Consider the following 57,671-nt stretch of genomic DNA (forward strand, 5'->3'; position numbering starts at 1 on the left):
CGTCAGCACTAGTGCTCACAGAATAGTAATGACTGCGACGACCGTTAGCTCCTTTAGTAACGACTTGAGTCTTCCCTTTGAGCAAGAGTGGATTTTCACGTGTCACAGTAGTGAACGGAATCTCTTCTTCTTGGATATCTAGTCTTGGTTTCGCTTCGGCAGCTGGAGCAAGACCACTTTCATCCCCTTTGTGGGTAATAGGGGCACCGATTTCAACCACTTGGGTTACAGGTTCTTTGGTTACTTGGCTATCTAGAACGGTTTCTGTTTGTTTACCATTTTCAGTAAGGACAGAGATGTAATGAGTGCGTTCACCATCTACACCTGGTGTGACAATCTTTTCTTGCTTAGCTGGGAGGTTCGGATTTTCTTTTTTGGTAACCTCAAATGGAATCTTTTCTGCTCTTGTGATGAGTTCCGGTTTGGTTTCAACATTGGCAGCTAGTTCATTTTCATCGAGGCTTCCTGAGTGAGTTGCCGCTGGTTTGAGGCCTAGGCGGGCTGCTTTGAGCTTGGCTACGAGAGCGTCTAACTCGGCTTGTTTGCTGCGATTGAGGTTGTAGTTGAGAGCCTCTTTAGCTGCATTTAAAGCATCAAGACTTTCTTTGCTGTATCCTTCCAAGTTAGTAGGAATTTGAGCAAGCTCCTCACGGAGAGCATTGTAGTCAGCGCGGAAGTAGTCTTTGTTGTGATCTGCGAAGGCAGTCATGAGTTCAAAGATTTCTTCTTCCTTGTACTCGGCACTTGGTTTGTCTGCCCAGATAGCAAGCATACTACCAATAGTAGGAAGGTCAACCTCTGGATACTTGGTAGAAGCAAGCTGGTTAAATGGCACTTTACCAGAGTTTTCAAGTGCTTTTGATAGTGGATAGGCTTCGTCAGGTTTGTGATTACCTAAAACATAGTACCAGTCTCCGTTGGTATTGAGAAGTTTGTAGCCTTTGCTTGCCAGATACTGAGGAGTTGCAAGGTTATAGCCCCACCATCCTTTAGACCAGTAAGAGATGATGACATCCTTGTCAAACTCAACATCATCCTTGTCCTCGTAGTAGAAACCATCGTTGAAGGCCATCGGTTGAAGGCCTCTTTCTTTGGCCATGGCAGCAAGAGTGTTGGAGTACTCAGCAAACTTGCCATAGAGATTGTAGTATTTCAGATAATACCAACCTTGAGCGTTGGTAGCGTCATTAGCGTATTCGTCTGTACCGTAGTTAAAGATCTTAGTCTTGCCTGCAAAGAAGTCCATGTACTTGCCGATAAGGGCTTTTGTAAAGTTCATCGCTTCTTCATTTTCAAGGTCCATGGTTGTTTTAGAGACCTTGTCAAAGTTTGCTTGAGGATTTTGGATACCTAATTTTTCCATAGCGACAAGCATGGCATCCATGTGACCTGGGCTGTTGATCGCTGGGATGAGTCCAATCCCTTTTGATTTTGCGTACTCAATCAATTCAGTGATTTCAGCCTGACTAAGAGTGGTTCCGTTTGGATCATCGTAGTAAGCTTTTGTTCCTTCGATGATGGCATTTTTGACATCGTCACTTGCATAAGTTTTGCCGTTAGCTGTGATAGTCATGTCATCAAGTAGGAAGCGAAGTCCATCATTTCCTAGGAGGAGATGCACATCAGAATATCCAAGTTCACTAGCTTTATCAATGATACGTTTGAGTTGTTCAGCTGAGAAGTACTTACGTCCAGCATCGATTGAGATCACCTTGTTCTTGGCAAGTTTTTCAACTTCGCGTTTCGCGTCTTCTTCTTTTTGAGCTTCTGGTGTGAAGGTCAAGTTGCTAACAGCTTCTTGGAGTTTCGCGATTGCTTGGTCAATGGTGTCCTGTTGGGCACGGCTGAGGTTGCTATCGAGTGAGCGAATGGCTTTTTCAGCTTCTTTGACAGCTGCGACACTTTCTGCAGTATAGCGGTTAAGGTCTGTCGGGACTTCTTTCAGAGCTTGCTCAGCAGATTCATAGTCGGCAGCAAAGTATTCAGCATTGGCATTTGCGAAGCTACGCATGAGTTTGAAGAGGCGTGATGGAGAATAGCGTGCTGATGGAGTATCTGCCCAAGCAGCTACCATACCACCGATGAACGGAATATCTGCTCCTTCAGATTTTGGTACAGAAGTGATTGGAGTGTTCTTGATTCCATTGAGCCCTTGGTCCAGGTTGTACCAGCCTTGGCCGTCGGCATTTCGTCCGAGAACATAGTACCAAGCATCGTTGGTATTAAGGATTTGGTGGCCTTTTTCAACTAGAAGTTTAGAAGAAGCGACGTCGTATCCGCCCCATCCACCAGTCCACATAGAAACGATGATGTCTTTGTCAAAGGTTCCAAAGCTAGTGTCGCTATTGTAGTAGATACCATCGTTAAAGGCCATTGGTTTGAGGCCGTGAGATTTGACGATGCGAGCAAGGTCATTGGCGTAGGCGATAAATTTATCATAACCCTTATCCGGGAATCCATCTTCTGGATACCATTTATAGGCCTGAAGAACGCTCCAGCCTTTGGCGTTTGTAGCATCATTGGCGTACTCGTCTAGTCCGATATTGAAGATGTCAGTTTTGCCAGCGAAGTAAGCAGCATACTTGTCGATCAGAGCTTTGGTAAATGCAACAGCCTCCTTGTTATCAAGGTCAACGGTACGAGCGGATTCCTTACCAAAGTAGTTGAAGTTCGGTTTTTGGATGCCTAGTTCTTTCATGGCATGCAAAATCGCATCCATGTGACCAGGGCTGTTTACAGTTGGGATGAGACCAATGCCTTTGTTTTTAGCGTAGTTGATCAAGTCCGTCATCTGACTCTCTGTTAAATGGTTGCCGTTTGGATCTTTGTAGTAGGCATCGGTTCCGTTTTCAAGTGCACGTTTGACATCGTCACTTGCATAGGTTTTGCCATTGGCTGTGATTGTCATGTCGTCCAACATAAAACGCATGCCGTCATTTCCAACTAGTAAATGAAGATCAGTATAACCGTAGTGTTTGGCTTTGTCGATGATTTCTTTGAGTTGGTCTGGAGAGAAGTACTTGCGTCCAGCGTCGATTGAGATCATTTTTCTTTTTGCCAGTTTTTCATTTACCTGAGCTGCTCGTTCCGTGCTAGGAGTGGCTACTGCAGGTGTGACGGCTTCATTTTTCTTTTCTGAAGGAGTGCTTTCAGCAGGAGTTTCAGCTGGGGCAGGGCTTTCTTTCTCGGCAGTAGGAGATGGAGCAGCATTTTCTGTCACAACTGGTGCGCTTGACTCTTCTGTTTTTGGAGTAACTGTTCGAGGAACCTCCTGGTCTTCTTTGACCTCCTCTTTTACAGGTTTGTCAGCCTTTTCTTCCAGTTTTTCTGGAACCTTGGAGTCTACAGCTTCTTTGACTGCTTGTGGACTCTCCTGAATCGTTTGGACAGTTTCTTCAGCTGTTGGAGCTGGAGTAATTCCGTCGGCAGATACGACTTGGGCGCTAAAAGCAAATCCTATAAGTACAGAAGCCGCCCCAACCGCGTATTTACGGATGGAGAAGCGCTGTTTCTTTTCTAGTTTCATGACAAAACCTCCTTGTTATTACCATATATGATAGCGTTTACATAAAACCAATTTTATTTTATTATCTAAGGAGTAAAATGTCAAGTGGGTTTATATAAGAACTATAATAAATAGAGGAAATCATAAGATTTAGGAGAAATTTGCTAATAAGGGATAAAACAGAGGAAAAACCAAACGAAAATTTAACTTGTTTTTAGTAAAAATGCTACTAATTAAATAAGAGCCCTTCATAGCGTTTTCACAACTTCTTTCTCGTGCTATAATGAATAGAGAAAAAGCCTGAGCTAGGCTCAGGCTTTTTCTTAATGACCTCGGTTACATGAGATGAATTTGATTTTGTAGTAGTCTGCTCGCTTATATGTTTCACTATAGGCAAGGACTTGGCCAGTGGCCTCAAGTTTTGTAGTCTTCGTTTGGAAGACAGTTGGGAATTGTGTATCGATTCCGAGTACAGAAGCAGCATGCTCTGGTGTTGGGAATGCGATTTCGTTGATTTCCTCAAAATGTTCATCACTCATGTGAATGCGGTAATCCAATTTGAAACGTGTATAGATAGAGCTATAATAGTCAAGATTTGGATAGTTGGCATTGATGTATTGCTCAGGAATATAAGATGTGTGGTAGATGTATGTTACGTCGTTTGTCTGACGAATACGTTCAATCTTATAGTAGAATTGATCTCCACGTAGTCCAAGTTTATCTAAATATTCAAGTTTGTTTCCGCGCTCGATAGAAAGGACAGTAACTTTATCGTCTTTTGTTTCAAAGATTTCAACATCTGAAAACTCAACGAGTTTGTGCTTGCGGGCACGTGAAACGAAAGTACCTTTACCTTGTTGGCGGACAATGTAGCCGTCTTTAGCAAGGTCGTTCAAGGCACGGACAACTGTGATTGAACTCACATCGTACATCGCGATCAATTCGGCTTCTGTATAAAATTTATCTCCACTTGCAAATTGACCAGAGATGATTTTGTTTTTTAATTCATCTTTAATATATTGGTATTTAGGAATAGCCATAAATTTCACCTCGATTCTCTTTCTCCAATTTTGATTTTACCACAAATATAAAGAAAAGAGTAGTATTAAGGTCAAAAAATTAAAATAATAGACTAAAAATGTTATTTTACATGTAAAAAAATTCATTTGATGTTCTTGTGAATTATCATACATAAAAAGATCGTTTTCATGCTATTTTTAGATAATTTCGGTAAACGGTAAGTAAAAAAATAGAAAAATTTTAAATAATTTTCTAAAACCTATTGACAAATGCAAAAGATTTGATTATAGTTAATATTATAATAAATGAAAGCGCAAACTTAATTCGTCAGAGGTAATAACATGACCAGATTTAAAATTGAGGACGATTTCTATTTAGACGGAAAACCGTTCAAGATTTTGTCCGGCGCCATTCATTATTTTAGGATTCCAGCAGAGGATTGGTATCATTCTCTCTATAACTTAAAGGCGCTTGGCTTTAATACAGTCGAGACCTATGTGGCTTGGAATTTACACGAACCTGTTGAAGGGGAGTTTGATTTTGAAGGTGCCAGAAATTTGGAGAGATTTCTTCAAATTGCACAAGATTTGGGTCTCTATGCCATTGTACGCCCGTCTCCATTTATCTGTGCGGAATGGGAATTTGGTGGCTTGCCGGCTTGGCTCTTGACCAAGGACGTGCGAATTCGCTCGTCCGACCCGGCCTACATCGAGGCTGTTGCTCGCTATTATGACCAATTATTGCCAAGGCTTGTGCCTCGCTTGCTGGATAATGGCGGAAACATTCTCATGATGCAAGTCGAAAATGAATATGGCTCTTATGGAGAAGATAAGTCTTATCTACGAGCGATTCGGAAATTGATGGAAGACCGAGGGATTGATTGCCCACTCTTTACTTCAGATGGCCCATGGAGGGCTACTCTGAAAGCTGGAACCTTGATCGAGGACGACCTCTTTGTGACAGGAAACTTCGGTTCTAAAGCTCCGTACAACTTTTCACAGATGCAGGAATTCTTTGATGAGCATGGCAAGAAATGGCCCCTCATGTGTATGGAATTCTGGGATGGTTGGTTCAACCGTTGGAAAGAACCCATCATCACACGGGATCCTAAAGAATTGGCAGAAGCTGTTCGAGAGGTATTGGAGCAAGGCTCTATCAACCTTTACATGTTCCATGGTGGTACAAACTTTGGTTTCATGAATGGTTGCTCGGCTCGAGGGACTCTGGATTTGCCACAAGTCACATCTTACGACTATGATGCCCTTCTCGATGAAGAAGGAAATCCAACTGCTAAATACTTAGCAGTCAAGAAGATGATGGCAACCCACTTCCCAGAGTATCCACAGTTGGAACCACTCTATAAGGAAAGCATGGAGATAGGGTCCATTCCATTGGTCGAGAAAGTTTCCTTGTTTGAAACCCTGGATAATCTCTCTAGTCCTACTGAGAGCCTCTATCCAAAAGCGATGGAAGAACTTGGTCAAAGTTATGGCTACCTTCTCTACCGCACTGAGGCAAGTTGGGATGCAGAAGAGGAACGCCTCCGTATCATTGATGGACGTGACCGAGCTCAACTTTATGTAGATGGTCAATGGATTGCCACTCAATACCAGACAGAGATTGGTGAAGATATCTACTGTCAAGGCAACCGAGAAGGCTTTTCAGAAATTGACATCTTGATTGAAAATATGGGGCGTGTCAACTACGGTCATAAGTTCTTGGCAGATACGCAACGTAAAGGAATTCGAACAGGTGTCTGCAAGGATCTACATTTCTTACTGAATTGGAAACAATATCCACTGCCACTGGATAATCCTGAGAAAATTGATTTTTCAAAAGGATGGACAGAAGGACAACCAGCCTTTTACGCTTTCGACTTCACCGTTGAAGAGCCGAAGGATACCTACTTAGACTTGTCTGAGTTTGGTAAGGGAGTTTCCTTTGTCAACGGGCGTCACCTAGGGCGTTTCTGGAACGTCGGCCCGACCCTCTCACTTTATATCCCTCATAGCTATCTCAAGGAAGGTGCTAACCGCATCATCATCTTTGAAACTGAGGGCGAATATAAAGAAGAGATTCATTTAACTCGTAAACCTACACTAAAACACATAAAGGGGGAAAACTTATGACAATTGTAGGATGCCGTATCGATGGACGTTTGATCCACGGTCAAGTAGCCAATCTTTGGGCTGGAAAACTAAATGTTTCACGCATTATGGTTGTAGACGACGAAGTTGTTAACAACGATATTGAAAAGAGTGGTTTGAAACTTGCGACACCACCAGGTGTGAAACTCAGTATCTTGCCAGTTGAGAAAGCAGCAGCAAATATCCTTGCTGGTAAATACGATAGCCAACGTCTCTTTATCGTTGCACGTAAACCAGACCGTTTCCTTGGTTTGGTCGAAGCAGGTGTTCCGCTTGAAACACTCAACGTCGGTAATATGTCTCAAACACCAGAAACTCGCTCTATCACACGTTCTATCAATGTGGTAGACAAGGATGTGGAAGATTTCCACAAACTAGCAGAAAAAGGTGTGAAACTCACTGCTCAAATGGTTCCAAATGATCCAGTTTCAGACTTTTTGAGCTTATTAAAATAGGAAAAAATTTTTAGGAGGTCATTGTTATGATACAACCGTGGCAAATTTTACTTCTCACTTTGTACTCAGCTTATCAAATCTGTGATGAGTTGACAATCGTTTCATCTGCAGGTTCCCCTGTATTCGCTGGTTTCATTACTGGTTTGATCATGGGAGATGTGACAACTGGTTTGTTTATCGGTGGTAGCTTGCAGTTGTTCGTTCTCGGGGTTGGTACCTTCGGTGGTGCTTCTCGTATCGACGCAACTTCTGGTGCGGTTCTTGCAACAGCATTCTCTATCTCTCAAGGTATTGATACAGACCTTGCGATTACAACAATCGCTGTACCAGTAGCAGCACTTTTGACATACTTCGACGTTCTTGGACGTATGACAACTACTTTCTTTGCACACCGTATTGATGCTGCGATCGAACGCTTTGACTACAAAGGTATCGAACGCAACTACCTACTTGGTGCGATTCCATGGGCTCTTTCTCGTGCCCTTCCAGTATTCTTCGCTCTTGCTTTTGGTGGAGAATTCGTACAAGGTGTTGTAAACCTTGTTAAAGAATACCAATGGGTTGCGGACGGTTTGACACTTGCAGGACGTATGCTTCCAGGTCTCGGATTTGCAATCTTGCTTCGTTACCTTCCAGTTAAACGTAACCTTCACTACCTTGCAATGGGATTCGGTTTGACAGCTATGTTGACTGTTCTTTACTCATATGTAACAGGTCTTGGTGGAGCTGTTTCGGGTATCCTTGGTACTCTTCCTGCTGATGTTGCTGAAAAGATTGGCTTTGCTAACAACTTCAAAGGTTTGTCTATGATCGGTATCTCTATCGTAGGTATCTTCCTTGCAGTTGTTCACTTTAAGAACAGCCAAAAAGTAGCTGTAGCAGCACCTTCTACACCATCAGAAAGTGGGGAAATCGAAGATGACGAATTCTAATTACAAACTTACAAAAGAAGATTTTAATCAAATCAACAAACGTAGCTTGTTTACTTTCCAATTAGGTTGGAACTATGAGCGTATGCAAGCTTCTGGTTACCTTTACATGATCTTGCCTCAATTGCGTAAAATGTATGGGGATGGAACTCCTGAATTGAAAGAAATGATGAAAGTTCATACTCAATTCTTCAATACTTCACCATTCTTCCACACAATTATCGCTGGTTTTGACCTTGCCATGGAAGAAAAAGATGGTGTGGGTTCAAAAGATGCCGTTAACGGTATCAAGACAGGTTTGATGGGACCATTTGCTCCTCTTGGAGATACAATCTTTGGTTCACTTGTACCTGCTATCATGGGATCTATCGCAGCAACTATGGCTATCGCTGGCCAACCATGGGGTATCTTCCTTTGGATCGCAGTTGCAGTTGCTTATGACATCTTCCGTTGGAAACAATTGGAATTTGCCTACAAAGAAGGGGTTAACCTTATCAACAACATGCAAAGTACTTTGACAGCTTTGATTGACGCTGCATCTGTACTTGGTGTCTTCATGATGGGTGCTCTTGTAGCAACAATGATCAACTTTGAGATTTCTTACAAATTGCCAATCGGTGAAAAGATGATTGACTTCCAAGACATCTTGAACTCAATCTTCCCACGTTTGCTTCCAGCAATCTTTACTGCCTTTATCTTCTGGTTGCTTGGTAAGAAAGGTATGAACTCTACTAAAGCGATCGGTATCATTATCGTTCTTGCAGTAGGTCTTTCATTCATCGGTAAATTCTTGCTTGGAATGGGCGCATAATTTATGAGTAAATCATTAATTTTGGTGAGTCATGGTCGTTTCTGTGAAGAACTTAAAGGTAGCACAGAAATGATCATGGGTCCACAGGACAACATTCATGCAGTGGCCCTTCTTCCAGAAGATGGTCCAGAAGAATTTACTGCAAAATTTGAAGCTGCTATCGAAGGATTGGATGATTTCCTAGTCTTTGCGGACCTTCTCGGTGGAACACCATGTAACGTGGTAAGCCGTTTGATCATGGAAGGTCGCGACATTGAACTCTACGCAGGGATGAATCTTCCAATGGTGATTGAATTTATCAATGCCAGCCTTACAGGTGCAGATGCGGACTACAAGAGCCGTGCTGCAGAAAGCATTGTGAAAGTCAACGACCTGTTAGCGGGCTTCGATGATGACGAAGATGAATAATACTCTTCGAAAATCAAATTCAAACTACGTCAGCGTCGCCTTGCCGTAGATATGTGTTACTGACTTCGTCAGTCTTATCTACAACCTCAAAGCAGTGCTTTGAGCAACCTGCGGCTAGTTTCCTAGTTTGCTCTTTGATTTTCATTGAGTATAAGATGTGACAACGTGAAAATCGTTAGAACAGCTTGTATAGAATATACATGGGAATGGGAGTCACTCCCATTCCCATATTTTCAATAGGAATGAAACAATAATAGATTAGAGGAACTCTATGCTAAATTACACAAAAGAAGAATTACTTGAACTGGGTGCAGAAATCACGACTCGTGAAATCTACCAACAGCCTGATGTATGGAAAGAAGCTTTTGAAGCCTATCAAGCAAAACGAGAAGAAATTGCAGCCTTTCTACAAGGAATCGCTGATAAGCATGACTATATCAAGGTCATCTTGACGGGTGCTGGTACTTCTGCTTATGTGGGAGATACCTTGGTGCCTTACTTTAAGGAAGTCTATGACGAACGCAAATGGAATTTCAATGCCATTGCGACAACTGATATCGTAGCCAATCCAGAAACCTATCTGAAAAAAGATGTGGCAACTGTCCTTGTATCCTTTGCTCGTAGTGGGAATTCGCCTGAAAGTGTGGCGACGGTTGATTTGGCGAAAGCCTTGGTGGACGACCTTTACCAAGTGACCATTACTTGTGCAGCAGATGGTAAATTGGCTCTTCAAGCTCATGGCGATGACCGCAATCTTTTGCTCTTGCAACCAGCTGCTTCCAATGACGCTGGATTTGCCATGACTTCTAGCTTTACGTCTATGATGCTAACAGCTCTCTTGGTCTTTGATCCTACAGAATTTGCTGTGAAAGCTGAACGTTTTGAAGTTGTGTCTAGCCTTGCCCGCAAAATTCTAGACAATGCAGAAGATGTTAAAGAGCTGGTTGACCTCGACTTTAACCGCGTTATCTACCTGGGTGCAGGTCCTTTCTTTGGACTTGCTCATGAAGCTCAGCTCAAGATTTTGGAATTAACAGCTGGTCAAGTGGCGACCATGTATGAAAGCCCAGTCGGCTTCCGTCACGGTCCAAAATCATTGATCAACGAAGATACCGTTGTTTTGGTCTTTGGTACAACGACAGACTACACTCGCAAGTACGATTTGGACTTGGTTCGTGAAGTGGCTGGTGACCAGATTGCTCGTCGTGTTGTGCTTTTGAGTGATCAAGCCTTTGGTCTCGAAAATGTCAAAGAAGTAGCCCTTGGTTGTGGCGGTGTCTTGAACGATATTTACCGTGTCTTCCCTTACATCGTTTATGCCCAACTCTTTGCCCTATTGACTTCACTCAAGGTAGAAAATAAACCAGATACACCATCTCCTACTGGCACTGTAAATCGTGTGGTACAAGGTGTGATCATTCATGACTATCAAAAATAAGGAAGTGTCTATGAGTAAATTACAATTAAGTCCCAATAAAGTAGCTTGCTTGCAAAAACTCTCTGACGAGAACGGTATTATCTCAGCCCTTGCCTTTGACCAACGTGGTGCTTTGAAACGCCTCATGGCTCAATACCAAACGGAAGAGCCAACAGTCGCTCAAATGGAAGAACTTAAAGTATTGGTTGCAGATGAATTGACAAAATACGCATCCTCTATGCTTCTTGACCCTGAGTATGGACTTCCAGCTACAAAAGCGCTTGATGCCAATGCCGGCCTTCTCCTTGCTTATGAGAAAACAGGTTATGACACAACAAGCACCAAACGCTTGCCTGACTGCTTGGATGTTTGGTCTGCCAAACGCATTAAAGAACAAGGTGCGGATGCAGTCAAATTCTTGCTTTACTATGACGTAGATAGCTCTGACGAACTCAACCAACAAAAACAAGCTTACATCGAACGCATCGGTTCAGAGTGTGTGGCAGAAGACATTCCATTCTTCCTTGAAATCTTGGCTTACGATGAAAAGATTGCTGACGCAGGTTCTGCAGAATACGCTAAAGTGAAACCTCACAAGGTTATCGGTGCTATGAAGGTCTTCTCAGACCCACGCTTCAACATCGATGTCTTGAAAGTGGAAGTTCCAGTCAATGTTAAATATGTTGAAGGCTTTGGCGAAGGTGAAATCGTGCATACTCGTGAAGAAGCAGCAGCCTTCTTCAAAGCGCAAGATGAAGCGACTAACTTGCCATATATCTACTTGAGTGCGGGTGTATCAGCGAAACTCTTCCAAGAAACACTTGTCTTTGCCCACGAATCAGGTGCAAACTTTAACGGTGTTCTTTGCGGCCGTGCAACCTGGGCAGGATCAGTTGAAGCCTACATCAAAGATGGTGAAGCAGCAGCTCGTGAATGGTTACGCACAACTGGATTTGAGAACATTGATGAACTCAACAAAGTTCTCCAAACCACAGCGACTTCATGGACTGAACGTGTGGAAGCATAAAACAAATATAGAAGAATCCTTTTTTGTTAAGAAGCTACTTAAGGTTTTCTGACAAAGGATTCTGAAAATAGAAACTACAACCATAGATGGTGAGACACTCTCTATGGTTTGTTTACTTAAGAGAAATGGATCAAAGGAGAGAAGAATGAAAGCATACACAGAGCGTGTATTTGGAAATCATGAGGGCAAGGATGTCTTGGCCTATCGCTTTGAGACTGACAGTGGCTACCAACTAGAAATCATGAGCTATGGTGCGACCATCTTGCGCTATGTCACGCCTGACAAGGCTGGGAATTTTGCCAATGTGATTTTGGGCTTTGATGATTTTGATAGCTATGTAGGCAATAGTCCCAAGCATGGAGCAAGTGTAGGTCCTGTAGCGGGCCGTATTGCAGGTGCGACCTTTGAGCTCAATGGCAAGACCTATGACCTTGAAGTCAACAATGCTAGCAACTGTAACCACAGTGGTTCAACAGGTTGGGATTCGAGCTTGTTTGAATTGGTCGAAGTGAGTGACCATGGCTTGACTCTCTACACCGAGCGTACAGATGGGACAGGAGGATTTCCTGGTAATCTCAAGATTTGGATTAGCTACCACTTGGAAGAAACTGGTGCTTACGAAGTCAGCTATAAGGTGACGACAGATCAGGATACGCTGGTCAATCCAACTAATCACAGCTACTTCAACTTGTCTGGTGATTTTACGCAGACAGTTGACCGTCATGTCTTCCAGCTAAATACGGAGGGCATTTACCCAATCGCTCCCGACGGTGTGCCAGCAAAAACTTCAGATGCTGATCGCGATGTGGTGAAACACATCTACAATGGTGCTTTGCTCAAGGATATCTTTTCAGAGGACGATGAGCAAATCCAGTTGGTATCTGGTTTGGATCACCCATTTGCTCTTCCTGCAGGTCATGACAATGCTGGTTTCCTTTATGACCAAAACTCAGGTCGTTTCCTACTTTTCAAGACAGAGGCCCCTTGCTTTGTGGTCTACACAGCAAACTTTGTGGATGAGAGTGCCATCATAGCTGGTCAGCCAATGGTTCAGCACAATGGAATTGCTCTTGAAGCGCAGGCTTTACCAGATGCCATTCACAGTGACTTTAAAGACCAAGTCATTCTCAAAGCAGGTCAAACCTTCACCAGCAAAACTCGCTACGAGCTTGTTGTTAAATAAAAAGAAGAGCTGGTTTCCAGCTCTTTTGAGTTGTCTTCGTTGACATTTTATTTCAATAGTGTATAATTGATGTAATCGATAAAGTTACAACAAAAAGGAGACACCTTATGACTTATGCATACCAAAGCCACATTTACCTAGCAGAGGCGGTTTTAAATGTCAAGGATTTGACGAATCAAACGGCTTTTTATCACCAGATTATTGGCTTGGAGATTTTATCCCAAACAGAGACAGAAGCGATTTTGGGACTTGATCGAAAAGCCTTGGTTCACTTGATTCAGGCAGAAAAGGCTGGCGAAGTAAGGGAGCATTATGGGCTCTACCATCTGGCGATTTTGTTGCCGACACGAAAAGCCTTGGCAGATGTCTTGAAACACCTAAGTGATTTGCGGATTCCTCTGGTCGGGGGTGCAGATCATGGATACAGTGAGGCTATTTATCTAGAGGATTTGGAAGGAAATGGCATTGAACTTTACCGTGATAAGCCAGTTTCGTCATGGGATATTCGAGAAGACGGCCGCATTATCGGTGTGACCGAAGCCCTTGCGGCACAGGACATCTATGAGTTAGGAGAAAAGGTGGATCCCTTTATCCTAGCTGAAGGGACGAGAATGGGGCATATCCATCTATCGGTGAAGGATAGTCACGCAGCAAGTCAGTTCTATCAAAAGGTGTTAGGGCTAGAGGATAAATTTAGCATTCCTAGTGCTAGTTGGATAGCGGCTGGTCAGTACCATCACCACCTGGCTGTCAACGAATGGGCTGGAAAAGGGCTAGCTCCGCGTGAGCAAGGCTTGCCAGGCTTGGCCTACTATGTCCTTGAGGTCGAAAGCAAGGAAGAGCTCCTAGACATCGTTCAGCAAGCACGAGAGCTAGAAGCACCGATCAAATGGCTAAATTCGAGTGAGTTGGATCTTGTAGACCCAGACGGGATTGTGACCCGTATTCGCTTGGAACGATGAGATGAGGAAAACGCATCATATACATAGAAAAAGGCGGATAAGTTCACATTCTGTTTTTAGAATGCGGACTTGTTCGCTTTTTTATGGAATGACGAAAGCTTTCTTGGCTCTGGCAAAGGCATCTGCTGGGGATATTTTCCCTTTTCTGGGGGTTCATGCTATAATACTAATAAACTTTTCTTTCTCTAGGAAGGCAAACGCCGAAAATCGGCTAGAATGCTGGCAATCGTTGTCACGATGCTTTTAAGAGAAAGTAGAACTTTGTTTGAACATCCGTATTGAGTTTAGGAGACGAGAAATAAGATGGACACAAGTGTAAAAAATTTAATCAGTATGGGCCCTCTGGAGGACTATTTTATCTATTATGATCTGAAGAATCAAGTATTCTACGGTGTAAAACAAGGCATGAATTATTTAGCCATTGCAGCCCCTATTGCAATCCATTCCTTGCAACGGCTGTCAAAGTTGCTCAACCAAACCTTTGGAGATGTCTCCTCCCCTTTCAATCTGATTTTCTTTATCCTGATGTCTCTGTTTTTAGTTTTCGGGACCATTCTCCTTGCCAAATCTACCCGACGCAACATGAAGACAGATAGATTTAAAAAAGTCCGGTTGACAAAAGCTAATATCAAAACACTTAGGAGAAAATCTAGATGGACTGTCCTAGTTGAGATTTTTTGTTTCCTCATGATTGTGTTTTCCATCTATCGCTATTTTAGCTACTCCGATTTTCAGTTCTTGATTATTTATATGTTAGGGATATTTTCGCTTGTTTATATGATCTATGAATTTCGGATGAAAACACGCAAACGACTGTTCAAGGAGCTGATGGAGACATTACAGGACGGTAGCCGAGGGAAAGAGGGAGAAATGTAAGATGAGAAAAATCATTTATATAGGCCAAGGAAACCAGCAATCCGTCTACTACAATACAAAGACGAGAGAGGCTTTAGCGACAGAATATAGCAACTTGCCAGATAGTGAAGGCGCCATCAGTTCAAAGAAATCCAAGTGGCCTTGGGTTCTCTTCTTTGCTTTCTTGCTAGTTGCTATCATCAGTATTTGGATTCGTTCCTTGATAGCGCCCTTTAGATTGAGTGAGTGGATGATTCCGATCCATCTAGCCGCAATCCTTTTCGTTTTTATCGGAAGTGTTTATGGATTTGAAAAACTGTTCTACAGTGGGGCCAAGTCGCTTGTCCCAGCAAGTGAAGAGCAGTTTAAAGAAGCAGTTGAAAGTAGTAAATTTTGGAAAAAGTCTCCAGATAAGGAACCAACAGTCGATAAAATCATCTTGTATCTATTTGTTATCCTCGTTCTTCTATTTGTTTTTGTTATTGTTGTGTTCTTTGCCATACCTGGGACCTTCATTCCCTACTATGAACATGAATGGTTTGAACCGTCGATGTTCATGGTGCCAATCGGAGCAACGATCGTCCCAATTAGCGTGGTTCTTCTACTATTTCAAAACAATCCAATCCGCTGGCTCTTAGCCGTACGAAAATACAAGCAGGGGAAAGTATTATTTAGGGAAGAGAAGAACTAGAAACACGAGAGAAACGCTATTACCATTACCAGTGGTTGGCGATGTTTTATCAACAACCTATGATAAAATTGAAGTTTCTGATTATAGTGATTAGTGAAAACTGTGGTGATTTTATATGAGAAAAATAATTTTTATTGGACAGAGCGGTGATAAGGCCGTTTACTATAATACGCGAACAAAAGAGGCTCTTGTAGCAGATAAGAGTGCCTTGTTAAATACAGAAGGGGCTAGGAGATCGAATAGGGGGATTGCTCCTTTAATTGCTATATTCTCTTTGTTAGGTTTACTCGGAGGATTTGTTGCAATACCAATTTTCTCAGGCCTTCGTTATAATAGTGGGATGGTTCCTATTTTTATTCTTTGTCTTTCCTTTATCCTATTTGGATTTATATGGATGATGGAAGTCGCCTTATATAAAGGAGTGAAACGAGTCCAAGGAGCAACAAAGAAAGAGTTTAAAGAAGCAGTTTATTCAAATTTGTTCTGGGAAAATTTTAGTGAGAAAAAAGCGACGTTTGCGAAAATGTTGGCTTTTATGATTGTCATGCTACTAGTTTTTATGACTACTATAGTAATATTTGCTGCTGCAATTCCGGGCACTATTGACTCATTCAATAAGCAAGAGGCATTTGATATACAAATCTTTTTCTCGCCTTTAGCAGGTCTCTTTCCTGCCTTGTTGTACCTTTTCTTATTCCAAAACAACCCAATCCGCTGGCTCTTAGCTGTGCGAAAGTATGAACAGGGGAAAGTAATATTTAGGGAAGAAATAGAAAAGAGGGAATGATAATGTCACAAGAGAGATATTTGCAAATCAAAAAAGAGCATCAAGTTCGTAAGTTTGTGGGGCGTTTCCTCTTCATTCTTCTCGCTATACTCGATGTTCTACTGGTATCAAGTCATTCCAATTATGTCCCGCTTGTAACGGTGGCTATGGTAACGATTGTGCCTTTTAATCATTTTCTACTTGGTCCTCTTAGGAGGCAGAAAAAAGCTATAGAAAAAGAGCATCCAGAATGGAAAAAACTCAGTACAAAGGGAGTAAAGGTTCCCTCGGCTGAAGCCAATAAAAGAACCTTGGCTGGTATTGGGATCTTGATAGCCTTGCTGTTGTCTTTTGGGATATTCTATAAACCTGTGAAACAGCCGAACAACCAAGTAAACAAGCCACCTAAGGTTGATTCTAAAACGTCTGAAACGTCCAAGCCTTCTGAGTCTGAGTCGTCCAGTTCCTCTAAGACCAAAGAATCCAGTTCCTCAGAGTCGAAATCCTCGTCTTCGACTGAACAAAGTTCTAAAACCGAAAGTTCAGGAACAAAGCCGTCAAAAAGCGAGTCCAATAATCCCTATTACCAGATTCCAGGACTTACTGACGAACAGGTGAGAGATATCATATCAAAATCTGTGAAAGATTTGAGAGAAAAACAGTCAAAAGAAAAATCCGAAGAGTAGACTCAAGGGCTTCGATGTCCTTGCTGGAGGAGCTAGTTTTGGGACTTTACTGTATAAAATAACAGGAGGAGTTCATATGAATAAAGAAGTGATTGGTTTGATAGTTGGGACAATCGTCATCTTCCTATCTTTTGTGTTTGTATGTGGGACCTTTCTCTATCTCTATCTTCGGGATCAGAAGTTGGTCCGCCTTGCCAAGTCATCCGTACAGGGAACGGTTATCGGCTATAGCCGTTTTCGTGAGGGGTATCCACCTATCGTCGAATACACGGTGGATGGGATTTCTTATAAGAAAACTTTGCAGTATTTTATGTTCAAAACGGTCACGACTCCATGGGGGACTACTAAATTTTTAAAGGACTATACAAGAGAAGATATGCTAGCGCCTTCGATCACTCGCTACAGCAACTCCTTTGTTTCCTTCAAACGCTTGATGCAGACCCATTTCCCCCTTCATTCGGAGCTGACGGTCTGGTATGATCCAGACAAGCCGACCAGGGCCTATGTCGAACGTTACAGCGGAATGGACAAGTTTTACAAGTGGTTTGGTATCGGATTTGGGCTGGCTCTAGTTATAGTCTATGGGATAGTGATCCTAGCCTTTTTGTCCAATTTGTCCAAGATATACGCATAAAGGTCAGTTGGTTAATGGGAAACTTTATTTCCCATCGAGCTTCAAGGAGGACAGAGTTTCTTTTCCATTTTCATGCTCACCAATCTTTTCTTTCTGATACAGAGAAAAGGTTGCCTCCCACAAATACAGACAGGAAGTGAATTTTGACAAAGCCCCTTATTCGAGATATAATGAAGAAAAAGTGACCAAGGATAAATCAATGACAAACTCAAAGTACATAACACGCCTGAAACGTTCAGAGGGCCAGTTGCGTGGGATTCAAAAGATGATTGAAGAAGATCGTGACTGCGCAGATATTGTTACGCAGTTGACAGCAGTGAAATCTAGCGTTGAGCGCGTGATTGAGATGATCATTACTGAAAATCTCACAGGCTGTATCAACCAACCACTAGACGATCCCGAAGCTCAAAAGAAACGCCTAGAAAAGGCCATCCGATACCTGATTAAACGGAAATAAACTAATTTGCTATTGATAAACAACGCAGACAAAGGTATTTAAGTCTATTTCGATAAAGAAATCATGACGGACGAACGGATGAGTTCCCCCAAATACCAATGAGAAAACCTCTTTTTAGATACTATCAATTTGCTTTGTTTTATTGAAGCGACGGGCTACGAGCTCTATATCAGCGGGTTGCAGAAATGAAAAAACCGATTAAGTTTCTTAATCGGTTTTTTCATTATTCTACTTGACCGGGCCAAGCATTCATACCACCTTCTACATTGATAACGGTGAGGCCTTGGGCGCTTAGAAATTCACAAGCAGATGCAGAGCGTACTCCACCTTGACAGATGACATGGTATTCCTGGTCGGGTTTGAGTTCTTTGTAACCTTGCTCCAAGGTACTTAACGGAAGATTTTTGGCACCTGGTGCATGTCCTGCTTGAAATTCATGCACTTCACGTACATCGATAAGGTTTAGATTTTCATTTAGGTATTTTTCATAAAAGTCAGCCATGCTGATACTCGTTTCCATATTTGACTCCTTCTGGATTAGCTATTTTATATTGTGAATAAGCGCCATCAAGGTTTTGGACGGTAAATCCTGCCACTAGAGGATACGCTCTGTAATATAGCTGCGCAAACCACTGTGGCAGCTAACGATGTAAGCTTGGTTCTTGTCTAGTTCATCCAAGCGTTCCCGTAGTTCGTTTAGAGGAATGTGGGTGGTGTCGACTTTGAGTCGGCCACTTTGGAATTCGGCACTTGTCCGTACGTCTAGGAATTTCTTTCCTTTAGCTAGTTCGTCTTCGAGCTGGTACCATTGGATATTGTCGCTCAGACCCTCGATAAGGTTCAAGGCTGCGTAGCCCATTTGATACTTCTAGATGACCTTGCCTGTCCAAGCGCTCATACCGCCTCGTACATTGATGACATCATAGCCTTTTTTCTTAAGCTTTTTCGCAGCAAGTTTACTTCGCACACCAGAGTGACAAATGACATAAAGTGTTTCTTTTGTCGCAGGTGTGTAAGATCCGATTTCCGTTAAAGGAACATTTTTTGCATTTTTGATATGGCCTCTACGGAATTCCATAGGCGTCCGAACATCTAGTAGCTGAATTGGTTCTCTGAGTTTGGCTTCTAACTCGCTGGTAGAAATACTGTCAATCTTTGTAAATAATAAGTGAAACATAGGCACCTCCACATATACCCTTATGGGGTATATTAAACCATGAAGTCAAGCTTTTGTCAAGCAAGTTGTTTTGACTTGGGAGGGGATTGGTTTTGAGAGTTTAGAAAGTAGGCTATTCTTGACCTTTCAAAGGCTTTTTGATATGATGAGTCCAAAGTAAGTGTGAGGTGATAAGATGGCTAGCGAATACCAGAAAATGATAGCAGGGGAGCCTTACCGTCCGTCGGACCCTGAATTACGGACCTTGGCGCAGGCTTCTCGCCAAAAACAAGCTGCCTTTAACAAGGAAGAAGATCCCTTGAAGGGATCCGAAATCATCAAGACTTGGTTTGGCTCAACTGGGCAAAATCTTTATATCAATCCACGCTTGGTGGTGGACTACGGTGTCAATATCCATCTAGGGGAAAATTTTTATTCTAATTGGAACTTGACCATGCTGGATGTTTGTCCGATTCGCATCGGAGACAACGCCATGCTTGGCCCCAACTGTCAGTTTTTAACCCCACTCCATCCACTGGATCCACATGAACGCAATTCAGGGGTTGAATACGGGAAGCCCATCACCATTGGAGATAATTTCTGGGCTGGAGGTGGCGTCATTGTCCTTCCTGGAGTGACACTGGGAAATAATGTCGTTGCTGGAGCAGGGGCCGTGATCACCAAGTCCTTCGGAGACAATGTTGTTCTAGCTGGCAATCCTGCGCGTGTCATCAAGGAAATCCCAGTAAAAGAAAACTAAAAAGAACAGCTTGGGCTGTTCTTTTTATAATCTTTATCTTAGTCTTATAGATTTTTCTTCTTTTTGGCTTTCTTGGTCAAGGAAACATCGCACTGAGATATCTTGCTTGTCAGGTAACTTGTCAGTTGGAAGTCGTCTACTTGAGGATGGAGGTCGACTTCGTAGACGGTTTGCAAGGATTCACCAGCATTGCTAGTATCTACTGAGATAAGGTCAGACTCAGTGCAAAATTGATCCAGCGCAACCTGGATAGTATCCAGGCGGTCTTCTTTATTGGGAAGGGTGATGGTCAAGAGTCTACGACGTTGGTGATTGCTCTTGCTTTGTTGTTTTTCCAAAAGGAGCCAAATACCTAGGATAAAGCCCGTGAAGAGTACGGCTAAGAAAAGGTAGCCTGTCCCTGCCGCCAGACCGATGATCATGGCTAGAAAGATAGCGATTAGCTCACGAGAGCCACTCGTTGCAGAACGGAAACGAATGAGACTAAAGGTCCCTGCTACTGCAATCGACGTTCCGAGACTGCCATTGACGAGGAAGATAACCAGCGTCATCAAACAAGGTAAAAGGGTCAAACTGATGACAAATTCCCGTGTGTAAAGAGTCCGTTGCTTGTAGGCCCAGCTGAGTGCTAGTCCTAGAAAAAGGCTGACAACAAGGGCGAGTAGGAGTTGGAGTGGGTCAGCAGTGGCGGTTGCGTCGTTGAAAATAGAGTTAAAAAGGTTAGACATAAGCGTTACCTGCACTTTCTCCGATGGGTTGTGGGGCATAGGCCAGTCCTTGTGATTTATGGTAGGCGCAGGAGTATTTTGAGAATTTTTGCTCTACCAGCCCATATTTATCAAGGATATCCTGTAGCCATTGCGGTTTGTCACCAGGTGCCTTGATTTCCATGATGACCAGGTCGTCTTCTAAGAGAGGCAGGCCATTTTTGTCAGCAAATAGGCAGACCTGTTTATCACGATAGATCAGGTTTTGGTCAAGAGTGACACGAATTTTCTGGTAGGGGAATCCTTGAATTTTCTTTTTTTCTTTTAGTGAAAAACGGTCATAAGAGATATAGATACATGGTTTGAGAACCTCACTGTAGCGTTGGCGTAGCTTTTGTACCTCTGCTACCAGAAAGCTATCTTTGATCAGGCTTCCTCCCCACCCCTTAGTGATGAGCTGGGTGATGGTATCTGACTGAGCTAGGACGCGGTGCTTATGACCGACACCGGTATCATCTTTGGACTTGATTTCTAGAAAGACGGGGCTGTCAGCGCTTGGTTGCGCGAGATAGGTCCGCATACGGATTTTTTCCTTCTTATGCTGATCCTGCAAGGATTCTTGGATGAGCTGAAAATCTTCTGTATCAAAGTAGATATTGGAAATGGTCGAAGTCGGATAGTCGTCCTCGACGAGGTAGTCTTTCAAATCTTCTATTAAATCCTGTAGGTCTGTTTTAGAGACCAGGTACTTGGTTTCGATCCGTTCAAAGCTTGTTTCTAGGGGTTTCATAAGCAATTTCTCCTTTAGATAAATCATAGATTAAACAAGGTAAACTTGCTTGGAACAAGTCTAGAGGACATTTCTAAAAGTTTTATTAAGCGAAACTTAACTGAAACTGAATTTAAGGAAACTTTCAGAAAAGTTTTAGTTTTGTTTCAGGAATCTTCTGTAGACTGTCTAGCTATATCATACGAAGGAGAGGAAAAAGGCATGAAATCAAAAAAATGGACCCTACTCGTAACGAGTTTAACGGCAATGGTGCTGATGGCAGCATGTGCCCAGTCAACAACTACATCCAATACCAATGCAACGACAAATAGTGCCACAACAACTGCAACAAAGACAAACCAATCATCCTATTTTACAGAGAAGGACTATGATACTTCTTATGATGAAAGCACAGCTTCTAAGATTGAGTTATCTGGCTCATCTGCAAACGTCTCTGGAGATGGGGTGACAGTCTCTGAATCAACAGTGACCATCACAAACTCTGGAACCTATGTGATTTCAGGTCAGTCTGACGGAGTGCAGATCAAGGTCGAGGCAGATAAGTCGGCAGATGTTCACCTAGTCTTAAAAGGTGCGACTATGACCAATACTAATGCAGCGATATCTGCGACATCAGCTGGCCATGTCTACTTGACTCTAGCAGAGGGAACCACCAACAGTCTCTCTGACTCAAGCTCTAACAGCGACGAAAAAGCAGACGCAGCTCTCTTTTCTAAGGTGGATTTGACCATCAACGGGAAAGGAACTCTCAATGTAGATGGCAAGAAGAACAACGGGATCAAGGCTAATGACACTCTCCACATCACGGGTGGCACCTATAACATCACAGCAGTTGGCGATGCCTTTAATGTCAATGATGAACTCAACATCACTGGTACGACCATGACCATCGATGTCAAGGAAGATGGTGTCAAAGTTGATAATGATGAGGATACTTCAGTCGGGACCATGTACCTATCCAACAACAACATCACCGTCACAGCAGGAGATGATGGCATCCACGCTTCTGGAGACCTGGTTATCGATAGTGGTACCTACACCGTCAAGAATTCGACAGAAGGACTTGAAGGTAAGTCCATCACTATCAACGGTGGGGACATTAGCATCTATTCGACAGATGATGGAGTCAACGCAGCTAATAAAAACGCCCAACAGAGTGAAATCTTCTTCACCATGAACGGTGGGAGCCTGACAGTAGAAGTCGGCCAAGGAGACACAGATCCAATCGACTCGAACGGTAATATCACAGTTACAGGCGGAACCATTAAAATGACTGGTCAAACAGGTTTTGACTTTGATGGAACTGCGACCTACACAGGTGGAGATATCTATCTCAACGGCGAAAAACAAACGGAAATCGTCAACTCTATGCCTGGAGGCGGAGGACCAAATGGAGGCCCTCAAGGTGGTGGTCCAGCCCCTGGCGGACAAGGATAAAAAAGAATCTCCTTTCTCGAAAGAGAAGGGAGAGTTTTTGTGTTTGAGAGATGGATTGTAGCTAAAACAACTCCCAATTAGGTCTTGAAAATTTCTTAGTCTGTTTCATATAAAAATGAGTAAAATGAATTTCCATCGCCAAGGTCATTAGAGTTGCGATAGCAATGACGATGGTTGGATTGGCTGAGAAGAGTAGAGGAAGAATAGGCCTTTAAAAAGTGGACAGGAAAGACCATTTCGGAGTATCGAGAAGAGATTTAGAAACAGCTCTAAAAGCAATAGCTATCCATTATAAGCATCAGATAATAATGTCTGGTGCTTTATTTTTTAAAGAATTCAGATTTTTCTCTTGACAAGTGAGTAAGCACTCACTATAATAGGTTTATATTTAGTAAGTGAGCAATCACTCACCAAGGAGGAAGTAAATGAAAACATTACTACATTTACAAGATTTAGATAAGTCTTTTGGTCGTCAAATGGTTTTGAATCATATCAGCTTTGAATTGCAGCCGGGAGAAATTATAGGTTTAATTGGTCCGTCTGGTGCTGGTAAATCAACTATGATTAAGACCATGTTAGGGATGGAAAAAGCTGACGGAGGGGTTGCTTTGGTATTGGGTCATACTATGCCCAATCGCCATATTTTAGGAGATATTGGCTATATGGCCCAATCAGATGCTTTATACGAGACCTTGTCAGGCCAAGAAAATCTGGAATTTTTTGGTCAGCTAAAGGGGCTTTCTAAAAAAGACCTAAAGGCGGAAATTGCTTATATAGCTCAAGTAGTAGATCTGACAGACTACTTAAACAAGGCGGTATCTGGTTATTCTGGAGGAATGAAACGGCGTTTGTCACTGGCTATCGCGCTTTTAGGAAATCCTCAACTCTTGATTTTGGACGAACCGACAGTTGGAATTGACCCTTCTCTTCGAAAGAAAATCTGGAAAGAATTATTCGCGCTTAGAGACAATGGGGTAGGGATATTAGTTACTACCCATGTTATGGATGAAGCAGAGTTGGCGGATAAGGTCGGCTTATTATTAGGCGGAAAAATCATTGCTTTTGATACACCGCAACACTTAAAAGAAAGTTATCAAGTTTCAAGTATTGAAGAAGTATTTTTAAAAGCAGAAGGTGAGTAAAATGAGAACAATAGCGATTGCAAAAAAAGTCATCAAAGAATTACTTCGTGACAAACGAACTCTAGCCCTGATGTTTATAGCACCTGTTTTTATCATGTGGTTGATGAACCTCATGTTTTCAGCTAGTACAACCGTGAATGTCAAGTTAGCAACACAGGATCTACCAACTGGTTTGGTAACGAAAATGGATGAGCTCGATCATGTGGACGTCGAGACTTATCAAGGCTTAGATCAAGCCAAAGAAGCGCTAGCAAATGAAAAAGTCGATGCTGTGATTTCTTATAAAGACGGTGAGTACCAGGTCGACTACGCAAACACAGACGCCTCCAAAACATCTATGATACGACAAGTGTTACGAACGAGTATCGCCAGTGAAGGCACCGATCAGTTAGTATCTCGTGTTAAACAAGCTCTTCCACAATTGGACTCGGACGCAAAAACACCAGAAATCAAGGAGTCTTACCAGTATGGAGATGAAAATACAAGCTTCTTTACCAGTATGATTCCGGTTTTGATAGGTTTTGTAGTTTTCTTCTTTGTCTTTTTGATTTCAGGTATGGCGCTTTTGAAAGAGCGCACCAGTGGAACACTAGAACGTTTGTTAGCAACACCAGTGAAACGATCTGAAATCGTCTATGGCTATATGTTGTCTTACGGTATTATTGCGATTTTTCAAACGGCAGTTGTCGTTTTAGCAGCAATTTGGCTACTAGATGTAGAAGTTGTAGGAAGTATTTTAAATGTTATAATAGTTAATGTGGTACTGGCTCTTGTAGCACTAGCTTTTGGAATTCTCTTGTCTACTCTAGCAAAATCAGAATTCCAAATGATGCAATTTATTCCTCTCGTGATTATGCCCCAACTTTTTTTCTCAGGAATTATTCCATTGTCATCCATGGGAGAATGGGCTCTAACTGTGGGGAAATTTTTGCCATTAACCTATTCTGGTGATGCAATAAGCCAGATTATTCTTTACGGGCACAATCTTGGTGATATTTTGTCAAATCTTGGTGTTTTAATGATTTTCTTGATCATTTTAACAATTCTCAATATTGTTGGATTGCGTCGTTATCGTAAAGTTTAGAAATCAACATAAATAATGCTAAAAAGGTGTGAAGATTAGATGGATAAGACTGTTTTTGAATCGTTTGAAGATTACTTAGAAGAAGCGAATTACCCTCAAGGAAAGAAAAAAATCATGCAGGCAGCAGTGGATCTCATATCAACCAGGAGTTACCATGGGACCTCAACTCTTCACATAGCTGAGCGTGCTGGACTAAGCCAGGCAACTTTGTTTAAGTATTTTAAGACGAAGGATGATCTACTGACGGCTATTTTACATCCTGTAGTCCCAAGCATTTTCGGTAGTTTTTTTGAGGAACTCTTAGCTTTTGAAACGACAGAAGAGAGGGTTCGTTATCTCGTCCACGATCGTATGAGCTATCTCAAAAAAAATCGTGCTTTGATGAAAATCATTCTGCAGGAGAGTTTTTCAAATAAGAAACTAAAAAATGAACAGATTTTTATCTGGAATGCTATTCAAGATAAACTTCGAGTGCTTCATAAGGAATTGCTAGCAGATCCACGTGTAAATCCAGAGATAACGATTCCTCAAATGGTTCGTATTTGTGTTGGTCCATTGTTGGCTTACTTCGCTCAACTTTATATCGTTAGCGACAACGGAGAAATAAAGGAAGAGGACCTAGACTTATTAGAAAAACAGATTTTGGGTGCTTTGTGGAAATAGAGTAGGCCTAGACAAAATGGAGGCTAGATTCTATTGGTTTGGCTTCTTGCACAAGATAATATAAAAGGGTATATATTGCCTGATGCAGATTCGTGCTTTTTTATTGTTGAATTTGCTATTTTGGTGATAGTTCTCAATCACTTTACTAAAACAGAAACCGACCTCTCCAGCAGAGCAACGATTTCTTAAATGTATGGAAGAGGAGTTTTCTGGCTTGCTAAAGACAACTCCTTGACACTTCGTCAGCTTTTGATACAATAGTACAAAATTAGAGGAGGTGGGCTATGATTCAGAAACATGCGATTCCCATTTTGGAGTTTGATGACAATCCCCAGGCGGTCCTTATGCCAACACATGAGGGATTGGACTTAAAGTTGCCAAAAAAGTGCATCTATGCATTTTTGGAGGAAGAGATTGACCGCTACGCTCAGGAAGCAGGAGCGGACTGTGTTGGTGAGTTCGTTTCTGCCACCAAGGCTTATCCAGTCTATGTCATCAACTACAAGGGTGAGACGATTTGTCTAACCCAGGCGCCCGTGGGTTCTGCCCCAGCTGCCCAGTTTATGGATTGGTTGATTGGCTATGGTGTGGAGCAAATCATTTCCACTGGAACCTGTGGCGTCCTAGCCGATATAGAGGAAAATGCCTTTCTCGTCCCTGTTCGCGCTCTGCGAGATGAGGGGACCAGCTACCATTATGTAGCGCCTTCTCGTTATATGGAGATGCAGATTGAGGCTGTCTCTGCCATTGAGCAAGTTTTGGAGCAAAGAGGCATTCCTTATGAGGAAGTTATGACCTGGACGACAGATGGTTTTTACCGAGAGACGGCTGAAAAGGTTGCCTATCGCAAGGAAGAAGGCTGCGCTGTTGTGGAAATGGAGTGCTCGGCTCTTGCGGCAGTGGCTCAGCTACGTGGTGTTGTCTGGGGAGAATTGCTCTTTACTGCAGATTCCTTAGCGGATCTGGACAACTACGACAGTCGTGACTGGGGCTCAGAAGCTTTTGATAAGGCACTCGAACTCTGTCTTGCCATTGTGCACCACATGTGAGTGTTCTGACTGTTTTTATGGTAGAATGTAGTTATGTTATTCAAATCTTTTTTGGAAAAAATCAAGACGATACTGGGACGCTTGTCGCCAGCCCGTCGCATCTTTTTAAGTTTTGCCCTAGTAATCTTCTTGGGTTCTCTCCTTTTAAGTCTCCCCTTTGTGCAAGCAGAAACGTCACAAGCGACCTACTTTGACCATCTCTTTACGACCGTGTCCATGGTCTGTGTGACAGGGCTTTTCACTCTGCCAGTGGCTTCGACTTATAATATCTGGGGCCAGTTGATCTGTATGCTCTTGATCCAGATTGGCGGTTTGGGTCTCATGACCTTTATCGGAATCTTTTATATCCAAGGCAAGCAAAAGCTCAGTCTTCGTGGTCGTGAGACTATTCAAGAAAGTTTCAGTTATGGAGAAACCCAGTCTCTAAAGGATTTCATCCGTTCAATCTTTCTGACGACGTTTCTAGTGGAAGGGCTCGGAGCCTTTCTCTTGAGTTTCCGCTTTATTCCTGAATTTGGCTGGGGACGAGGGATTTTAACCTCTATCTTTTTGGCTGTTTCAGCTTTTTGCAATGCTGGATTTGATAATTTTGGGAGTACGAGTTTGGTAGCCTTTCAAACGGACCCCTTGATCAATCTAGTGATTGCAGGTTTGATTATCACGGGTGGTCTAGGATTTATGGTCTGGTTTGACCTAGCGACCCAGTTTGGGAAGAAGAAAAAACGCCGTCTTCGCTTTCATACCAAGCTGGTTCTCTTTTTAACGGCGGGAATTTTGCTCTTTGGAACCGTATCGACTTTGTTCATCGAGTGGAACAATCCTGGAACGATTGGAAATCTCAGCGCTCCAGAGAAATTGCTGGTTAGTTTCTTTCAGACCGTCAGCATGAGAACGGCAGGTTTTGCTTCCATTGACTACACTCAGGCTCGACCAGTTACCTTGCTGATCTACATCTTGCAGATGTTTCTGGGCGGGGCACCTGGAGGGACAGCAGGGGGGCTCAAGATTACGACCTTCTTTGTTTTGTTGGTCTTTGCCCGTAGCGAACTATTGGGCTTGCCTCATGCCAATGTGGCTCGGAGGACTATTGAACCCCGAACCGTGCAAAAATCTTTCAGTGTCTTTATTATCTTCTTGCTGACCTTCTTGCTGGGCTTGATCCTGCTAGGGATAACAGCAGAGGGAAATCCGCGTTTTATTTACCTCATGTTTGAGACCATTTCAGCCCTTGCGACAGTTGGGGTGACGGCAAATTTAACACCAGATCTAGGCAAGATAGCCCTCAGCATCGTTATGTTGTTGATGTTTATCGGCCGTATTGGTCCCTTGACACTACTGGTCAGTGTAGCGGAATATCAGCCAGACAAGAAAGATACGATTCACTATATGAAAGCAGATATCACTATCGGATAAGAAAGGAAGAACGATGTCAGATCGGACAATTGGAATTTTAGGCTTGGGAATTTTTGGGAGCAGTGTTTTGGCTGCCCTAGCCAAGCATGACATGAATATAATTGCTATTGATGACCACGAGGAACGCATTAATCAATTTGAACCTGTGCTGGCGCGTGGGGTAGTTGGAGATATCACGGATGAAGAACTCCTTCTATCAGCGGGGATTGACACCTGTGATACCGTAGTTGTCGCAACGGGTGAAAATCTGGAGTCCAGTGTTCTCGCGGTTATGCACTGCAAGAGTCTAGGAGTGCCGACTGTTATTGCCAAGGTCAAAAGTCATACAGCTAAAAAGGTTCTAGAAAAAATTGGCGCAGACGCAGTCATCTCACCAGAGTTTGAAATGGGACGCTCATTGGCACAGACCATCCTCTTTCATAACAGCGTAGACGTCTTTCAGCTGGACAAGAATGTATCGATTGTCGAGATGAAAATCCCCCAATCATGGGTAGGTAAAAGCCTCAGTCAGTTGGATTTGCGTGGGCGATACAACCTCAACATACTTGGTTTTCGTGCCTACGAAAATGCTCCTCTGGATGTCCAATTCGGACCCAATGACCTCTTGCAGGCAGATGCCTACATCATGGCCGTCATTAATAACCAACATTTGGATACCTTGGCAGAGCTGACTGAGTAGAAGAGGAAGGGATACTCTCTTTCCAATAATTAACGAGTCAATATAAGTATTTTATAAGAGGGATTTAAGAAAAATTTTAACTTTTTCTTAATCCTTTTTAATTTTAGGAGATTATACTAGAGTCATCAAAAAAAGAAAACTCTAAGGAGAATCCTATGAAATTCAATCCAAATCAGAGATATACTCGTTGGTCTATTCGCCGTCTCAGTGTCGGTGTTGCTTCAGTTGTTGTGGCTAGTGGCTTCTTTGTCCTAGTCGGTCAACCAAGTTCTGCACGCGCTGATGTCGTCAATCCGACTCCTGCCCAAGTCGTGCCAGACGCTGCTTCGGTGAGTGAAAAAAGCGACTTACCAGCAGAGGTTCTCAAAAAAGCAGTCGATGTAGCTCTTCCTTCAGAACAAGCAGACTCAGCACCTAAAGCAAGCTTGGATACTACAAGCTCTTCAGAAAAAGAGGATGCAACTGCTAAAGAGCCTGCAGTAGCGCCAAAAGAAGAAGTACAAGCACAACCTGACTCTAAGAAACAAACAGAAGATGCAGTTAAACCTGTGGAAAGTCCTGCGTCTACAGTTTCTGGACAAGACCGTGAAGCCAGTGAAGCGCAACCAGCGACCACCCCAGCTGAAGTGCAAAAAGGCGTGGCTGACAACACCAAAGATACAGTAGATGTTCCGGCTAGCTACCTTGACAAAGCCAATTTCCCAGGTCCATTTACAGCTGGTGTCAACCAAGTCATTCCATACGAATTCTTCGCTGGTGACGGCATGTTGACTCGTCTTATCTTGAAAGCATCCGACAAGGCTCCATGGTCAGACAACGGAACAGCTAAAAATCCCGCTCTCCCACCGGTAGAGAAATTGGGCAAAGGCCTTTACTTCTACGAAGTAGACTTGGCCGGAACCCAAGGCAAATCTGACAAAGAGTTGCTTGATCTCTTGAAACAAAATGGTACTCAAAGCTATAAAGCTACTATCAAGGTGTACGGTGCGAAAGACGGCAAGCCTGACTTAACTAACCTCGTAGCAACTAAAGATTTGACTGTTAATTTGAATGGCTTGACCACTCCAGCTGAAGTCCAAAAAGGTGTGGCTGACAATACCAAAGATACAGTAGATGTCCCAGCCACTTACTTGGACAAGGCTAACTTCCCAGGACCATTTACAGCTGGTGTCAATCAAGTCATTCCATATGAATTCTTCGCTGGAGACGGCATGTTAACTCGTCTTATCTTGAAAGCATCCGATAAGGCTCCATGGTCAGACAACGGAACAGCTAAAAATCCTGCTCTCCCACCAGTAGAGAAATTGGGCAAAGGTCTTTACTTCTATGAAGTAGACTTGGCAGGCACCCAAGGAAAATCAGATAAAGAGCTGCTTGACCTCTTGAAACAAAATGGTACTCAAAGCTATAAAGCTACTATCAAGGTGTACGGTGCGAAAGACGGCAAGCCTGACTTGACTAATCTGGTAGCGACTAAAGATTTGACTGTTAATTTGAATGGTTTGACCACACCAAATCAGGTTAAAGAGTCTGTTGTTAACAATGTCAAAGACATGATTGATGTTCCAGCTAGCTACCTTGATAAGGCTAAGGTTCCTGGACCTTTCTTGGCTGGTGTCAACCAAGTTATTCCGTACGAAGCTTTTGGTGGAGATGGTATGTTGACTCGCCTCTTGTTAAAAGCCTCAGACAAAGCCCCATGGTCCGACAACGGAACAGCTAAAAATCCTGCCCTATTGCCACTTGAAGGCTTGGCTAAAGGCCAATATTTCTACGAAGTGGATTTGAATGGCAATACGGTTGGCAAAGAAGGACAAGCTCTTCTAGATCAACTTCGAGCTAACGGAACACATACATACCTAGCTACTGTTAAAGTCTATGGATCTAAAGATGGCAAACCTGATTTGACCAATCTGATTGCTACTCGTCAAGTAATGATTCGACTTCGTGGAAAAGAAATGGCGACAATACCATCTCAACAAGGTCAGATGAATACGAAGCCTTCTGAAACAGGCTCTACAGGTACGACTGAGGGTATGATGGGTACAAATCACCATATGTCAGATATGAAAGTAGATCAACCAGCTTCTAGCCCAATGGCTAATATGATGAAAAAAGATGATAAAGCGATGTTACCAAATACTGGGGAAGCTAAAACAGCTACAGCTGGGCTTGGTATCTTTGGTCTAGCCTTGGCAGGTCTTGTTGGACTTTTGGGTTTGACAACCAAACGGGAAGATTAAGATTCAAATCACTTAAACATTAGAGAAAATAGTGTTATACTAAAGCAAGTATAACACTGTTTTTATCGAAGGAGTGTCAGATGAAAAAGACAATTTTGCTGGTTGATGATGAGATAGATATTCTAGATATTCAAAACCGCTATCTTATACAGGCAGGTTACGATGTTTTGGTCGCCCATGATGGTAAGGAGGGATTAGAGCTTTTCAGAAAAAAATCTATCGACCTCATTATCACAGATATTATGATGCCCAATATGGACGGTTATGATTTTATCAGTGAAGTTCAGTATATCGCTCCTGATCAACCTTTCCTCTTTACAACTGCTAAGACAAGCGAACAGGATAAAATTTATGGCTTAAGCTTGGGGGCAGATGATTTTATAGTCAAACCCTTTAGCCCACGCGAATTGGTTTTAAGAGTGAATAATATCTTGCGTCGCCTTAGCCGTGGAGGAGAGACAGAACAGATCGAGTTTGGTGACTTGGTAATCAACCATGTGACTCATGAGGTTCGCATTGGGGATCAACCTTTGGAATTGACAGTAAAATCCTTTGAACTTCTATGGATATTAGCCAGCAATCCTGAGAGAGTCTTTTCAAAGACGGAACTTTACGAGAAGGTATGGCAAGAGGACTATGTGGATGATACCAATACACTCAATGTTCATATCCATGCTTTGAGGCAAGAGTTGACCAAGTATACAAATTCAAATGCTCCTGCTATCAAAACTGTCTGGGGTTTGGGCTATAAGATGGAAAGACCAAGAGGTAGAAAATGAAATTAAAAAACTATATTTTAGTGGGGTATCTAGTGTCGACTCTACTAACGATTTTGGTCGTTTTCTGGGCAGTCCAACGAATGTTGATCGAGAAAAGTGAAGTTTACTTTCTAGTTGGAATGACCATGATTGCTAGTTTCATTGGCGCTGCAGTGAGCATCTTTCTTTTGTCGCCTGTGTTCTCTTCTCTGAAACATTTGAAAAAACAAGCTCAGGATATAGCCAGCAAAGATTTCAGCACAGAAATTGAAACCAAAGGCCCATTAGAATTTCAAGAGCTAGGTCAGGCTTTTAATGACATGTCCCACAATTTGCAGGCTACCTTTCAATCACTTGATGAGAGCGAGCAAGAAAAGAGAATGATGATTGCGCAGCTCTCTCACGATATTAAAACTCCCATTACCTCCATTCAGGTTACTGTGGAGGGAATTCTAGATGGAGTGATTAAGGAAGAGGAACGGCTCCACTACTTAACCACGATTGGTCGGCAAACCGAGCGTCTAAACAAGCTAGTGGAGGAATTGGATGTTCTGACTCTTAACACCCAACCTCAAGATACTGCTGATGAAGAAGTCGAAGAGGTCTTTTTAGATCAGCTGTTGATTGAGTCAATGAGTGAATTTCAACTCCAGATTGAACAAGAGGAGCGAGATGTTTACATTCAAGTATCACCTGAGTCGGCGAAAATCAAGAGCCATTCTGACAAACTTTCTCGCATTTTGGTTAATTTGTTAAACAATGCCTTTAAATATTCAGAACCAGGAACCAGAATCGAGGTTCTTGCCCAATTAACAGAACAAGAGCTGACAATCAGTGTGAAAGACGAGGGTCAGGGGATCCTTCCTGAGGATTTGGAAAAGATCTTTAAACGACTTTATCGTGTGGAAACTTCGCGCAATATGAAGACAGGTGGGCATGGATTAGGACTTGCGATTGCACGCGAACTAGCCCATCAGCTTGGTGGCGAAATCACAGCAGAAAGTCAATATGGCTTAGGAAGCAAGTTTACATTCAGCCTCAATTTGAAATAAAGCCGTAAAATCCCTTTACAAATCTAGCTTTTCATGGTACAATAGCCTTTGTGTGAAATAGCAGCAGGAAAGCATGAAGCTCGTCAACAGGTGTCTTATGACAAGTAACCTTGGCTGTTTAGGCGAAGGGCATCTGCACGAATCAGGGCTTTCTAAGTGACTATTTCCGCCAAATATTATTTATATCAGGAGGACATACATATGTCACGTTATACAGGACCATCTTGGAAACAAGCTCGTCGCCTTGGCCTTTCACTTACAGGTACAGGTAAAGAATTGGCACGTCGTAACTACGTACCAGGACAACACGGACCAAACAACCGTTCTAAATTGTCAGAATACGGTTTGCAATTGGCTGAAAAACAAAAACTTCGTTTCACTTACGGTGTAGGTGAAAAACAATTCCGTAACTTGTTCGTACAAGCTACTAAGATCAAAGGCGGAATCCTAGGTTTCAACTTCATGCTTCTTTTGGAACGTCGTTTGGATAACGTTGTTTACCGTCTTGGCCTTGCGACTACTCGTCGTCAAGCTCGTCAATTCGTAAACCACGGTCACATCCTTGTGGACGGAAAACGCGTTGATATCCCATCATACCGTGTAACTCCAGGTCAAGTGATCTCAGTTCGTGAAAAATCATTGAAAGTTCCAGCAATCCTTGAAGCAGTAGAAGCTACTCTTGGACGTCCAGCATTCGTATCATTCGATGCTGAGAAATTGGAAGGTTCATTGACTCGCTTGCCAGAACGCGACGAAATCAACCCAGAAATCAACGAAGCACTTGTCGTTGAATTCTACAACAAAATGCTTTAATTTTAAGAAATATCTTACAGAAAGCCTACAACAGTGGGCTTTTTGCTTTGTCTTAAAATGTTGATTTCTGGGTTTGGGCAATGTCAAAAGGAGTGCTTTTATTCACTGAGAATCTTTCTAGCTATAGTGTAAAGAAATCCGTGTTTTAGTTGACTTTTCCGCCCTCATTTTCAGCTTTTGTGCTAAAATAGATTTATAAACTTAAGATAAGGAATGTTTATGAAATCGGGTAATGTATTATTGAAAGGATGCCTTTATTTCTGGGGTGGCTTGTTTTTGCTGGGTCTCTTGGTTCAGGTAGCTCTGCCTTTGGCAATTTGTGGTTTGATAGGTTTCGGGGCTTATCTAGCCTATAAGCGTTGGCGTTATCCTCTTTTGAAGGATCGTTCTTTGGAAGATCAGATTGAGCTTTTAAAAGCGCGGATTCGTCAGGCTGATAAAGATATCCAGCAGTTAGAAGAGACCTTGTCTGAGAAAGGCTCAGCAGCCTATAAAAGCCTAGCTAACCAGGTCTTGATTGAACTTCAAGAAATTCATCAAGAGGCTAATCGTTTAAAATCTTATATTGACGAAGCTGTTTATAGTCGCATTGATAAAAAGGTTCGCTCAGTAAGGGCGACCATAGACGTCCAGCTAGAGCGACTAGAAAGAGAGAGTCTGGTAGACATCGAAAACAAGGAGCCCGAAGAATTGGCGCCTGAATTGTCTCAGACCTTGGCAAATATTGCTGCGGACCATCAAGCGATTCTTGACAAAATCGAGTCATCGGATGTTGGAGCCAAAGAAGAGCTGACAGCCATCCATAGTTTAAAAATGGAGAAATTCCAAACAATTTTAGAGGGCTATTTAAAGATTAAGGCAAATCCAAAAAATTATAATCGGGCGGAAGAACGCTTGGAACAAGCTAAAGCAGCTATCGAACAATTTGACCTTGAACTAGACCAAGTTTTGAGAGAGCTCAATGAAACAGATATGCGCGATTTTGATATTAGCCTGCGTATCTTAGGAAAAGATCGCAAAGAATAGGGTAGACACAAAGGAGTAACCATGACAGAATTTAATTTTGATATTGATCAGATTGCTAATAATACAGTGGCCAAAGTGGACAAGACAACCGAAATCATCGAGACCAATACAGGCTCAGCCCAGACGATCACCTTTCTTGAAAAGCTAAGTCCTGAGCAACAAGAGCAAATCAAGGCGCGCGTCCCTCAGTTGGTGGATCAGTTTGTCACAGACCAAAATGCTCTCTTGGACTTTGGTCAATCAGCGGTGGAAGGTGTCAATGGTACGGTTAACCGTATTTTGACCGAGCAGAAGAAACTGCAAATTCCTCAGGTGGATGACCTGCTGAAAAATACCAACCGTGAGCTCCAAGGTTTTGTAGCCAAATATAAGAATGCTGAAATTGCAGAGTTGGAAGAAAAGCCAAACTTTTTGCAAAAATTGTTTAAAAAGAGCCAGAACAGTCTGCAAGAATTTTATTTTGACTCAAAAACAGTTGAGCAAAAGCTAGATGGCATGGCTGCTGCTGTGGTCAAGCAAGAAGATGTGCTGGCGCGAAATATTGTTTCTGCTGAAATGCTGATTGAGGACAATACCAAATCCATTGAAAATCTAGTGGGAGTTATTTCCTTTATAGAAGCAAGCCAGACAGAAGCTGGCAATCGTGCTGCAGAACTGAAGGCTCAAGTTGACCAACTAGATTCAAGTACGGTAGAATATCAAACCAAGTCCCAAGAATTAGCTCGTATGGCTGAAGTGGTCAATACACTGGAACAACAACATACAGAGTATGTTAGTCGCCTTTACGTAGCTTGGACGACGACTCCACAAATGCGTAATCTCGTCAAAGTTTCATCGGACATGCGCCAAAAATTGGGCATGCTTCGTCGCAATACCATTCCAACCATGAAGCTTTCGATTGCTCAACTTGGTATTTTGCAACAATCGATGAAATCAGGTGTCGTGGCAGATGCCATTGTCAATGCCAACAATGCCGCCCTTCAGATGCTAGCTGAAACCAGCAAGGAAGTGATTCCGCAGATGGAACGAATTGCCCAAAGTCCAACAGTAGCTGTTGAATCCGTCACCAAACTTGCTGAAAGTCTAGTCGCTCAAAACCAAGGTATCGTTGCTGCCATTGAGTTGGGACGTCAGAAACGTGCTCAACTAGAAACAACCATCGTCAAATCCGCAGAAATGATCAACGATTCTGTTAAACTCCGCGATGAGAAAATCGTCCAAGCCCTTCTAGACCAAGGAAAGGCTGCTCAGAAAGAAGTACAAGAATAAAAATAAATCCTCTGCAATGTAGATTTGCAGGGGATTTTATTCGTTTTTGTGAACAAGCCAGGTGGAATACTTTCTCCCAAGCCAGAGAGCAAAGAGGAGATTGATGACGACGATGCCTGAACCGACCAGTGAAAATAGGAAAAATTCGCTGGTCGAAACTCGCCATAAATGTACAATGTCTGTAATCAAATAAGCACTGACAGGAAAACAAATGGTAGAAGTAATCAGAGCAGGGATATACTTGCGAAGAAGGATTGATTGTCCGATATGGAGCAAGAGATGAAGTGCAAAGGCCACAAATCCCCCTAGCCAAACTAGTTCAAGAACTCTAGATTGAGTAAAATACGCTAATAAAGTGATGGATAAGACAAGGAAAAATTCTTCAAAAACAGCAAGGGCAAATCCCTCTGTTGTCATTTCCTTGTGGATTTTGAGAATAGTTGGCGCCTTTTGGGCAAGCAAGGTTTCGTTGAGACGGATCCAAGGGACAAGACCGATAATTTCTTCCATATCGTGAAAGATAAAAAGTAGAGGAAACATCCAAAGATAATACGCCATAAATCTCTCCTGAAAAGCTAAAGACTGCCAGTAAATAAAGCAAAAAACGCCCAGTAAGGCGTTTTGAGTTAGGTATGCTTACTTCACTTCTGTAAAAATTAACTTCTACTCTTACAAAGCTTATTCTGACATACTTTATAACAGTCTAAAAAAGGTAGAGATTCATACATTATCTAGATTTTCTAAAAGTACTCTATTAAACTTAAAACCTGGTTTGGAAAGTATGGGTTTCAGTTGGATTAAAAACAGCGTAATATCAAGGATTTTCAGAACGATATCTACTTTTTAATTTCATAAAATTTGAATCAATATTTTTTAAATAGGGGAATAGTTCGGTTCTGTAAGTATTAATATAATGCACCACAAAGCTTATTATATCAGTTTTTCCCCAGTTTTAGAAAAATAATTAGAGTAGAAAACAACATCTAGATTTTCCACAAAATCTTTTGTCAAACATTAATGGAAATGAGAATGTTGATATAATCGTATTGATTAACATTTTTAGGTAACTGCCCCTGTCAGTTTGTAGCCATATTTATAAGCGACCAAAGTCGCAAAAACTGTGTCAATTGTTCCAATTTTCATTAAAACATCCTAAAAGTTAGATGAATATCTTCTCCAAGGATTTTAGTTTTGTATTTATAATTAAAAACAGAAAACATTGAGCTAATGGCTTGGCTTTTAGAAATTTTTATATTTATATTTCATATCCAATTCTTGATAAATATAGTATCTCAAAACTTCTTGAAGAAGCAACTTTGTTTCATACATCTCACTGATATCTGTTATCATTTCTGGATAGTTATCTTTCGAATTCCCATGAGTATAGTAATTCCGTGTTTGAATTAATTTTATTATTAGTTGTTCTCTCTCACGATTCGAAAAAATTTTAGACAGATTAAGCTCATCAATTGAATCGAATAAATTTTTTAAACGTTCGGAAAGATTAGGCTCTTTTTGATTAAATTTCAATTTATTTCTAAATTTTCTTCTCACTTCTTCTAAAAGATGTGTGTTTATAAAGTCAAACAAAGATTGTCTAGCTTTTTCTTCAACATCAGATAAACATTTCGGAATTTTAAAATTCTTAAAATTCCTAGAGTAAACTTCTAAATTTCTAATAGCATCAACCAACTGATCTTCCAAGTATAAATCACCATGAAGATTTTTTGAAAATTGTCTCACTATAAATTCAAGTTCCTCAGATTTATCAAACCAATGATTTAAAATATGTTCAAAATTATCTTCTAATGTCCTCAAAGAAATATCTTGCTGAGAATACGATTTCCATTTTTGGGATTTTCTAGAATGCTGAACAAAGAATTTACCTTTTATAAGTGGCATACGCTTACCATCTATCATTTTATAAAGAACAAGAAATTCAATATTAGTAAAAGACAATGGTATACTTGATAAAATCTCAATAAATTCCTTAAACTTATGTGAAGCTTGATAAAATTCATCAAAATATCTTATATTCAAATCAGCTGAAGTAAGTTTAATAAAATAATCACTGGTAAATGACGTAGTTGTATATGAAGAATGGAGTATTGCCACATCTTCAAAGTTCATTCTTAGTGATCTTATTAACACTTTTGTTGGTTGATATTCACTTACTGCACTTTCAAAAATAGTTTGATTTTCTCTATATTTAACAGTTACCAATGATTTTTCAATCCATTCCTCAATATGTTCAAAGCTAAATTTATATTCCTTGATTTTTTCAGAATCTAATTCATTAATTAAATCTTTAAAGGCCTCAGAACTATAATCAAAATTTCCGAGCTCATTATAAAATACACTGTAAATTTTAAAATTTTTTACTCTATATCTAGTTATCGGAAATCCAGGAGATGAGGAATGTACCATTGGTTCACCATAAGTATTTAAAATTAAAATATTACCATTACTGGAGAAGCCATATATCTTTTCCAAACTCTTACCAAAACCGAATGAAATGCCTGATTCCTCCTCAAATCCACCAAATAATTCTAATACAATTTCACTAGGAGAATAATGTAAAATACCGCTCAAGTTATCCTTTCTAACTATATCATCGGAACGTTCTGAAAAATATCCTTTTATTTCAAACTCTTTATCCCAAGTGTAATCTTTAAATTTCATATTATCCTTTCTGATTGCTTTTCAAAAATCTTCACAACTTTCTAAACTATGATTTTTATGTCGGCACTACCTTTTAATTGTATTAGACCAGCTTCCAATTCTCATCATTCGAGTTATCAATCAGAATCTTTCTTTTATTACTCAGTAATTCATCACTCACAAAATATTGGCCTAATCGCTCTATCAAGCCACAGTTTTGGCAAGTATACAGATAGTCTTCTTTTAATTCCTCTACTAAAATAGTATTGAACTCATATGGTTTTCTACACTCTTCACAAAACATGCTAAGATTATCACTACTAAATAGTAAATCAAAAATACTTTCTAATTCTTTATTTTCTTCTCCAGATAAAGCAAAAATTATCTTTAAATTTCTAATATACCGGTTAAGGATAACTATTTCGGAATCAATATCAAAATATTTCTCGAATATAGCAATAGCTACTTCTACTAAATAAATTAGAATGTAGGGTGTTTTCTCATAGAACAAATGCCAAAAATCATCCCAAATCTTATCATCGGAAAATATAAAATTAAGATTTCGCTTTTCTGTAGGATAATTTTTATTCTTTGTCACCAAATGAATAGATTGATCAAATACACTTGTTAAACTATTTTCTCCCTTTCGATTATATATAATGTCATATAGTAATTCAGGATCAAGTAATTCTTTACTAAAATCCAAAAAATCATTTTCAGACTGAATCGATTCTTTTGCTTTTAAAAATAGGTCAATAACAAATTCTTTTTTACCCTTCAAATTACTTACGTCATATTCCCTAGGGGATCCATATTGTATTTTTTCTAAAAAATCATGTGGTTGAACCAATATCCAACTTAAATAAAATAAATTATCTTGAAAAGGTTTCCTAGCGAGAGAAAATGCAACAGTAACTTTTCCTCTCTCTATACAACTCAGAGATTCAAATAGATAGTAATTTAAATCACGTAAAATTGAAAAAAAGATGTGAGGTATATATACATATTCAGAAATATCTAAATCTTTTTGCCTATCTAGTTCATCAAATAAGTCAATTTCACCATCTATCTCTTTAGTAAATCTAAAAGATAGGCTTGATAATTGATATTTATCAGCTTTAACCAACATATCAACTAGTATATCATACAAATATAGCATTAATTGATGACGTTTTCTATACTTAGTTGGTAATAATTCTGATATGTGAGATTTAGCCAATATTACTTTCCTCAATTCTTTTTAACTCTACATAACTATATTATACTCTAAAAGCACTCAGTCTTTATCTAAAAGGTTTCTATATAACTCAACAATTATTTTAAGTGTAAACCTATAAAAAGTACTTTGCAAAAAGATTTGAAATATTGATATAATCGTATCAATTATCGTTTTAAAGCAACTGATTTTGGCAGTTTCCAGTCATATTATAGTGTTCTTAGTTCAAGTCCAAAAATTTTATTAACTTTCCGAACAATACTTATTTTTCGGAAACCTAAGAATAATAGTTACAGTTTTATGAGTTTGTAGATTTAATGCAAAAAATATATGTTTGTTATGATATAATAAAGGTGCTTGTTTCTCAGACTTATAAGACTTATAAATAGTAGTTTTTGTTTTTTTAAGAATGCTCATTTAATATTAATGGCAAATATAATAGTTCTTTAGGGGGATAGTAAAGTAAGATGGATATTTTAATTGATAAATTATTAGTTGTACTAAAATTTTGTTTAAGAAAAATTTTAGAGTTATTTTTCTTTATTATTGAAATTGTAATACATCCAATAAAAAATATTTCGATTTGGATGATAGTGTTATTTTCGAGCTTAATAATGGGAAATATTTCGATTCAATTAACTGGCAAAGACATGTTTTTGATGTCAGCTGGTTTAGTATCAATAATGATATTTATATCAAATTTTCTAGAGAAACAGACAGTTGATATAGATAATAAAGATAATTTCTATTTAGGTTATAATATTAAAAAATTAAAATTCCATGATAATTTCTGGTTAAAAAGATTTAATGAACTTCCTGTTAGCCTTCTATTTTGGCTAATAGCTGGTTTTCCAATAATTGTTATCTGTTCAAAGTTAGAATTCAATATCGGAATATTTAATAATGTATTTAAGAGTATGAATGAAAATATCGAATATATCAAAGTGATTTGGATTTCTGGCTTTGTAGTCGTTTCAACTTATTGTACAGCGCTTTTGATAGAATCAGTAGCATTATCTAGTAAAGCCTTTTCACAAAGTTATTTATATAAGACTACTGATTTATATGAAAAAATAAAAATAGGAAAAGAAATTGAACAGTCTTTTAAAAAACTATTCAATAACATTTTTAGCTTTAAAACTATAGTAGGATTAGAGGATGATTTACAATTTAAAATTGAAAGAGGAATTGATTACATTATAAATAGAGGTGCAGAAGTTAGTTCAGATGAGGAAGAATTACATCAGTTCTATAATCTGGCATTTAATTGTGAATCAAAAAAAATAGACGTTTTAATAAAAAGAATAAAGAAGTATTATAAAACTGAAGAAAATAAAAAAATAAGATATATAATTCATGCTATTTTTCATGAAAGAAATCTAAACATTATTTACTGGTATTATATATACAAGTGGAATACCTTGAATCATTTAAAGGTAATGCCTACAGAAATTCTAAATCTTGCAATAACAGATTTCTGGAAATTGCTTGATATAGAAAATGACTTTTATGAGAACGAAGATTATCAAGAGATATTTTGGAAAATCTGTAATGAAGATACAAAAGGTGTTCGATTGCCGTCTCGAGTTCATAAATCAGATCAAGATAATATAAAAAGAAATTATTGTATTTATAGAATATATTTAGTAATGATAGAAAAAGTAGAAGATATTAACTTTTTAAATCAGTTGAAAGATCTTAAAGATTTGAAAAATTTATTGAATGTTTTGGAGAAAATTGATAAAAAAGGAAAAAACAGCAAGTATTTTTCATCTATTTTTTCAATTCTATTCACACGGACTATTGATAGGAAGTATAAAGATAGCGATTTTATTAATTCATTCTCAAAAATGATGAGTGATAAGTACATGCCAGAATATCTCAAGAATGAACGAATTAATCGTAGTAAAAATATTTTATTGAGTGGAGAATCTACCGAATATTTGATGGATAATAATGCTTTAGACTATCTTTTGATGTTTATGAAATTTGAGGATATTATTTTAGTATTGACTTTCTGTTTAGCTTATTCAGAACGATCGGGTAAAGAAGTAATGAAGATTGAAGAATTTAAAATATGGAAAAAATCTATTAATAGACAATATTTGGAAGAAAACATCGAAGATTTAAGACAATCAGAATTTTTGTGTGAGTTATCTAAAGATTCAAAGGTGTCCCATTTTATTTCTGAAGAATTTATTAAATGGATGTGGGACTCAATATTTAAACCGTTTGATGAAAACATGTATGAAGAATTTATGAAGCTTGGAGAAGATGGAACTAGAAGTAATTTCAGCTTGGATAGATATTTTGTTGTCAGATTGCTATTATGTAGTTATGTGAATAGATCAGTATCGCTTTATGATTTTAAAGAAGATAGTAAATATAAAATTGAAAAAGAATTAAGTAGTATTAAAGTGATATTAGAAAATGAAAATATCTATTTATTCTAAGGAAATATTGAAGTGAAGTAAACTGATGAAGAATAGATAATTAGAGGGCAGATTTGTTATTTGAGATTAATTAATGTATGATAGGATGTATATTTCCCTTTTTCAATTAATCATAGTAAAAAAATTTCAAATTTTTAAGGTATAGTAGTCTTACAAAATCCTTTAATAAAATGATTTTAATATATAGTGAAATACTTCTCTCTCAAACCAGGTCATACGATTTATAAGTAAAAGAACAAATAAAAAAGAGGAGCTTCACACTAAAGTTCCTCTTTTTTAAATATCCGAATCATTATTCTTATTTCTAAAAAGGTAGTGAAAAAGGTAGTGATTCGAATGATTTATATTGCAATGTACTGAAATTAACAAAAAGAAAAAACGCTTGAAATCAGCGTTTTTCTTATGTATTGATTCGTATTGAATGCTTACTTAACTTCTGTAAACACAACGTGTTTGCGAAGTTTTGGTGAGTATTTCTTCAATTGAAGACGGTCTGGAGTGTTACGTTTGTTTTTAGAAGTAAGGTACAAGCGTTCACCAGATTCTTTGTGTTCAAGTGTAATATTTACGCGCATGGTATCTCCCTTCTATTATTCAGCTGATGCAGCTTTAGCGATTTTACGTCCTTTGTAGTATCCTTTAAGTGATACACGGTGAGAACGTGAGTAATCTCCAGTAGTTTCGTCAAAGTTTACAGATGGAGCTGTTACTTTGTAGTGTGTACGACGTTTGTTTTTCTTCGCTTTTGACGTGCGACGTGCAGGTACTGCCATTTTCTTTTCTCCTTTAGGTATTTAAATTCGATTCAATCTACTGATTTTCATCAACCATACTAGGATAACACATTTTTTTTGTAAAGTAAAGTTACTTGACAAAAAAAGATGAAAAAATTAGAAGCTAGTAATCGAAATTTTCTGAAAATTCAAGAATTTCCTTCTGTTCATTGCCTTTAAAATGTGCTATAATAGTAAAAACTGAAACGGGAGGGAACAAATGACTGAATTAGATAAACGTCACCGCAGTAGCATTTATGACAGCATGGTTAAATCACCAAACCGTGCCATGCTTCGTGCCACTGGTATGACAGATAAGGACTTTGAAACACCGATTGTGGGAGTGATTTCGACTTGGGCGGAAAATACACCATGTAACATTCACTTGCATGATTTTGGGAAATTGGCGAAAGAAGGTGTTAAATCGGCAGGTGCTTGGCCTGTTCAGTTTGGTACTATTACCGTAGCGGACGGGATTGCCATGGGAACGCCTGGTATGCGCTTCTCTTTGACATCTCGTGATATCATCGCGGACTCCATCGAGGCGGCGATGGGTGGTCACAATGTGGATGCCTTTGTTGCTATCGGTGGCTGTGATAAGAACATGCCTGGTTCTATGATTGCCATTGCTAATATGGATATTCCAGCTATTTTCGCTTATGGTGGAACCATTGCACCCGGAAATCTTGATGGCAAAGACATTGACTTGGTTTCGGTATTTGAAGGAATCGGAAAATGGAACCACGGTGACATGACAGCTGAGGACGTGAAGCGTCTCGAATGCAATGCCTGCCCTGGCCCTGGTGGCTGTGGTGGTATGTACACGGCTAATACCATGGCGACTGCTATCGAAGTTCTAGGGATGAGTTTGCCAGGATCATCCTCTCACCCAGCTGAATCAGCTGACAAGAAAGAAGATATCGAAGCAGCAGGACGTGCTGTTGTTAAGATGCTGGAACTTGGTCTCAAACCATCAGATATCTTGACTCGTGAAGCCTTTGAAGATGCCATCACTGTAACTATGGCTCTCGGTGGTTCTACAAATGCCACTCTTCACTTGCTTGCCATTGCCCATGCTGCCAATGTTGACTTGTCACTTGAAGACTTCAATACAATCCAAGAACGTGTGCCTCACTTGGCCGACTTGAAACCTTCTGGTCAGTATGTCTTCCAAGACCTCTACGAAGTCGGTGGTGTCCCTGCGGTTATGAAATACCTCTTGGCGAATGGTTTCCTTCATGGCGACCGCATCACATGTACTGGTAAGACAGTCGCTGAAAACTTGGCTGACTTTGCAGACCTTACACCAGGCCAAAAAGTCATTATGCCACTTGAAAATCCAAAACGTGCAGACGGTCCGCTTATCATCTTGAACGGGAACCTTGCCCCTGACGGTGCGGTTGCTAAAGTATCAGGTGTGAAAGTGCGTCGCCACGTTGGACCAGCTAAGGTCTTTGACTCAGAAGAAGATGCTATCCAGGCTGTCTTGACAGATGAAATCGTTGATGGCGATGTTGTCGTTGTTCGTTTCGTTGGACCTAAGGGTGGTCCTGGTATGCCTGAGATGCTGTCGCTTTCATCCATGATCGTTGGTAAAGGCCAAGGAGACAAGGTTGCCCTCTTGACAGACGGACGCTTCTCTGGTGGTACTTATGGTCTGGTTGTTGGACATATCGCTCCTGAAGCTCAGGATGGTGGACCGATTGCCTACCTTCGTACAGGTGACATCGTTACGGTTGACCAAGATACCAAAGAAATTTCCATGGCCGTATCCGAAGAAGAACTTGAAAAACGCAAGGCAGAAACAACCTTACCACCACTTTACAGCCGTGGTGTCCTCGGTAAATATGCTCACATCGTATCATCTGCTTCACGCGGAGCCGTGACAGACTTCTGGAATATGGACAAGTCAGGTAAAAAGTAAACTCATACTCTTCGAAAATCTCTTCAAACCACGTCAACGTCGCCTTGCCGTACTCAAGTACAGCCTGCGGCTAGTTTCCTAGTTTGCTCTTTGATTTTCATTGAGTATCAAAAAGCAAGCCATCTTCGGCTTGCTTCTTTTTATCTTCAAAAGTGATTTGCCTCATTAACGAGGTGGCAGTCCAAGGGCAATACGGCCGTAGCGACTGATTCGTGTGATCTTCCATGCAGGAGACCAGGTAACTTCAACCTTGACATCTTCGATACCCTCGATTTGTTTCAGACCTGCGACGATTTCGATAGGCAAGCTTTCGGCACAATCGCAGGCAGTATCAGTGAAAGTCATGACAATCTTGCAGAGACCCGTTTCATCTAGATTGATTTCATAAATCAGTCCTAGATTGTAAACATCCAATTCCACATCTGTATCAAAAACCTTCTCTAGTTTTTCGATAATTTGGTCTTGTAAGGCCAAAGCTCGGTCATTGATTTTGATATCGTCTCTCATAACAGTCCCTCCACGTGATAAATATCCTCTATTTTCTCATAATTCTGACAATTTGGCAAGTTTTTGATGAATTTTCTGAAAAGACTCTCTTGCGATTTTCTCCTCTCACTGTTTTAATCCCTCTATTTATGGTAAAATAAGACTATTAAGTTTAAAGAGGATTCCCTATGAAATTACAAAAACCAAAAGGAACGCAGGATATCTTGCCTGCTGAATCTGCCAAATGGCAGTACGTTGAGGGCTTTGCCCGTGAAATTTTCAAGCGCTATAACTATGCAGAAGTGCGCACGCCTATTTTTGAGCATTACGAGGTTATCAGTCGCTCTGTCGGAGATACAACGGATATCGTAACCAAGGAAATGTACGATTTCTACGACAAGGGTGACCGCCATATTACCCTCCGTCCAGAAGGAACTGCGCCCGTTGTCCGCTCTTATGTGGAAAATAAACTCTTCGCACCAGAAGTGCAAAAGCCAAGTAAGTTCTATTACATGGGCCCTATGTTCCGTTATGAGCGTCCACAGGCAGGGCGTTTACGCCAATTCCACCAGATTGGTGTTGAGTGTTTTGGCTCTAGCAATCCAGCTACCGATGTGGAAACCATCGCTATGGCAGCTCATTTCTTGAAAGAAATCGGTATCCAAGGTGTCAAATTGCATCTTAACACTCTTGGAAATCCTGAGAGTCGTGCGGCTTACCGTCAGGCCTTGATCGATTATTTGACACCGCTCAAGGAGACCTTGTCTAAGGATAGCCAACGTCGCTTGGAGGAGAATCCTCTCCGTGTCTTGGACTCTAAGGAAAAAGAAGACAAGGTGGCAGTGGAGAATGCACCTTCTATCTTGGACTTCCTTGATGCAGAAAGCCAAGCTCATTTTGATGCTGTGCGTCAGATGTTGGAAAATCTGGGTGTAGACTATATCATCGATACCAATATGGTACGTGGTTTGGACTACTACAATCACACCATTTTCGAGTTTATCACTGAGATTGAGGGCAATGACTTGACAGTCTGTGCGGGTGGTCGCTACGATGGTTTGGTTGCCTACTTTGGTGGTCCTGAGACTGCTGGATTTGGATTTGGTCTTGGTGTAGAACGTCTGCTTCTCATTCTTGAAAAGCAAGGAGTGTCTCTCCCTATCGAGAATGCCCTAGATGTCTATATCGCAGTCTTGGGTCAAGGGGCAAATGTCAAGGCTCTGGAGTTGGTACAGGCTCTTCGCCAACAAGGTTTCAAAGCAGAGCGTGATTACCTCAACCGTAAACTCAAAGCTCAGTTCAAGTCAGCCGATGTCTTTGCGGCTAAGACTCTCATCACGCTAGGAGAGAGCGAAGTCGAAAGCGGACAAGTGACAGTTAAGAACAACCAAACTCGAGAAGAAGTTCAAGTGTCACTTGATGCTATCAATCAAAATTTTTCAGAAATCTTTGAAAAACTAGGATTTTAATGACAGATAAACTGGTCAGGAAAACATTCCTGACCTTTTTCTTTTGCAAAATGACAAAAATCATAAACTTTTTGACAAATATGCTTGTCAAAAATAAAAAGATATGTTACAATGAAATCAAGATAAGAACAAAGGAGAAAAAAGACATGCTAAAAAATCGTCTAAAAGAGCTTCGGGCTCGCGATGGCCTGAATCAAACAGAGCTGGCCAAACTAGCTGGCGTGTCCAGGCAAACCATCAGCTTGCTTGAGCGGGATGAGTACACGCCATCCATCGTCATTGCCCTGAAGATTGCTCAGATATTCCATGAGCCGGTCGAGTCGGTCTTTCGTTTAGAGGAGGATGAGTGATGAACAAGTATAAAGTGATTTATTATCTATCTATAGTTGTGTTTATCGTAAATCTTTTGGCTATGATTGGAAGCCTATTTGGTTGGTTTACGATCGTAGAAGGCAAGTACCTCTTCTGGAATAATATAGTGCTACTATTAGTCTTTAGATGGGTAGAGAAAAAAATAAAATTTAAAGAGCTCGTAAAAGGAGAAAAGTTATGAAAGAATTTTTAGCAGGTTTTCAAGTCGATACTGAGAACAAAGCACTTGCAGGTGTTTGTGCAGGTTTAGGAAACTATTTTAACATTCAAGCCAACATTGTTCGTTTGATGACAGTCTTGTTGTTTCTCTCTTCGACGGAGATTGGGATTATAACCGTGACTCTCTATGCTTATCTAGCAGGTTGGCTTGGGAATGAACCCTTGGGAGATGGAGCAAAAAAAGCAAGAAACCAAGCTATTCTCTTAGTAGTTGTGTGTTTGCTTTTGGTAACGCTTGGAGCAGAAGGTTTGACAGCTATTTTTGAATCAGGGAAAGACTTTGGTCAATGGTTGTCTGGCTTGTTTTAGAAAGAGGTTAAAATATGGAAAAGAATCACATAATTTTTGCACTGAAACTTTTTATTATAGGAGCTTTATTAGGAATACTTGCCGGAGCTCTTGGAGTTAAACCTTTAGGTATTAGCCAAGAGCAAGTAATCCCTGTCTTGTTCTCAATCTTTTTTGGTCTAGGGCTGATTACGGCAATCCTAACATTTTATTTCACTAGAAAAAGTCATCAGGCTTATCAGAATTATCAACGAGAAGAAGAGGATGAAGGAAATGAGCAAGACTATCTTGCTATGTATCGTTTCTTGGATTATGGTACGGTAGCTTGGAATGTTTCTCAAATTAGTATGCTATTCTGTATGCTTTTAGACTTAGGAAGATTTGGCATATCAGCAACATCCTTACTTTTGATAGTTGTAAGTATTTTGTCGGGTGTTTACTGCCTCAAAATCACTAGCAAGATTCGTAACTATAAACTTTCTGTTATGGCCACACCCAAGGAAGTTTTGGACTACCTTGACACTTATGATGAGGGAGAAAAACAGGCCGAGATGGAAGAAGCTTACTTGATCTTGTTCAAGGTCAATCAACTCCTCATTCCTGGTATCTATATTGTCTTAGTAATTCTATCTATGGTATTAGGACAAGTACAGTTGGTTGCTCTGCTGGTAGCAGTTGTCATCCATTTGTACACGAATGTTGCACAGTTGCGTAAAACAAAACGTTATTTCAAATAGGAGTCTTTTATGAACTTACTTAAAAATCTTGGCTGGTTTTTGCTAGCTGTTCTATCCTTTTTCTTTGGCTATGGTCTGGTTCAGAGTATGGCTTTATCAGCGCTTGACCTAGGGGCTTCAATCTTTGGAGTCTTGCCACTTTATGTCGCCCTGTCAGGGGCCTATGTTTATGGAGTTTACAGATGGTATCAGACAGAAAAGGTTAGCATCCAGACGACGGTTTTTAATAGTTATATTTGGTTGCCAACTCTGGTTTTGCTAGTGGCGATTATAGCCCAGTTCTTTTTGCCAGAAGATCCGTCAGTCAATCAACAAATCGTATCTCAACTGACAGTCGCACAGCCTGTATTTGGTTTCTTTATGGTGGTAGTCTTTGCTCCTCTGACGGAAGAACTCATCTTTAGAGGGATGTTAGCGCGCTATCTCTTTCCTAAGCAGAACAACGGCAAACAGACAGCTCTGTTTCTCCTCGTATCGAGTGTGCTTTTTGCCTTGATTCATTTTCCAGGGACTTTACAACAGTTTTTAGTTTATGCTAGTCTGGGATTGAGTTTGGGTCTGGCTTATGTGAGTCGAAAAGGTCTTCTTTACAGCATTTCTCTCCACGCTTTGAATAATTTAATCGGCTTTTTGATGATACTCATGCTATAATAGAGTCAGGAGGTCACATGAAACGAGTAATTTTATTAGCAGTGATACAGGCGGTCGTTCTCTTCTTTATCATCGGGGCACTTGCCTATGCCTTTAAAGGCGATTTCTTTTACAACTATCTAGCAATTGTCTTTGCGCCTATTGCAGGTGTTTTGCGTTTTGCTTCGGCTTATGCAACGGAGATTGTTCTACCTAAAAAGGCAGCTGAGATTGCTGAAAAGCGTAAAAAAGGTTAAGAATCATAATCAGAGAATCCGATGACGTTTTCATCGGATTTTTTGTCTGTTTGTTTTGATTCCTAAAGACAATCAAACTTTTCTGCTGATTTTCATGAAGAGCCTGCGCTTTTATGGTAAAATAGTAACAGAATAAAAGAGGAGAGAAAACATGAAACGTAGTATGTATGCTGGTCGTGTTCGTGAGGAGCACATCGGACAAGAAATTACTTTGAAAGGATGGGTTGGCCGTCGTCGTGACTTGGGTGGTTTAATCTTTATCGACCTTCGTGACCGTGAAGGAATCATGCAGTTGGTTATCAACCCTGAAAAAGTATCTGCAGAGGTCATGGCAACAGCTGAAAGTCTTCGCAGTGAGTTTGTCATCGAGGTGACTGGACAAGTCGCTGCGCGTGAGCAAGCTAATGATAAATTGCCGACTGGTGCAGTTGAGTTGAACGTGACAGCTTTGACGGTGCTTAATACAGCCAAAACAACACCTTTTGAGATTAAAGATGGGATTGAGGCCAATGACGATACACGTTTGCGTTACCGTTACCTTGACCTTCGTCGTCCAGAAATGCTAGAAAACCTTAAGCTTCGTGCCAAGGTGACCCACTCTATCCGTAACTACTTGGATGAGTTGGAGTTTATCGATGTGGAAACGCCATTCCTTTCGAAGTCAACGCCAGAAGGGGCGCGTGACTATTTGGTGCCATCTCGTGTCAATAAAGGGCATTTCTACGCTCTTCCTCAAAGTCCACAAATCACTAAGCAACTCTTGATGAATGCTGGGTTTGACCGTTACTACCAAATCGTTAAATGTTTCCGTGATGAGGACTTGCGTGGTGACCGTCAGCCTGAGTTTACTCAGGTCGACTTGGAAACGTCTTTCCTTACGGAGCAAGAGATCCAAGATATCACAGAAGGCTTGATTGCGCGCGTGATGAAAGAAACAAAAGGCATCGAAGTAACTCTTCCATTTCCTCGTATGAAGTATGATGACGCGATGGCTCTTTACGGTTCTGACAAACCTGATACTCGTTTTGAGATGTTGCTTCAGGACTTGACAGAGGTTGTCAAGGGAGTAGACTTCAAAGTCTTTTCAGAAGCTCCGGCAGTAAAAGCAATCGTCGTTAAAGGGGCTGCAGACAACTATTCACGTAAAGACATTGACAAGATGACAGAAGTAGCCAAGCAGTATGGTGCCAAAGGTCTTGCTTGGGTCAAGGTAGTTGAGGGAGAATTAAACGGACCAGTTGCCAAATTCTTGACTGGTATCCAAGCAGAATTGACAGCAGCGCTTGGTCTTGAAGATAAGGATTTGGTTCTCTTTGTGGCGGATACGCTTGAAGTGGCCAATGCAACACTAGGCGCCCTTCGTGGCCGTATCGCCAAAGAGCTGGGCTTGATTGATAACGATAAATTTAACTTCCTTTGGGTGGTTGATTGGCCAATGTTTGAATGGTCTGAAGAAGAAGGCCGCTACATGAGCGCCCACCATCCGTTTACTCTTCCACAGGAAGAAACAGCTCACGAATTAGAAGGTGATTTGGCTAAAGTTCGTGCCATTGCTTACGATATTGTCTTGAACGGTTATGAGCTTGGTGGTGGTAGTCTTCGTATCAACCAAAAAGACCTTCAAGAACGCATGTTCAAAGCACTTGGTTTTTCAACTGAAGAAGCAAATGACCAGTTTGGCTTCCTTCTTGAAGCCATGGACTATGGTTTCCCACCCCACGGTGGCTTGGCTATCGGTCTTGACCGTTTTGTGATGCTCTTAGCAGGAGAAGAAAATATTCGTGAAGTCATTGCCTTTCCTAAGAACAATAAGGCAACAGACCCAATGACTCAAGCTCCATCAACAGTCGCTCTCAAACAACTAGAGGAACTCAGCTTACAAGTAGAAGAAGATGAAACAAGCAAAACGAATTAAGCGGTGGCGCTATTATCTGCGCCGCTTTGCTTATCAGATAAAAATCTTACGAGTTTTACAAAGTATCTCTCGGGAAAAATATGATGAGAAAGTATCGGCTTCTCTGGTTTATGGCTTTCTGTCAGCAGTAGCAGTCAATTTCTTTTTTCAACCAGGGCACGTTTACTCCAGTGGTGCGACGGGTTTGGCACAGATTATCTCTGCTTTGAGTAATCACTGGTTTGGTTTTTATATTCCGATATCGCTGACCTTTTATGCCATCAATTTTCCGTTGATGATTTTGGCTTGGTATCAGATTGGGCATAAGTTTACAATCTTTACCTTTATCACAGTATCCATGAGTTCCCTCTTTATCCAGCTTGTGCCAGTTGTGACCTTGACAGAGGATCCCATCATCAATGCTCTTTTTGGGGGTGTTGTCATGGGCTTGGGGATTGGTTTTGCACTCCGTAACAATATTTCTAGCGGAGGTACAGATATCGTCAGTCTCACCATTCGAAAGAAAACGGGTAAGAATGTCGGCAGTATTTCTTTCTTGGTAAATGGAACCATCATGCTGATAGCAGGTCTGACCTTTGGTTGGAAATACGCCCTCTACTCTATGATCACCATTTTTGTATCGAGCCGTGTGACAGATGCGGTCTTTACAAAGCAAAAACGCATGCAGGCCATGATTGTGACCAATAATCCTGACAAGGTAATCGCAAAAATCCATAAAAAATTGCACCGCGGAGCAACCATGATCCACGATGCAGAAGGAACCTATAATCATGAGAGAAAAGCAGTCTTGATTACGGTTATCACGCGAGCAGAGTTTAATGATTTTAAACACATCATGAAACAGGTCGATCCGACAGCCTTTGTCTCTGTATCCGAAAATGTCCACATCCTAGGACGATTCGTAGAAACAGACAATTAATAATACTCAAAAGACCAGCCTTGAGGCTGGTCTTTATTTTTCGATAATTTTGTGTCCAATCAACTGGCGGTAACAAATCTGTTTATTGTTTTTGGCATCGTTAATAATCTGGAGAATGGTTTCAAAGGAAACGCGCCCGAGTTCTAAGCTATTGATATCCACATAGGCTGCCAAGTTCAGTTTAGGGTTGACCGAGTCAAAGCTGAGGACAGGGACATCCAGTTGGTGTTTTGCGATGTAATCACAGACCCCTGCAGCAAGAAGGCTATCAATAGTAATAATAGCATCAATATTTGGATCATGCTCGAAGAGAAGTTTACTAAAGCGATAACCATTATCTTCAAGAAATTCGGTCGCAAAGTAGGTCAGATTTGGATCAATAGGAAGTTGGTATTGTTTAAGAGCTAACTCATAACCCATTAGACGATCTTGTGTTACGAAAAGTTTTTTGGTTCCTCCGATGAAGGCAATTCGCTTGCATCCTTTTTTGATGAAATATTCTGTTGCATCAAAACCTGCCTGGACATTGTCATTATCGACGAGCGGAATGAAGGGAGATAGAGATTTACCTAAGATAAGGAAAGGAAATTGCTCATCTGCTACTAGCTTAACCAAAGGATCTTCTTCTTGGGCATAGAGGAAAATCAAACCATCTACACGCTTACCATAGACCATCTGGGAAATAGCTTTGAGCCGCTCTTTTGCATCTTTCCCCGTTGCAATCTGAATAGCATAGTGGTTCTCAGATGCCACTTGGGCGATCCCTCGTAGAACAGATGGGAAGAAAGGATTTTGGTAAAAGGCATCCGAGTCATCAGGAAGCACCAGGCCGATAACTTGAGTATAGCTACTTACCAAGCTACGAGCATTGAGATTGGGGTGGTAGTTGAGCTCCTTCATCGCCTTGCGAACTCGTTTTTTGGTTTCATCACTAATCGTTGATTTGTTTTGAATAACGCGGGTAACAGTTGAAGGTGAGACACCTGCTGCCTTGGCCACGTCTTTAATCGTAACGGGCATAAAAATCTCCTATTTATGATAATCTGGATCACGGAAGTGTGTCTTGTAAAAAATGGTGACCAGATAAAGAACAAAAAGAATGTTTTGTACAGTGATAAGGGTTGCCATATTTTGGCCAAAAAGCCCCAAAATAAGCGTAATCAGAGTGGGTAATCCTAAACAGTTCAAGATAAAATGGTAGCACTCTTTAAAGGTCCTAAATGAAAAGAGGCGTGATTTTTTGGTGATATAAAGGAGAAAGCTAGCTCCAAGAGAGACAATGAAGAAATTCAATCCAAAGAGAAAGCTTGCACCAAGAACGAGAAAGAGACTGATATAGACCCGATTTTGTTGGTACCAATCTTTAGAAATGGCTTGGGTTAGATCTTCCTTACTCTGGAAACTCTCCGTTTGAATCGCGTGGTAGCGAATGCGAGTTAGTTCCTTACTTTCCTTGCTGATGACGAGTTCTTCCGTATCAAAATGAAGTTGCAAGTCCTTTGGCAATTCTTTGTTTTGGCTTGGGCCAATTAAAAGAGAAGGCTGCTGATTTTTAGTTCCAGCATAGCTCAGTTTTCCATCTATTATCTGCGCATTCTCCGACAAATCCATGATCGCTTCATCTGTCAGGGGTGTGTAGACATTATCGATAAACGTATCCAGTGGATACGTTTCCTGTGAGCTGTTTTGAATGGCAATTGGAACCATAGACAAGCTGATGAGGAAAATGCTAGTAAAGAGGAGTTGAAACCAGTTGAGTCCAAAACGTTTTGACAGGGGCTTACGAAATCCCCAAATACTTGAAAAATATGAAAATGGATATGGAAGCATAGGCATCTTTCTAAAAGTGTTTTCTATATGAGTATTATTATATAGAGAAATGTGCTTTATTTCAAGTCTAGGAGACAAATTGCTTGCTTCAAGAATAGTTTTATAGTCACAAGCTCTAATACTCAATGAAAATCAAAGAGCAAACTAGGAAGCTAGCCGCAGGTTGCTCAAAGCACTGCTTTGAGGTTGTAGATAAGACTGACGAAGTCAGTTACATATATCTACGGCAAGGCGAAGCTGACGTGGTTTGAAGAGATTTTCGAAGAGTATAAAATGAAAAAGGGTGGCGGGGATAAATTATCCCTTGTCGCCACCACTTGTAAGTCCTGAAACAAAGTTCTTTTGTAGGAAGAAGAAGAGAATACAGATTGGAAGGGCGATGAGGATAGCACCTGCTGAGAAGTAGGCAATCTTCAAGTTTTTCACATTGCTGACAAAGGTCTGTAGACCAACGGCAACTGTAAAGTATTCTTTCTCACGAAGCAAGAAACTAGAGAGGATATAGTCTCCGAAAGGTCCCATGAAGGCCCAGAGCGCTTGTACTGCAACCATTGGGCGAACGAGTGGGAGAACAATTTGCCAGAAGCGACGGAAGTGTCCTGCACCATCTAGTTTTGCTGATTCATCAAGAGACATCGGTACTGTGTCGAAGTAGCCTTTCATCAACCAAGCATTCATCGGGATACCACCACCGACATATAGGAAGATGAGGAACCAGCTTTGGTTAAGGGCATTCAACATAAGGGCCATAACGAAGAAGGCTGTCAAAGCGGCCATAGTTGGCACCATTTGGATAATCAAGAAGAAGACCAAACTTTGTTTACGAGCCAAGAAGTTGTAACGGCTGTAGGCATAACCAGCAAGTACGATGATACTTGTTTGAACAGCCATTGTAATCAAGGCGATGATCAAAGTATTGAGGTACCAAGTGCCGTACAAGGTTTCAGTGAAGAGCCCTTGGAAGTTGGCAAAGCTAAAGTCGACGTTAGCATCTAGTTTAAAAGCTACGACGTTACCAGTCTTGAAGGCTGACATAATAGTAATCAAAAGTGGATAGATAATCACGATTGAAAGACCAATCAAGTAGAGGTAAGTGAGGGTTTGAGTCAGTCTACGTTTGAGTTTGATTGAGTTATTCATCTTAGACGTCCTCCATATCAAATGCGTGTAGTTTCTTGAATGCGATCATAGAGATAGAGATGACAATGATAGAGATGATCAAGGTAACAGCTGCCGCCATAGAGTATTGAGGAGATGTACCTGTTGTCAAGCGATAAATCCATGAGATCAAGATATCAGTTGAACCGGCTCCACCACCAACGCTACCAGGACCTCCGCCGTTGAAGAGGTACATGATAGAGAAGTTGTTAAAGTTGAAGGTGTATTGGCTGATCAATGTTGGTGCTGCAACAGCCAAAATCATAGGGAAAGTGATGTTGCGGAATTTTTGCCAAGCATTGGCACCATCGATATAAGCCGCTTCGTAGAGGTCGTTAGGAATTGACTGCAAGATACCCAAAGTCAAAACGTAGATGTATGGGAATCCTAGCCAACCTTGCATCATAATCAAGGCAATCTTCGTCCAAGTTGGGTCTGTTTTCCAAGGGATAAGAGCACCGTCAAGGAAAGGAAGAACCTTAGCCAAGATAGGCAATACTTGAGTGTTGATCGCTCCGACACTATCGTTAAACATGTTTGAGAATGTCAAGATAGTGATGAAGGCTGGAACAGCCCAAGGAAGAAGGAAAATAACACCAAAGATACGTTTTCCTTTGATAAATGGTTGGTTAGCAATGATAGCAGTGAAGATACCAATCACAATCTGCAAAGTAGAAGCAGACAAGGCCCAGATGATGGTCCAAGAAAGAACCGCACCGAAGGCTGAACGGAAGGTACTTAAGCTCCAGATGTTTGTAAAGTTAGTCAAACCAACCCAGTCCAACAATTTGTTTGGTGGCAAGTGTTGGAAGTCATAGTTGGTAAACGCAATCATCAAGGTTACGATAACTGGGAAGATAATCGCAAATGTCATAGCGACGTAAGATGGGATGATCAAGAGGTAAGGGAAACCATTCTCATAAATACCTTTGATCATATCTTTAAAAGTACGTGGGACAGGAATTCCATTGTTAATACGTTTTGCGATTGTATGTGCATCTTTAATATTTGAGAAATAAAAGAGCACATAAACGACTACAAAGATTAAATGGAAGGCACCACGAATCAGCATAAAGAGGGAATTATCACGACCTGGCTTGTCACCAAGAGTGATCAAATTGTGCAATTCAGGGGCTGCAAGTGCTAGGAAATAAAGAACAAATACGATAGTTACACCAAGGAAGATAAAACCTTTGGCCTTTTGTTTATTGTAAATCTGTCCTAACCCAGGAATCACTGAAAGCAAGGCTGCTTTGCTAGGTTGTTGGTTTTCCATGAATACTCCTTTCATAGGATACGAGATTGAAGTTTGTCTCCAATCACTAGATAGGCAACTGCAATCATTCGTAAATTTATAAAATCAAAGGGGGATTTGTATTCTCCCCCCTTGTAACGAATTCAATTATTCACCAAATTTTTGTTTGATTGTTTCTTTGATCAATGTTACAGCATCGTTAGCAGCTGTCTTAGCATCTTTTTTACCACTTACAGCGTCAAAGAGCATTGTTTTAGCTGGATCCCAAACAGCTGACATTTGAGAAATGTTTGGCATTGGTTGAGCGTTCTTGAACTGTTTGATAACAGCTGTTGTCAACTCATCGTTTTTACCTTCAGCGTATGAACGAGCTTCAGTGTTAGCTGGGATTTCGTTAGTTGCATCGTAGAATGCTTTTTGTTGTTCAGTTGAAACAAGGAAGTCTACAAATTTTTGTGCAGCTTCAAGGTTCTTAGTGCTTGATGGGATGATCCAAGCTTTACCACCACCGAATGGTGTGTATTCTTTACCATTTGGAAGAGTTGGAATAGTAGCAACACCGTAGTTTACTTTAGCATCTTTGAATGCTTGAGCTTTCCAAGGTCCATCGATGATAGCAGCTGTTTTACCTTCTTGGAATTGAGTTTGGATCAAGTTTGCAGCACCTTCAGTATCTTGCATACCTTTAGGCCATTTTTCATACCAAGATTTAGCGTAGTTGACACCAGTGATAGAACCGTCGTTTGCAAGACCGATGTCTTTAGCGTCTTTACCGTTTTGTCCGAATACGTAACCACCGTTACCAGCAAGGAGTCCGTATGCGTAGTAGAAGTTTGTCCAGTCAGCTAGGAATGCAGTAGTTTTGCCATCTTCACCAGCGAAAGCGTATTTGCTGTCTTTAGCAAGTTCTTCTAATTCAGCAAAAGTTTTTGGAGCTTCTTTAAGCAAGTCTTTGTTGTAGTACATAACAAGTGACTCGATAACGGCAGGAGCACCGTAAACTTTACCGTCAGCAGCTGTTACAAGAGATTTAGTTTTATCATCTGTTTTAGCGCCGTCGCTCAAAGTAACTTCTGAAAGTTGTCCGTCAGTACCAAGGCTACCTACACGGTCGT

Annotated in this window: 57 protein-coding genes and 2 pseudogenes (2 of these 59 cut by a window edge); 40 read left to right on the forward strand and 19 right to left on the reverse strand. The window is 40.8% G+C overall.

Annotation, left to right across the window (positions count from 1 at the left end):
• Positions 1 to 3,526 carry the 5' portion of an LPXTG-anchored beta-N-acetylhexosaminidase StrH gene (gene strH, locus DG474_RS00290; RefSeq protein WP_255778262.1) on the reverse strand. Its footprint begins 506 nt before the window's first position, so 3,526 of the gene's 4,032 nt are visible here — the first part of the coding sequence; its start codon is at positions 3,524 to 3,526; its stop codon lies off the left edge, out of view.
• Positions 3,527 to 3,828: 302 nt separating this feature from the next.
• A complete protein-coding gene (locus DG474_RS00295; protein ID WP_001007181.1) occupies positions 3,829 to 4,545 on the reverse strand; it encodes a GntR family transcriptional regulator in 717 nt (238 codons plus the stop codon).
• A gap of 321 nt (positions 4,546 to 4,866) precedes the next feature.
• On the opposite strand from DG474_RS00295, the gene DG474_RS00300 reads away from it, so the two are divergent.
• From DG474_RS00300 to DG474_RS00370, 15 genes are all read left to right on the forward strand, one after another.
• Entirely contained in the window at positions 4,867 to 6,654 is a 1,788-nt protein-coding gene (locus DG474_RS00300; RefSeq protein WP_255778263.1) for a glycoside hydrolase family 35 protein, read from the forward strand.
• On the forward strand, positions 6,651 to 7,127 hold the full coding sequence (locus DG474_RS00305) for a PTS sugar transporter subunit IIB (RefSeq protein ID WP_000156968.1): 477 nt from the start codon (positions 6,651 to 6,653) through the stop codon (positions 7,125 to 7,127). The genes DG474_RS00300 and DG474_RS00305 overlap by 4 nt, the downstream gene beginning before the upstream one ends.
• Before the next feature lie 26 nt (positions 7,128 to 7,153).
• A complete protein-coding gene (locus DG474_RS00310; protein ID WP_255778264.1) occupies positions 7,154 to 8,059 on the forward strand; it encodes a PTS mannose/fructose/sorbose/N-acetylgalactosamine transporter subunit IIC in 906 nt (301 codons plus the stop codon).
• Positions 8,046 to 8,867 (forward strand): PTS system mannose/fructose/sorbose family transporter subunit IID, encoded by an 822-nt coding sequence (locus DG474_RS00315; RefSeq protein ID WP_000185287.1) that lies wholly within the window; start codon positions 8,046 to 8,048, stop codon positions 8,865 to 8,867. The genes DG474_RS00310 and DG474_RS00315 overlap by 14 nt, the downstream gene beginning before the upstream one ends.
• Before the next feature lie 3 nt (positions 8,868 to 8,870).
• Positions 8,871 to 9,275 (forward strand): PTS sugar transporter subunit IIA, encoded by a 405-nt coding sequence (locus tag DG474_RS00320; RefSeq protein WP_000045700.1) that lies wholly within the window; start codon positions 8,871 to 8,873, stop codon positions 9,273 to 9,275.
• 271 nt (positions 9,276 to 9,546) lie between these two features.
• Positions 9,547 to 10,713, forward strand: a complete 1,167-nt coding sequence (locus DG474_RS00325) for an SIS domain-containing protein (protein ID WP_255778265.1) — start codon at positions 9,547 to 9,549, stop codon at positions 10,711 to 10,713.
• A gap of 10 nt (positions 10,714 to 10,723) precedes the next feature.
• On the forward strand, positions 10,724 to 11,719 hold the full coding sequence (lacD, locus tag DG474_RS00330) for a tagatose-bisphosphate aldolase (protein ID WP_255778266.1): 996 nt from the start codon (positions 10,724 to 10,726) through the stop codon (positions 11,717 to 11,719).
• A gap of 145 nt (positions 11,720 to 11,864) precedes the next feature.
• Complete coding sequence (locus DG474_RS00335) at positions 11,865 to 12,902, forward strand: aldose epimerase family protein (protein ID WP_255778267.1); 1,038 nt, start codon at positions 11,865 to 11,867, stop codon at positions 12,900 to 12,902.
• Between the two features lie 107 nt (positions 12,903 to 13,009).
• A complete protein-coding gene (locus tag DG474_RS00340) occupies positions 13,010 to 13,864 on the forward strand; it encodes a VOC family protein (protein WP_049479893.1) in 855 nt (284 codons plus the stop codon).
• 303 nt (positions 13,865 to 14,167) lie between these two features.
• A complete protein-coding gene (locus DG474_RS00345) occupies positions 14,168 to 14,740 on the forward strand; it encodes a hypothetical protein (protein ID WP_049479894.1) in 573 nt (190 codons plus the stop codon).
• 1 nt (position 14,741) lies between these two features.
• A complete protein-coding gene (locus tag DG474_RS00350) occupies positions 14,742 to 15,410 on the forward strand; it encodes a hypothetical protein (RefSeq protein ID WP_049479896.1) in 669 nt (222 codons plus the stop codon).
• A 115-nt stretch (positions 15,411 to 15,525) separates the two neighbouring features.
• On the forward strand, positions 15,526 to 16,197 hold the full coding sequence (locus tag DG474_RS00355; RefSeq protein ID WP_001226100.1) for a hypothetical protein: 672 nt from the start codon (positions 15,526 to 15,528) through the stop codon (positions 16,195 to 16,197).
• 2 nt (positions 16,198 to 16,199) lie between these two features.
• Entirely contained in the window at positions 16,200 to 16,862 is a 663-nt protein-coding gene (locus tag DG474_RS00360; protein ID WP_255778268.1) for a hypothetical protein, read from the forward strand.
• A gap of 76 nt (positions 16,863 to 16,938) precedes the next feature.
• A complete protein-coding gene (locus DG474_RS00365; RefSeq protein WP_125384929.1) occupies positions 16,939 to 17,496 on the forward strand; it encodes a DUF3592 domain-containing protein in 558 nt (185 codons plus the stop codon).
• Positions 17,497 to 17,695: 199 nt separating this feature from the next.
• A complete protein-coding gene (locus DG474_RS00370; RefSeq protein ID WP_227945926.1) occupies positions 17,696 to 17,953 on the forward strand; it encodes a metal-sensitive transcriptional regulator in 258 nt (85 codons plus the stop codon).
• A gap of 223 nt (positions 17,954 to 18,176) precedes the next feature.
• Here DG474_RS00370 and DG474_RS00375 read toward each other — a convergent pair whose 3' ends face one another.
• The 3 genes and pseudogenes from DG474_RS00375 to DG474_RS00385 form a co-directional block, all read right to left on the reverse strand.
• Positions 18,177 to 18,473 carry a rhodanese-like domain-containing protein gene (locus tag DG474_RS00375; RefSeq protein ID WP_000450167.1) on the reverse strand — a complete coding sequence of 99 codons (297 nt, stop codon included), beginning with the start codon at positions 18,471 to 18,473 and terminating at the stop codon, positions 18,177 to 18,179.
• A pseudogene (locus DG474_RS00380) lies at positions 18,448 to 18,812 on the reverse strand (rhodanese-like domain-containing protein); the annotation flags it as partial. The pseudogene DG474_RS00380 and the gene DG474_RS00375, both read right to left, overlap by 26 nt.
• Positions 18,813 to 18,821: 9 nt before the next feature.
• Positions 18,822 to 19,130 carry a rhodanese-like domain-containing protein gene (locus DG474_RS00385; RefSeq protein WP_000468871.1) on the reverse strand — a complete coding sequence of 103 codons (309 nt, stop codon included), beginning with the start codon at positions 19,128 to 19,130 and terminating at the stop codon, positions 18,822 to 18,824.
• A 175-nt stretch (positions 19,131 to 19,305) separates the two neighbouring features.
• Between DG474_RS00385 and DG474_RS00390 the strand changes: the two genes are divergently transcribed.
• Positions 19,306 to 19,869, forward strand: a complete 564-nt coding sequence (locus DG474_RS00390) for a sugar O-acetyltransferase (protein ID WP_125389015.1) — start codon at positions 19,306 to 19,308, stop codon at positions 19,867 to 19,869.
• A 44-nt stretch (positions 19,870 to 19,913) separates the two neighbouring features.
• Here the strand turns inward: DG474_RS00390 and DG474_RS00395 are convergent, their stop codons facing one another.
• Together DG474_RS00395 and DG474_RS00400 are read right to left on the reverse strand one after the other, a co-directional pair.
• Positions 19,914 to 20,597 (reverse strand): DUF4956 domain-containing protein, encoded by a 684-nt coding sequence (locus DG474_RS00395; protein ID WP_255778269.1) that lies wholly within the window; start codon positions 20,595 to 20,597, stop codon positions 19,914 to 19,916.
• Positions 20,590 to 21,366: a polyphosphate polymerase domain-containing protein gene (locus DG474_RS00400; protein ID WP_255778270.1), complete on the reverse strand. Its 777-nt coding sequence runs from the start codon at positions 21,364 to 21,366 to the stop codon at positions 20,590 to 20,592. Before DG474_RS00400 ends, DG474_RS00395 begins: the two co-directional genes overlap by 8 nt.
• A gap of 201 nt (positions 21,367 to 21,567) precedes the next feature.
• Here DG474_RS00400 and DG474_RS00405 point away from each other — a divergent pair, with 201 nt between their 5' ends.
• Positions 21,568 to 22,803: a carbohydrate-binding domain-containing protein gene (locus DG474_RS00405; protein ID WP_255778271.1), complete on the forward strand. Its 1,236-nt coding sequence runs from the start codon at positions 21,568 to 21,570 to the stop codon at positions 22,801 to 22,803.
• A gap of 61 nt (positions 22,804 to 22,864) precedes the next feature.
• Here the strand turns inward: DG474_RS00405 and DG474_RS09585 are convergent.
• A pseudogene (locus tag DG474_RS09585) lies at positions 22,865 to 22,999 on the reverse strand (low temperature requirement protein A); the annotation flags it as partial.
• Between the two features lie 229 nt (positions 23,000 to 23,228).
• Here DG474_RS09585 and DG474_RS00410 point away from each other — a divergent pair.
• The 12 genes from DG474_RS00410 to DG474_RS00465 all read left to right on the forward strand — a co-directional run bounded on the left by DG474_RS00410 (position 23,229) and on the right by DG474_RS00465 (position 35,994).
• The gene (locus tag DG474_RS00410; protein ID WP_255778272.1) at positions 23,229 to 23,945 is read left to right on the forward strand and encodes an ABC transporter ATP-binding protein; all 717 of its coding nucleotides are present in this window, start codon (positions 23,229 to 23,231) and stop codon (positions 23,943 to 23,945) included.
• A gap of 1 nt (position 23,946) precedes the next feature.
• Positions 23,947 to 25,029, forward strand: a complete 1,083-nt coding sequence (locus DG474_RS00415) for an ABC transporter permease (protein WP_255778273.1) — start codon at positions 23,947 to 23,949, stop codon at positions 25,027 to 25,029.
• 39 nt (positions 25,030 to 25,068) lie between these two features.
• Positions 25,069 to 25,692, forward strand: a complete 624-nt coding sequence (locus tag DG474_RS00420) for a TetR/AcrR family transcriptional regulator (protein ID WP_000361929.1) — start codon at positions 25,069 to 25,071, stop codon at positions 25,690 to 25,692.
• Positions 25,693 to 25,976: 284 nt separating this feature from the next.
• Positions 25,977 to 26,741: a nucleoside phosphorylase gene (locus tag DG474_RS00425; RefSeq protein WP_000615016.1), complete on the forward strand. Its 765-nt coding sequence runs from the start codon at positions 25,977 to 25,979 to the stop codon at positions 26,739 to 26,741.
• 33 nt (positions 26,742 to 26,774) lie between these two features.
• Positions 26,775 to 28,154: a TrkH family potassium uptake protein gene (locus DG474_RS00430; protein WP_255778274.1), complete on the forward strand. Its 1,380-nt coding sequence runs from the start codon at positions 26,775 to 26,777 to the stop codon at positions 28,152 to 28,154.
• Positions 28,155 to 28,167: 13 nt separating this feature from the next.
• Positions 28,168 to 28,833 carry a potassium channel family protein gene (locus DG474_RS00435; RefSeq protein WP_255778275.1) on the forward strand — a complete coding sequence of 222 codons (666 nt, stop codon included), beginning with the start codon at positions 28,168 to 28,170 and terminating at the stop codon, positions 28,831 to 28,833.
• 155 nt (positions 28,834 to 28,988) lie between these two features.
• Positions 28,989 to 31,076, forward strand: a complete 2,088-nt coding sequence (locus DG474_RS00440) for an SSURE domain-containing protein (RefSeq protein WP_255778276.1) — start codon at positions 28,989 to 28,991, stop codon at positions 31,074 to 31,076.
• Between the two features lie 80 nt (positions 31,077 to 31,156).
• Positions 31,157 to 31,855, forward strand: coding sequence for a response regulator transcription factor (locus tag DG474_RS00445; RefSeq protein WP_049506218.1), 699 nt, complete (start codon positions 31,157 to 31,159; stop codon positions 31,853 to 31,855).
• Positions 31,852 to 32,886, forward strand: a complete 1,035-nt coding sequence (locus DG474_RS00450; RefSeq protein WP_255778277.1) for a sensor histidine kinase — start codon at positions 31,852 to 31,854, stop codon at positions 32,884 to 32,886. Before DG474_RS00445 ends, DG474_RS00450 begins: the two co-directional genes overlap by 4 nt.
• Positions 32,887 to 33,087: 201 nt before the next feature.
• Positions 33,088 to 33,699, forward strand: coding sequence for a 30S ribosomal protein S4 (rpsD, locus tag DG474_RS00455; RefSeq protein WP_000092756.1), 612 nt, complete (start codon positions 33,088 to 33,090; stop codon positions 33,697 to 33,699).
• A gap of 219 nt (positions 33,700 to 33,918) precedes the next feature.
• Positions 33,919 to 34,725 carry a hypothetical protein gene (locus DG474_RS00460; protein WP_080978818.1) on the forward strand — a complete coding sequence of 269 codons (807 nt, stop codon included), beginning with the start codon at positions 33,919 to 33,921 and terminating at the stop codon, positions 34,723 to 34,725.
• A gap of 21 nt (positions 34,726 to 34,746) precedes the next feature.
• Complete coding sequence (locus DG474_RS00465; RefSeq protein ID WP_049519130.1) at positions 34,747 to 35,994, forward strand: toxic anion resistance protein; 1,248 nt, start codon at positions 34,747 to 34,749, stop codon at positions 35,992 to 35,994.
• Between the two features lie 36 nt (positions 35,995 to 36,030).
• On the opposite strand, the gene DG474_RS00470 is transcribed toward DG474_RS00465, so the two are convergent.
• From DG474_RS00470 to DG474_RS00480, 3 genes are all read right to left on the reverse strand, one after another.
• A complete protein-coding gene (locus tag DG474_RS00470) occupies positions 36,031 to 36,552 on the reverse strand; it encodes an HXXEE domain-containing protein (RefSeq protein ID WP_255778278.1) in 522 nt (173 codons plus the stop codon).
• 681 nt (positions 36,553 to 37,233) lie between these two features.
• Positions 37,234 to 38,676: a HEPN domain-containing protein gene (locus DG474_RS00475; protein ID WP_049519132.1), complete on the reverse strand. Its 1,443-nt coding sequence runs from the start codon at positions 38,674 to 38,676 to the stop codon at positions 37,234 to 37,236.
• An 82-nt stretch (positions 38,677 to 38,758) separates the two neighbouring features.
• Entirely contained in the window at positions 38,759 to 39,874 is a 1,116-nt protein-coding gene (locus DG474_RS00480; protein ID WP_255778279.1) for a hypothetical protein, read from the reverse strand.
• Positions 39,875 to 40,338: 464 nt separating this feature from the next.
• Here DG474_RS00480 and DG474_RS00485 point away from each other — a divergent pair, with 464 nt between their 5' ends.
• The gene (locus tag DG474_RS00485; protein ID WP_255778280.1) at positions 40,339 to 42,324 is read left to right on the forward strand and encodes a hypothetical protein; all 1,986 of its coding nucleotides are present in this window, start codon (positions 40,339 to 40,341) and stop codon (positions 42,322 to 42,324) included.
• Positions 42,325 to 42,749: 425 nt separating this feature from the next.
• Here the strand turns inward: DG474_RS00485 and rpmG are convergent, their stop codons facing one another.
• Complete coding sequence (gene rpmG, locus DG474_RS00490; RefSeq protein WP_001265622.1) at positions 42,750 to 42,899, reverse strand: 50S ribosomal protein L33; 150 nt, start codon at positions 42,897 to 42,899, stop codon at positions 42,750 to 42,752.
• Positions 42,900 to 42,914: 15 nt separating this feature from the next.
• Positions 42,915 to 43,097 carry a 50S ribosomal protein L32 gene (gene rpmF / locus DG474_RS00495; protein WP_000290417.1) on the reverse strand — a complete coding sequence of 61 codons (183 nt, stop codon included), beginning with the start codon at positions 43,095 to 43,097 and terminating at the stop codon, positions 42,915 to 42,917.
• Between the two features lie 220 nt (positions 43,098 to 43,317).
• On the opposite strand from rpmF, the gene ilvD reads away from it, so the two are divergent.
• On the forward strand, positions 43,318 to 45,021 hold the full coding sequence (gene ilvD, locus DG474_RS00500; protein WP_000137343.1) for a dihydroxy-acid dehydratase: 1,704 nt from the start codon (positions 43,318 to 43,320) through the stop codon (positions 45,019 to 45,021).
• A gap of 165 nt (positions 45,022 to 45,186) precedes the next feature.
• Here the strand turns inward: ilvD and DG474_RS00505 are convergent, their stop codons facing one another.
• The gene (locus DG474_RS00505; protein ID WP_001204052.1) at positions 45,187 to 45,528 is read right to left on the reverse strand and encodes a metal-sulfur cluster assembly factor; all 342 of its coding nucleotides are present in this window, start codon (positions 45,526 to 45,528) and stop codon (positions 45,187 to 45,189) included.
• Positions 45,529 to 45,695: 167 nt separating this feature from the next.
• Here DG474_RS00505 and hisS point away from each other — a divergent pair, with 167 nt between their 5' ends.
• From hisS to DG474_RS00550, 9 genes are all read left to right on the forward strand, one after another.
• Entirely contained in the window at positions 45,696 to 46,976 is a 1,281-nt protein-coding gene (gene hisS / locus DG474_RS00510) for a histidine--tRNA ligase (RefSeq protein WP_255778282.1), read from the forward strand.
• A 146-nt stretch (positions 46,977 to 47,122) separates the two neighbouring features.
• Positions 47,123 to 47,326, forward strand: a complete 204-nt coding sequence (locus DG474_RS09580) for a helix-turn-helix transcriptional regulator (protein WP_000916944.1) — start codon at positions 47,123 to 47,125, stop codon at positions 47,324 to 47,326.
• Positions 47,326 to 47,529, forward strand: coding sequence for a hypothetical protein (locus DG474_RS00520; protein ID WP_006149605.1), 204 nt, complete (start codon positions 47,326 to 47,328; stop codon positions 47,527 to 47,529). Before DG474_RS09580 ends, DG474_RS00520 begins: the two co-directional genes overlap by 1 nt.
• Positions 47,526 to 47,876, forward strand: coding sequence for a PspC domain-containing protein (locus tag DG474_RS00525; RefSeq protein ID WP_255778284.1), 351 nt, complete (start codon positions 47,526 to 47,528; stop codon positions 47,874 to 47,876). Before DG474_RS00520 ends, DG474_RS00525 begins: the two co-directional genes overlap by 4 nt.
• A 14-nt stretch (positions 47,877 to 47,890) precedes the next feature.
• A complete protein-coding gene (locus DG474_RS00530; RefSeq protein WP_255778286.1) occupies positions 47,891 to 48,592 on the forward strand; it encodes a DUF3169 family protein in 702 nt (233 codons plus the stop codon).
• 9 nt (positions 48,593 to 48,601) lie between these two features.
• Complete coding sequence (locus DG474_RS00535; RefSeq protein ID WP_255778288.1) at positions 48,602 to 49,243, forward strand: CPBP family intramembrane glutamic endopeptidase; 642 nt, start codon at positions 48,602 to 48,604, stop codon at positions 49,241 to 49,243.
• Positions 49,244 to 49,260: 17 nt separating this feature from the next.
• The gene (locus DG474_RS00540; RefSeq protein ID WP_000832174.1) at positions 49,261 to 49,479 is read left to right on the forward strand and encodes a hypothetical protein; all 219 of its coding nucleotides are present in this window, start codon (positions 49,261 to 49,263) and stop codon (positions 49,477 to 49,479) included.
• A gap of 151 nt (positions 49,480 to 49,630) precedes the next feature.
• Positions 49,631 to 51,394 (forward strand): aspartate--tRNA ligase, encoded by a 1,764-nt coding sequence (gene aspS, locus DG474_RS00545; RefSeq protein ID WP_255778289.1) that lies wholly within the window; start codon positions 49,631 to 49,633, stop codon positions 51,392 to 51,394.
• Positions 51,372 to 52,313 carry a YitT family protein gene (locus tag DG474_RS00550; RefSeq protein ID WP_000806299.1) on the forward strand — a complete coding sequence of 314 codons (942 nt, stop codon included), beginning with the start codon at positions 51,372 to 51,374 and terminating at the stop codon, positions 52,311 to 52,313. Before aspS ends, DG474_RS00550 begins: the two co-directional genes overlap by 23 nt.
• 33 nt (positions 52,314 to 52,346) lie before the next feature.
• Here the strand turns inward: DG474_RS00550 and DG474_RS00555 are convergent, their stop codons facing one another.
• The 5 genes from DG474_RS00555 to DG474_RS00575 all read right to left on the reverse strand — a co-directional run.
• Positions 52,347 to 53,333 carry a LacI family DNA-binding transcriptional regulator gene (locus DG474_RS00555; RefSeq protein WP_001145418.1) on the reverse strand — a complete coding sequence of 329 codons (987 nt, stop codon included), beginning with the start codon at positions 53,331 to 53,333 and terminating at the stop codon, positions 52,347 to 52,349.
• A gap of 9 nt (positions 53,334 to 53,342) precedes the next feature.
• Entirely contained in the window at positions 53,343 to 54,143 is an 801-nt protein-coding gene (locus tag DG474_RS00560; protein ID WP_084882672.1) for a DUF1189 domain-containing protein, read from the reverse strand.
• Between the two features lie 297 nt (positions 54,144 to 54,440).
• Entirely contained in the window at positions 54,441 to 55,283 is an 843-nt protein-coding gene (locus tag DG474_RS00565; protein ID WP_001065656.1) for a sugar ABC transporter permease, read from the reverse strand.
• 1 nt (position 55,284) lies between these two features.
• Entirely contained in the window at positions 55,285 to 56,577 is a 1,293-nt protein-coding gene (locus DG474_RS00570; protein ID WP_000431414.1) for a carbohydrate ABC transporter permease, read from the reverse strand.
• A gap of 126 nt (positions 56,578 to 56,703) precedes the next feature.
• Positions 56,704 to 57,671: the 3' portion of an extracellular solute-binding protein gene (locus DG474_RS00575; RefSeq protein ID WP_000095461.1), read on the reverse strand. It continues 304 nt past the right edge of the window; the window shows 968 of its 1,272 coding nt (coding positions 305-1,272); its start codon lies off the right edge, out of view — the gene reads right to left on this strand; the stop codon is at positions 56,704 to 56,706.

Source organism: Streptococcus oralis (assembly GCF_024399415.1).
GTDB lineage: Bacteria > Bacillota > Bacilli > Lactobacillales > Streptococcaceae > Streptococcus > Streptococcus oralis_CS.

Coding starts and splice junctions, on each gene's coding strand:
- aspS (WP_255778289.1), top strand. CDS start 49,631: ATGAAACGTAGTATGTATGCTGGTCGTGTTCGTGAGGAGCACATCGGA.
- DG474_RS00325 (WP_255778265.1), top strand. CDS start 9,547: ATGCTAAATTACACAAAAGAAGAATTACTTGAACTGGGTGCAGAAATC.
- DG474_RS00435 (WP_255778275.1), top strand. CDS start 28,168: ATGTCAGATCGGACAATTGGAATTTTAGGCTTGGGAATTTTTGGGAGC.
- DG474_RS00550 (WP_000806299.1), top strand. CDS start 51,372: ATGAAACAAGCAAAACGAATTAAGCGGTGGCGCTATTATCTGCGCCGC.
- lacD (WP_255778266.1), top strand. CDS start 10,724: ATGAGTAAATTACAATTAAGTCCCAATAAAGTAGCTTGCTTGCAAAAA.
- DG474_RS00425 (WP_000615016.1), top strand. CDS start 25,977: ATGATTCAGAAACATGCGATTCCCATTTTGGAGTTTGATGACAATCCC.
- DG474_RS00375 (WP_000450167.1), bottom strand. CDS start 18,473: ATGGAAACGAGTATCAGCATGGCTGACTTTTATGAAAAATACCTAAAT.
- DG474_RS00350 (WP_049479896.1), top strand. CDS start 14,742: ATGAGAAAAATCATTTATATAGGCCAAGGAAACCAGCAATCCGTCTAC.
- DG474_RS00485 (WP_255778280.1), top strand. CDS start 40,339: ATGGATATTTTAATTGATAAATTATTAGTTGTACTAAAATTTTGTTTA.
- ilvD (WP_000137343.1), top strand. CDS start 43,318: ATGACTGAATTAGATAAACGTCACCGCAGTAGCATTTATGACAGCATG.
- DG474_RS00470 (WP_255778278.1), bottom strand. CDS start 36,552: ATGGCGTATTATCTTTGGATGTTTCCTCTACTTTTTATCTTTCACGAT.
- DG474_RS00400 (WP_255778270.1), bottom strand. CDS start 21,366: ATGAAACCCCTAGAAACAAGCTTTGAACGGATCGAAACCAAGTACCTG.
- DG474_RS00555 (WP_001145418.1), bottom strand. CDS start 53,333: ATGCCCGTTACGATTAAAGACGTGGCCAAGGCAGCAGGTGTCTCACCT.
- DG474_RS00385 (WP_000468871.1), bottom strand. CDS start 19,130: ATGTTTCACTTATTATTTACAAAGATTGACAGTATTTCTACCAGCGAG.
- rpmF (WP_000290417.1), bottom strand. CDS start 43,097: ATGGCAGTACCTGCACGTCGCACGTCAAAAGCGAAGAAAAACAAACGT.
- DG474_RS00355 (WP_001226100.1), top strand. CDS start 15,526: ATGAGAAAAATAATTTTTATTGGACAGAGCGGTGATAAGGCCGTTTAC.
- DG474_RS00360 (WP_255778268.1), top strand. CDS start 16,200: ATGTCACAAGAGAGATATTTGCAAATCAAAAAAGAGCATCAAGTTCGT.
- rpmG (WP_001265622.1), bottom strand. CDS start 42,899: ATGCGCGTAAATATTACACTTGAACACAAAGAATCTGGTGAACGCTTG.
- DG474_RS00430 (WP_255778274.1), top strand. CDS start 26,775: ATGTTATTCAAATCTTTTTTGGAAAAAATCAAGACGATACTGGGACGC.
- DG474_RS00300 (WP_255778263.1), top strand. CDS start 4,867: ATGACCAGATTTAAAATTGAGGACGATTTCTATTTAGACGGAAAACCG.
- rpsD (WP_000092756.1), top strand. CDS start 33,088: ATGTCACGTTATACAGGACCATCTTGGAAACAAGCTCGTCGCCTTGGC.
- DG474_RS00445 (WP_049506218.1), top strand. CDS start 31,157: ATGAAAAAGACAATTTTGCTGGTTGATGATGAGATAGATATTCTAGAT.
- DG474_RS00540 (WP_000832174.1), top strand. CDS start 49,261: ATGAAACGAGTAATTTTATTAGCAGTGATACAGGCGGTCGTTCTCTTC.
- DG474_RS00345 (WP_049479894.1), top strand. CDS start 14,168: ATGGACACAAGTGTAAAAAATTTAATCAGTATGGGCCCTCTGGAGGAC.
- DG474_RS00315 (WP_000185287.1), top strand. CDS start 8,046: ATGACGAATTCTAATTACAAACTTACAAAAGAAGATTTTAATCAAATC.
- DG474_RS00365 (WP_125384929.1), top strand. CDS start 16,939: ATGAATAAAGAAGTGATTGGTTTGATAGTTGGGACAATCGTCATCTTC.
- DG474_RS00390 (WP_125389015.1), top strand. CDS start 19,306: ATGGCTAGCGAATACCAGAAAATGATAGCAGGGGAGCCTTACCGTCCG.
- DG474_RS00395 (WP_255778269.1), bottom strand. CDS start 20,597: ATGTCTAACCTTTTTAACTCTATTTTCAACGACGCAACCGCCACTGCT.
- DG474_RS00415 (WP_255778273.1), top strand. CDS start 23,947: ATGAGAACAATAGCGATTGCAAAAAAAGTCATCAAAGAATTACTTCGT.
- hisS (WP_255778282.1), top strand. CDS start 45,696: ATGAAATTACAAAAACCAAAAGGAACGCAGGATATCTTGCCTGCTGAA.
- DG474_RS00420 (WP_000361929.1), top strand. CDS start 25,069: ATGGATAAGACTGTTTTTGAATCGTTTGAAGATTACTTAGAAGAAGCG.
- DG474_RS00560 (WP_084882672.1), bottom strand. CDS start 54,143: ATGCTTCCATATCCATTTTCATATTTTTCAAGTATTTGGGGATTTCGT.
- DG474_RS00570 (WP_000431414.1), bottom strand. CDS start 56,577: ATGGAAAACCAACAACCTAGCAAAGCAGCCTTGCTTTCAGTGATTCCT.
- DG474_RS00465 (WP_049519130.1), top strand. CDS start 34,747: ATGACAGAATTTAATTTTGATATTGATCAGATTGCTAATAATACAGTG.
- DG474_RS00460 (WP_080978818.1), top strand. CDS start 33,919: ATGAAATCGGGTAATGTATTATTGAAAGGATGCCTTTATTTCTGGGGT.
- DG474_RS00565 (WP_001065656.1), bottom strand. CDS start 55,283: ATGAATAACTCAATCAAACTCAAACGTAGACTGACTCAAACCCTCACT.
- DG474_RS00520 (WP_006149605.1), top strand. CDS start 47,326: ATGAACAAGTATAAAGTGATTTATTATCTATCTATAGTTGTGTTTATC.
- DG474_RS00525 (WP_255778284.1), top strand. CDS start 47,526: ATGAAAGAATTTTTAGCAGGTTTTCAAGTCGATACTGAGAACAAAGCA.
- DG474_RS00370 (WP_227945926.1), top strand. CDS start 17,696: ATGACAAACTCAAAGTACATAACACGCCTGAAACGTTCAGAGGGCCAG.
- DG474_RS09580 (WP_000916944.1), top strand. CDS start 47,123: ATGCTAAAAAATCGTCTAAAAGAGCTTCGGGCTCGCGATGGCCTGAAT.
- DG474_RS00295 (WP_001007181.1), bottom strand. CDS start 4,545: ATGGCTATTCCTAAATACCAATATATTAAAGATGAATTAAAAAACAAA.
- DG474_RS00340 (WP_049479893.1), top strand. CDS start 13,010: ATGACTTATGCATACCAAAGCCACATTTACCTAGCAGAGGCGGTTTTA.
- DG474_RS00450 (WP_255778277.1), top strand. CDS start 31,852: ATGAAATTAAAAAACTATATTTTAGTGGGGTATCTAGTGTCGACTCTA.
- DG474_RS00535 (WP_255778288.1), top strand. CDS start 48,602: ATGAACTTACTTAAAAATCTTGGCTGGTTTTTGCTAGCTGTTCTATCC.
- DG474_RS00320 (WP_000045700.1), top strand. CDS start 8,871: ATGAGTAAATCATTAATTTTGGTGAGTCATGGTCGTTTCTGTGAAGAA.
- DG474_RS00505 (WP_001204052.1), bottom strand. CDS start 45,528: ATGAGAGACGATATCAAAATCAATGACCGAGCTTTGGCCTTACAAGAC.
- DG474_RS00410 (WP_255778272.1), top strand. CDS start 23,229: ATGAAAACATTACTACATTTACAAGATTTAGATAAGTCTTTTGGTCGT.
- DG474_RS00475 (WP_049519132.1), bottom strand. CDS start 38,676: ATGAAATTTAAAGATTACACTTGGGATAAAGAGTTTGAAATAAAAGGA.
- DG474_RS00335 (WP_255778267.1), top strand. CDS start 11,865: ATGAAAGCATACACAGAGCGTGTATTTGGAAATCATGAGGGCAAGGAT.
- DG474_RS00440 (WP_255778276.1), top strand. CDS start 28,989: ATGAAATTCAATCCAAATCAGAGATATACTCGTTGGTCTATTCGCCGT.
- DG474_RS00405 (WP_255778271.1), top strand. CDS start 21,568: ATGAAATCAAAAAAATGGACCCTACTCGTAACGAGTTTAACGGCAATG.
- DG474_RS00530 (WP_255778286.1), top strand. CDS start 47,891: ATGGAAAAGAATCACATAATTTTTGCACTGAAACTTTTTATTATAGGA.
- DG474_RS00305 (WP_000156968.1), top strand. CDS start 6,651: ATGACAATTGTAGGATGCCGTATCGATGGACGTTTGATCCACGGTCAA.
- DG474_RS00310 (WP_255778264.1), top strand. CDS start 7,154: ATGATACAACCGTGGCAAATTTTACTTCTCACTTTGTACTCAGCTTAT.